Annotated in this window: 57 protein-coding genes, 1 pseudogene and 1 CRISPR repeat array (2 of these 59 only partly in view); of the genes and pseudogenes, 17 read left to right on the plus strand and 41 right to left on the minus strand. The window is 48.6% G+C overall.

What is annotated here, in order from left to right; translation table 11 throughout:
• The 3 genes from LTAR_RS08070 to LTAR_RS08080 all read right to left on the minus strand — a co-directional run.
• Window positions 1-184, minus strand: partial view of a TIGR00266 family protein gene (locus LTAR_RS08070; protein ID WP_062421689.1) — the beginning only. Its footprint begins 491 nt before the window's first position; 184 of the gene's 675 nt are visible here — the first part of the coding sequence; it begins with the start codon at window positions 182-184; its stop codon lies beyond the left edge, outside the window.
• A gap of 79 nt (window positions 185-263) precedes the next feature.
• The gene (locus tag LTAR_RS08075) at window positions 264-1,028 is read right to left on the minus strand and encodes a class I SAM-dependent methyltransferase (RefSeq protein ID WP_062421690.1); all 765 of its coding nucleotides are present in this window, start codon (window positions 1,026-1,028) and stop codon (window positions 264-266) included.
• A 110-nt stretch (window positions 1,029-1,138) separates the two neighbouring features.
• Window positions 1,139-1,978 carry an SAM-dependent methyltransferase gene (locus LTAR_RS08080; protein WP_062421691.1) on the minus strand — a complete coding sequence of 280 codons (840 nt, stop codon included), beginning with the start codon at window positions 1,976-1,978 and terminating at the stop codon, window positions 1,139-1,141.
• Window positions 1,979-2,201: 223 nt separating this feature from the next.
• Between LTAR_RS08080 and LTAR_RS08085 the strand changes: the two genes are divergently transcribed.
• Entirely contained in the window at window positions 2,202-3,053 is an 852-nt protein-coding gene (locus LTAR_RS08085; protein ID WP_081419889.1) for a nitroreductase family protein, read from the plus strand.
• A gap of 85 nt (window positions 3,054-3,138) precedes the next feature.
• On the opposite strand, the gene LTAR_RS08090 is transcribed toward LTAR_RS08085, so the two are convergent.
• The 11 genes from LTAR_RS08090 to LTAR_RS08135 all read right to left on the minus strand — a co-directional run bounded on the left by LTAR_RS08090 (window position 3,139) and on the right by LTAR_RS08135 (window position 11,015).
• Window positions 3,139-3,879: a CPBP family intramembrane glutamic endopeptidase gene (locus LTAR_RS08090; RefSeq protein WP_062421693.1), complete on the minus strand. Its 741-nt coding sequence runs from the start codon at window positions 3,877-3,879 to the stop codon at window positions 3,139-3,141.
• A gap of 119 nt (window positions 3,880-3,998) precedes the next feature.
• Complete coding sequence (locus LTAR_RS17500) at window positions 3,999-4,121, minus strand: hypothetical protein (RefSeq protein WP_269079265.1); 123 nt, start codon at window positions 4,119-4,121, stop codon at window positions 3,999-4,001.
• Window positions 4,122-4,198: 77 nt separating this feature from the next.
• Window positions 4,199-4,369 carry a hypothetical protein gene (locus LTAR_RS17135; protein ID WP_158423411.1) on the minus strand — a complete coding sequence of 57 codons (171 nt, stop codon included), beginning with the start codon at window positions 4,367-4,369 and terminating at the stop codon, window positions 4,199-4,201.
• Window positions 4,370-4,518: 149 nt separating this feature from the next.
• Entirely contained in the window at window positions 4,519-4,743 is a 225-nt protein-coding gene (locus LTAR_RS08095) for a hypothetical protein (protein WP_062421694.1), read from the minus strand.
• Between the two features lie 55 nt (window positions 4,744-4,798).
• Entirely contained in the window at window positions 4,799-5,638 is an 840-nt protein-coding gene (locus tag LTAR_RS08100) for a hypothetical protein (RefSeq protein WP_062421695.1), read from the minus strand.
• 34 nt (window positions 5,639-5,672) lie between these two features.
• Window positions 5,673-6,368: a HEAT repeat domain-containing protein gene (locus tag LTAR_RS08105; protein WP_062421696.1), complete on the minus strand. Its 696-nt coding sequence runs from the start codon at window positions 6,366-6,368 to the stop codon at window positions 5,673-5,675.
• Window positions 6,369-7,058 (minus strand): TMEM175 family protein, encoded by a 690-nt coding sequence (locus LTAR_RS08110; protein ID WP_081419890.1) that lies wholly within the window; start codon window positions 7,056-7,058, stop codon window positions 6,369-6,371.
• 311 nt (window positions 7,059-7,369) lie between these two features.
• Window positions 7,370-7,912: a cupin domain-containing protein gene (locus LTAR_RS08120; RefSeq protein ID WP_062421699.1), complete on the minus strand. Its 543-nt coding sequence runs from the start codon at window positions 7,910-7,912 to the stop codon at window positions 7,370-7,372.
• A 53-nt stretch (window positions 7,913-7,965) separates the two neighbouring features.
• Window positions 7,966-8,838, minus strand: a complete 873-nt coding sequence (locus LTAR_RS08125) for a MurR/RpiR family transcriptional regulator (RefSeq protein WP_062421700.1) — start codon at window positions 8,836-8,838, stop codon at window positions 7,966-7,968.
• Between the two features lie 25 nt (window positions 8,839-8,863).
• Complete coding sequence (locus tag LTAR_RS08130) at window positions 8,864-9,640, minus strand: SDR family NAD(P)-dependent oxidoreductase (RefSeq protein WP_062421701.1); 777 nt, start codon at window positions 9,638-9,640, stop codon at window positions 8,864-8,866.
• A gap of 184 nt (window positions 9,641-9,824) precedes the next feature.
• On the minus strand, window positions 9,825-11,015 hold the full coding sequence (locus LTAR_RS08135) for a hypothetical protein (RefSeq protein ID WP_062421702.1): 1,191 nt from the start codon (window positions 11,013-11,015) through the stop codon (window positions 9,825-9,827).
• Between the two features lie 249 nt (window positions 11,016-11,264).
• Between LTAR_RS08135 and LTAR_RS08140 the strand changes: the two genes are divergently transcribed.
• The 4 genes from LTAR_RS08140 (at window position 11,265) to LTAR_RS08155 (ending at window position 14,567) form a co-directional block, all read left to right on the plus strand.
• Complete coding sequence (locus tag LTAR_RS08140) at window positions 11,265-12,530, plus strand: alpha/beta fold hydrolase (RefSeq protein WP_062421703.1); 1,266 nt, start codon at window positions 11,265-11,267, stop codon at window positions 12,528-12,530.
• Window positions 12,531-12,677: 147 nt separating this feature from the next.
• Window positions 12,678-13,271, plus strand: coding sequence for a TetR/AcrR family transcriptional regulator (locus tag LTAR_RS08145; RefSeq protein ID WP_062421704.1), 594 nt, complete (start codon window positions 12,678-12,680; stop codon window positions 13,269-13,271).
• A 6-nt stretch (window positions 13,272-13,277) separates the two neighbouring features.
• Window positions 13,278-13,883 carry a class I SAM-dependent methyltransferase gene (locus LTAR_RS08150; protein ID WP_062421705.1) on the plus strand — a complete coding sequence of 202 codons (606 nt, stop codon included), beginning with the start codon at window positions 13,278-13,280 and terminating at the stop codon, window positions 13,881-13,883.
• Window positions 13,884-13,895: 12 nt separating this feature from the next.
• On the plus strand, window positions 13,896-14,567 hold the full coding sequence (locus tag LTAR_RS08155) for an L-2-amino-thiazoline-4-carboxylic acid hydrolase (RefSeq protein ID WP_062421706.1): 672 nt from the start codon (window positions 13,896-13,898) through the stop codon (window positions 14,565-14,567).
• Window positions 14,568-15,245: 678 nt separating this feature from the next.
• A CRISPR array of direct repeats spans window positions 15,246-15,800; the repeat unit is 36 nt; unit sequence GTCTCAATGCCCTGACGGGCATTTATTGTTTTTAAC.
• A gap of 128 nt (window positions 15,801-15,928) precedes the next feature.
• On the opposite strand, the gene LTAR_RS08160 is transcribed toward LTAR_RS08155, so the two are convergent.
• The 7 genes from LTAR_RS08160 to LTAR_RS17245 form a co-directional block, all read right to left on the minus strand.
• The gene (locus tag LTAR_RS08160) at window positions 15,929-16,738 is read right to left on the minus strand and encodes a DUF4013 domain-containing protein (protein WP_062421707.1); all 810 of its coding nucleotides are present in this window, start codon (window positions 16,736-16,738) and stop codon (window positions 15,929-15,931) included.
• A gap of 277 nt (window positions 16,739-17,015) precedes the next feature.
• Window positions 17,016-17,525, minus strand: a complete 510-nt coding sequence (locus tag LTAR_RS08165) for a GNAT family N-acetyltransferase (protein ID WP_062421708.1) — start codon at window positions 17,523-17,525, stop codon at window positions 17,016-17,018.
• 102 nt (window positions 17,526-17,627) lie between these two features.
• The gene (locus LTAR_RS08170) at window positions 17,628-19,376 is read right to left on the minus strand and encodes a sensor domain-containing diguanylate cyclase (protein WP_062421709.1); all 1,749 of its coding nucleotides are present in this window, start codon (window positions 19,374-19,376) and stop codon (window positions 17,628-17,630) included.
• Window positions 19,377-19,504: 128 nt separating this feature from the next.
• A complete protein-coding gene (locus LTAR_RS08175; RefSeq protein ID WP_062421710.1) occupies window positions 19,505-21,079 on the minus strand; it encodes a xylulokinase in 1,575 nt (524 codons plus the stop codon).
• 10 nt (window positions 21,080-21,089) lie between these two features.
• On the minus strand, window positions 21,090-22,325 hold the full coding sequence (locus tag LTAR_RS08180; protein WP_062421711.1) for an MFS transporter: 1,236 nt from the start codon (window positions 22,323-22,325) through the stop codon (window positions 21,090-21,092).
• Between the two features lie 76 nt (window positions 22,326-22,401).
• A complete protein-coding gene (locus LTAR_RS08185) occupies window positions 22,402-23,847 on the minus strand; it encodes an aspartate aminotransferase family protein (RefSeq protein WP_062421712.1) in 1,446 nt (481 codons plus the stop codon).
• Between the two features lie 18 nt (window positions 23,848-23,865).
• Window positions 23,866-24,561, minus strand: coding sequence for a class II aldolase/adducin family protein (locus LTAR_RS17245; protein ID WP_201775960.1), 696 nt, complete (start codon window positions 24,559-24,561; stop codon window positions 23,866-23,868).
• Window positions 24,562-24,742: 181 nt separating this feature from the next.
• Here LTAR_RS17245 and LTAR_RS08195 point away from each other — a divergent pair, with 181 nt between their 5' ends.
• Window positions 24,743-25,381: a TetR/AcrR family transcriptional regulator gene (locus LTAR_RS08195; protein ID WP_081419891.1), complete on the plus strand. Its 639-nt coding sequence runs from the start codon at window positions 24,743-24,745 to the stop codon at window positions 25,379-25,381.
• Here LTAR_RS08195 and LTAR_RS08200 read toward each other — a convergent pair.
• Both LTAR_RS08200 and LTAR_RS08205 read right to left on the minus strand, forming a co-directional pair.
• Window positions 25,349-25,738: pseudogene (locus tag LTAR_RS08200) on the minus strand (VOC family protein); the annotation flags it as partial. The gene LTAR_RS08195 and the pseudogene LTAR_RS08200 sit on opposite strands and share 33 nt — an antisense overlap.
• 273 nt (window positions 25,739-26,011) lie before the next feature.
• A complete protein-coding gene (locus LTAR_RS08205) occupies window positions 26,012-27,118 on the minus strand; it encodes a GGDEF domain-containing protein (protein WP_062421715.1) in 1,107 nt (368 codons plus the stop codon).
• A 569-nt stretch (window positions 27,119-27,687) separates the two neighbouring features.
• On the opposite strand from LTAR_RS08205, the gene LTAR_RS08215 reads away from it, so the two are divergent.
• From LTAR_RS08215 to LTAR_RS08225, 3 genes are all read left to right on the plus strand, one after another.
• Window positions 27,688-28,125, plus strand: coding sequence for a Fur family transcriptional regulator (locus LTAR_RS08215; RefSeq protein ID WP_062421717.1), 438 nt, complete (start codon window positions 27,688-27,690; stop codon window positions 28,123-28,125).
• A 21-nt stretch (window positions 28,126-28,146) separates the two neighbouring features.
• Window positions 28,147-28,860: a peroxiredoxin gene (locus tag LTAR_RS08220; RefSeq protein ID WP_062421718.1), complete on the plus strand. Its 714-nt coding sequence runs from the start codon at window positions 28,147-28,149 to the stop codon at window positions 28,858-28,860.
• A gap of 189 nt (window positions 28,861-29,049) precedes the next feature.
• Window positions 29,050-30,219: a pyridoxal-phosphate-dependent aminotransferase family protein gene (locus LTAR_RS08225; RefSeq protein ID WP_062421719.1), complete on the plus strand. Its 1,170-nt coding sequence runs from the start codon at window positions 29,050-29,052 to the stop codon at window positions 30,217-30,219.
• An 8-nt stretch (window positions 30,220-30,227) separates the two neighbouring features.
• Here LTAR_RS08225 and LTAR_RS08230 read toward each other — a convergent pair whose 3' ends face one another.
• From LTAR_RS08230 to LTAR_RS08255, 6 genes are all read right to left on the minus strand, one after another.
• Window positions 30,228-30,665, minus strand: a complete 438-nt coding sequence (locus LTAR_RS08230; protein WP_062421720.1) for a nitroreductase family deazaflavin-dependent oxidoreductase — start codon at window positions 30,663-30,665, stop codon at window positions 30,228-30,230.
• A gap of 266 nt (window positions 30,666-30,931) precedes the next feature.
• A complete protein-coding gene (locus tag LTAR_RS08235; RefSeq protein WP_062421721.1) occupies window positions 30,932-31,696 on the minus strand; it encodes an SDR family NAD(P)-dependent oxidoreductase in 765 nt (254 codons plus the stop codon).
• Window positions 31,697-31,795: 99 nt separating this feature from the next.
• Window positions 31,796-32,740 (minus strand): hypothetical protein, encoded by a 945-nt coding sequence (locus LTAR_RS08240; protein WP_062421722.1) that lies wholly within the window; start codon window positions 32,738-32,740, stop codon window positions 31,796-31,798.
• Between the two features lie 111 nt (window positions 32,741-32,851).
• Window positions 32,852-33,409, minus strand: coding sequence for a hypothetical protein (locus tag LTAR_RS08245; protein ID WP_062421723.1), 558 nt, complete (start codon window positions 33,407-33,409; stop codon window positions 32,852-32,854).
• 66 nt (window positions 33,410-33,475) lie between these two features.
• On the minus strand, window positions 33,476-33,964 hold the full coding sequence (locus LTAR_RS08250; protein WP_062421724.1) for a hypothetical protein: 489 nt from the start codon (window positions 33,962-33,964) through the stop codon (window positions 33,476-33,478).
• A 407-nt stretch (window positions 33,965-34,371) separates the two neighbouring features.
• Window positions 34,372-35,373, minus strand: coding sequence for an aldo/keto reductase (locus LTAR_RS08255; protein WP_062421725.1), 1,002 nt, complete (start codon window positions 35,371-35,373; stop codon window positions 34,372-34,374).
• 149 nt (window positions 35,374-35,522) lie between these two features.
• Here LTAR_RS08255 and pdxR point away from each other — a divergent pair, with 149 nt between their 5' ends.
• The gene (gene pdxR / locus LTAR_RS08260; protein WP_062421726.1) at window positions 35,523-36,971 is read left to right on the plus strand and encodes a MocR-like pyridoxine biosynthesis transcription factor PdxR; all 1,449 of its coding nucleotides are present in this window, start codon (window positions 35,523-35,525) and stop codon (window positions 36,969-36,971) included.
• A 2-nt stretch (window positions 36,972-36,973) separates the two neighbouring features.
• On the opposite strand, the gene LTAR_RS08265 is transcribed toward pdxR, so the two are convergent.
• The 12 genes from LTAR_RS08265 to LTAR_RS08320 form a co-directional block, all read right to left on the minus strand.
• A complete protein-coding gene (locus LTAR_RS08265) occupies window positions 36,974-37,297 on the minus strand; it encodes a hypothetical protein (protein WP_062421727.1) in 324 nt (107 codons plus the stop codon).
• A 193-nt stretch (window positions 37,298-37,490) separates the two neighbouring features.
• Window positions 37,491-37,871, minus strand: a complete 381-nt coding sequence (locus tag LTAR_RS08270) for an iron chaperone (RefSeq protein ID WP_062421728.1) — start codon at window positions 37,869-37,871, stop codon at window positions 37,491-37,493.
• A gap of 12 nt (window positions 37,872-37,883) precedes the next feature.
• The gene (gene carB, locus LTAR_RS08275; protein WP_062421729.1) at window positions 37,884-41,102 is read right to left on the minus strand and encodes a carbamoyl-phosphate synthase large subunit; all 3,219 of its coding nucleotides are present in this window, start codon (window positions 41,100-41,102) and stop codon (window positions 37,884-37,886) included.
• Complete coding sequence (gene carA / locus LTAR_RS08280) at window positions 41,095-42,243, minus strand: glutamine-hydrolyzing carbamoyl-phosphate synthase small subunit (protein ID WP_062421730.1); 1,149 nt, start codon at window positions 42,241-42,243, stop codon at window positions 41,095-41,097. The genes carB and carA overlap by 8 nt, the downstream gene beginning before the upstream one ends.
• A gap of 243 nt (window positions 42,244-42,486) precedes the next feature.
• The gene (locus LTAR_RS08285) at window positions 42,487-43,452 is read right to left on the minus strand and encodes a Gfo/Idh/MocA family protein (protein ID WP_062421731.1); all 966 of its coding nucleotides are present in this window, start codon (window positions 43,450-43,452) and stop codon (window positions 42,487-42,489) included.
• Window positions 43,453-43,651: 199 nt separating this feature from the next.
• Window positions 43,652-44,545 carry a hypothetical protein gene (locus tag LTAR_RS08290; RefSeq protein ID WP_139044462.1) on the minus strand — a complete coding sequence of 298 codons (894 nt, stop codon included), beginning with the start codon at window positions 44,543-44,545 and terminating at the stop codon, window positions 43,652-43,654.
• A 216-nt stretch (window positions 44,546-44,761) separates the two neighbouring features.
• The gene (locus LTAR_RS08295) at window positions 44,762-45,778 is read right to left on the minus strand and encodes an SDR family oxidoreductase (RefSeq protein WP_062421733.1); all 1,017 of its coding nucleotides are present in this window, start codon (window positions 45,776-45,778) and stop codon (window positions 44,762-44,764) included.
• A 120-nt stretch (window positions 45,779-45,898) separates the two neighbouring features.
• Window positions 45,899-46,933, minus strand: a complete 1,035-nt coding sequence (locus LTAR_RS08300; RefSeq protein ID WP_062421734.1) for a glycoside hydrolase family 5 protein — start codon at window positions 46,931-46,933, stop codon at window positions 45,899-45,901.
• Window positions 46,934-47,097: 164 nt separating this feature from the next.
• On the minus strand, window positions 47,098-47,634 hold the full coding sequence (locus LTAR_RS08305) for a hypothetical protein (RefSeq protein WP_062421735.1): 537 nt from the start codon (window positions 47,632-47,634) through the stop codon (window positions 47,098-47,100).
• A 31-nt stretch (window positions 47,635-47,665) separates the two neighbouring features.
• Complete coding sequence (locus LTAR_RS08310; RefSeq protein WP_062421736.1) at window positions 47,666-48,469, minus strand: DUF1295 domain-containing protein; 804 nt, start codon at window positions 48,467-48,469, stop codon at window positions 47,666-47,668.
• Window positions 48,470-48,499: 30 nt separating this feature from the next.
• On the minus strand, window positions 48,500-49,369 hold the full coding sequence (locus LTAR_RS08315) for an SDR family oxidoreductase (protein WP_062421737.1): 870 nt from the start codon (window positions 49,367-49,369) through the stop codon (window positions 48,500-48,502).
• A gap of 113 nt (window positions 49,370-49,482) precedes the next feature.
• A complete protein-coding gene (locus LTAR_RS08320) occupies window positions 49,483-49,926 on the minus strand; it encodes a MarR family winged helix-turn-helix transcriptional regulator (RefSeq protein ID WP_062421738.1) in 444 nt (147 codons plus the stop codon).
• 605 nt (window positions 49,927-50,531) lie between these two features.
• On the opposite strand from LTAR_RS08320, the gene LTAR_RS08325 reads away from it, so the two are divergent.
• The 7 genes from LTAR_RS08325 to LTAR_RS08355 all read left to right on the plus strand — a co-directional run.
• A complete protein-coding gene (locus LTAR_RS08325) occupies window positions 50,532-51,497 on the plus strand; it encodes an ABC transporter substrate-binding protein (protein ID WP_158423413.1) in 966 nt (321 codons plus the stop codon).
• Entirely contained in the window at window positions 51,457-52,218 is a 762-nt protein-coding gene (locus LTAR_RS08330) for an ABC transporter permease (RefSeq protein ID WP_062421740.1), read from the plus strand. Before LTAR_RS08325 ends, LTAR_RS08330 begins: the two co-directional genes overlap by 41 nt.
• Before the next feature lie 3 nt (window positions 52,219-52,221).
• Window positions 52,222-52,941 carry an ATP-binding cassette domain-containing protein gene (locus LTAR_RS08335; protein WP_062421741.1) on the plus strand — a complete coding sequence of 240 codons (720 nt, stop codon included), beginning with the start codon at window positions 52,222-52,224 and terminating at the stop codon, window positions 52,939-52,941.
• A 42-nt stretch (window positions 52,942-52,983) separates the two neighbouring features.
• Window positions 52,984-53,538 (plus strand): NADH-quinone oxidoreductase subunit NuoE family protein, encoded by a 555-nt coding sequence (locus LTAR_RS08340; RefSeq protein ID WP_062421742.1) that lies wholly within the window; start codon window positions 52,984-52,986, stop codon window positions 53,536-53,538.
• Window positions 53,531-55,408: an NADH-quinone oxidoreductase subunit NuoF gene (locus LTAR_RS08345; protein WP_062421743.1), complete on the plus strand. Its 1,878-nt coding sequence runs from the start codon at window positions 53,531-53,533 to the stop codon at window positions 55,406-55,408. Before LTAR_RS08340 ends, LTAR_RS08345 begins: the two co-directional genes overlap by 8 nt.
• 18 nt (window positions 55,409-55,426) lie before the next feature.
• Complete coding sequence (locus LTAR_RS08350; protein WP_062421744.1) at window positions 55,427-57,151, plus strand: NADH-dependent [FeFe] hydrogenase, group A6; 1,725 nt, start codon at window positions 55,427-55,429, stop codon at window positions 57,149-57,151.
• A gap of 169 nt (window positions 57,152-57,320) precedes the next feature.
• Window positions 57,321-57,445: the beginning of a UbiA family prenyltransferase gene (locus tag LTAR_RS08355; protein ID WP_158423414.1), read on the plus strand. It continues 730 nt past the right edge of the window; only the first 125 of its 855 coding nucleotides appear in the window; its start codon is at window positions 57,321-57,323; its stop codon lies beyond the right edge, outside the window.

Genomic DNA, 57,445 nt, shown 5'->3' on the forward strand with positions numbered 1-57,445 from the left:
ATGATTCTCCACCCAGAACAGCCCGGCCAAGTGATTTCAACAACCCGCCTTCCGCCTTTGTCTCTACTTCAACACCGGCAGAATGACTGACCATGGCACCGGAATCGGCGCGAACGCGTTCAGACGGGGCCAGTTTCACAACCGCCAGTGAGTAAGACGGACGAAATTGAATATCAATATCCATGATTTTCTCTCCTCTTTTATCTATTCCATATACGAATAATCCGCCCAAACAGTATCATGAGAAGGATTGATTTATCTCATCAGGCTGCTTTGAATTTCCAGATCATATGCTGGCTTATCATGCTTTCAAAAGGGGTACGATCAAAATTGCCATAAAAGGTGGTTATTTCAAAACCGGCAGAAGCTGCCAGTGCCTCAAATTCTTCTCGTTCTGACAGGCGGAAGTGCAATTCCATGTAACGCTTCCGAAGTAGATTTCCCATTCGGTCATATTCTTCAAAGAATTCGGATGTTTCCACCACCTGCGGGTTACCGGATTGGAATTTTTCCAGCAGCCAGAGAAGGAGTGAGCCTCCGGTTTCCGGCAGACTGTACTTTCGAAATAAACGCAGATTGCCATCTATTTGCTGACGTCTGATCTGGGGATTGCTCAGGGTGCAAATGAACACTCCTCCCGGGATCAGGGAATCGTGTATGCGGATTAACGCCATCTTCTGTTGATCTACAGTGGTGAGGTGGGCGAAAGAATTAAAGGGGATGATCACCGCATCGAATTTTCCTTTGAAGTCTATGGAACAAACATCTTCACTAACCAAATGAGCCTGTAGATTGCGGGATCTCAGTTTTTCATCCAGGATCGCCAACATTTCTGGTGAGCTGTCTTCGCATGTCAGGTCAACCCCGGCTTCAATTAACGGAAGCGATACTCTTCCCGTCCCCGCCATCAATTCCAGAACCGGCCCATTGATTTCTTTCGTTTCCTGCAGAAAGAAGTCAATATCAAATTCCGCCGGAACATAGATATCGTACAGATCTGATATCCCGCTGTAGTCGTTGGTATTCATCCTGGCGTCACTCCCATGCCTGTTAAAAAACCATACCGAATCATTATAGTGATTTCTTACATGAGGGTGACACAACTTCTAATACAGATGCCTCCATCCGGGAAAATTTTCTACTTCTGTACGGCTATCACGGCCATTTCAAACGAATCATCAGAAAAGGGAGTGCCAGCCACATCGTTAAGAACACATTCAATTTCCAGTCCGTTATCTGAAAATTCCTTCTTGATTTCGGGAATGCTGAAATACTGCAGCCAATTATATATGGTGCGGGTACGATCAGCTTCGATGATCGTGTATTTATCCAGTATGACTTTTTCCTGATCATATTTAAAAACATTTAGGAAACCAAAATACTCATTGGGAGACCAAAAACCATAGAGAAGATTGCGTTCAAATCGGGATGATTCTTCCCGGTTGTGATAAGCGTTTAATGTGTATGCATCCAGCAAAACATGCCCCCCGGTTTTCAAATGATGAGAGAACTTCTTGAGCATGATGGATCGTTGCTCCGGACTGAGCGCACAGAAATCGCAATAGATCATCATGATGAGGTTGTAATAATCTGAAGATTGATATTCAAGATAATTCTGCGTAATATACCGGGTGGTAAGACCTTCTTTTTCAGCAGCTTTCCGGGCATAGTCGATGGACCGTTGTGAGAAATCAATCCCGGTCACGTTCATATTCTTCCTGGCAAGCCGTGATGTGTAATGCCCCGGTCCACAGCCAAAATCTGCCACAGAGTCGCCCGGTTGAAGGTCAAAATACCGGATGATCCAATCAACAGATTGGTCTATAAAGCTGAACCGGCGTGAAGATAGGTCGGTTGAATCGTCCAGATGGCAGGCCAGCATTTGTTGAGATGTGTATTCATCCGTCCAGAGGTCTGCTGCCGTGTAAAATTCATATGGTTCCGGACGTGAAACAATGCGGGATAATTCGTTGAACATATTGTTACTCCAATCATGAATCAAAAAACAGGTCTGATGACGGGCAAAAACCCGCACCGATAACGGCACTAGTACATGAATAAGGGATGATTGGAGGGCATTGGATTGATCCTTGAGGTGATATTATAAACCTGGCAGAAAAAGTCCTCCTTTTACGTTCTTGATATGGTTTCCATGATTTTTTCATTTTTCGTCTTAAATCTGGTCATTTCAAGGGGTTATTATGGAATTCTCGCAATCTTTTAGGGATGTAGTCCATAAACGATATTCCTGCCGGATCTATTCGGAGGAACTGATGTCTGAAACGACCCGGGTGGAATTGGAGACTTTCATTGTCAATCTGCCGCAAGGACCATTTAAGAGTCCATGCAGGTATCAACTGACGGCCATGGATGGGAAAACCGAAAATCCATTGCATGGGCTCGGCACATATGGCGTCATAAAACAACCAAGCGGATTCATAATTGGGGCAACGGTTGATGGGGAAAAAAACCTTGAAGATTTTGGTTATCAGATGGAATTGCTCATCCTTAAGGCAGCCGACCTTGGCCTGGGAACTTGCTGGTTGGGAGGCTCTTTTACCCGAAGCACATTCTCAAAAAGGATGGCTGTCAGAAAAGATGAAATTCTTCCGGCTGTGGTCTCCATTGGACGACCCGATTTGGAGAAAACCCGGGAACAGATTGACATGTCTCGCAAGCGGTTCGATCCAGAAAAATTATTCTTTTCTGGCAATTTCACCCATCCATTGACGTATTCAGAGGTTGGAGATTTTGCTTTTCCGCTTGAAATGGTCCGGTTGGCACCGTCTGCCAAGAATTACCAGCCCTGGCGGGTAGTCAAAGCGGGCAACAACTGGCATTTTTACCTTCAGCGTACCCGGAGCTATCGGGAAATGGTGGTGCCGGCAATCACGGGAATTGCCGACCTGCAGCGCCTGGATATGGGTATTGCCATGTCTCACTTTGAACTGGCTGCCCGCGAGGCGGGGTTGACCGGCCGGTGGCAGGTGGAAGACCCGGGTATTGAAAAAACGGGGAAATTGATGGAATACTCGGTCAGTTGGGTTCAGTAAGGTACTGAGCCTGGAACATGGTAGAAAAACGTCCCGAAACCCAATATTAATAGTTTCGGGACGTACCAATTAATCATGGAAAAAATCAATGAGAGGCCAGCAGCGCAAGCAAAGGCAGCATTCCGATGATATTCACACTGCAATGCGTGATTATCCCCAGATAAATATTCTTCTTCCGCGAAACAACATATACCATAGGGATCAGGGCTAAAATCCGGGTGATATTTTGCCAGGGGGAAAAGAAATGGTAAAGGGAAAAAAGTAAAACGTTGATCAATGGCGCCCACGTTGTTGAGACAGGAATGCGCGGGAGCAGGTATCCCCTAAAATAGAGTTCTTCCACAATTGGACCGGCAAACCCGTTCAACACAAAACCTGCGATGACGGTTGTCCACAGAACGGATGAAGGATATTGAGCCAGAATTTCGGCTGATTGCGAAACAATTGACCAGGTTGGGAGCCAGGAAAAGAAATGCTGGATTAAATAAGAGTCAAGGGGACCGAGGGTAACAAAAAACAACCCGCACCAGCAGATCAACAGCGGAACGAAAACAAAATATTGCCAGACCGGGATGGGTTCGCGATTCAACACAATATTGTTCAGAGAAAACTGCCCGTTTTGTTTCTTTCCCTGAATAAATAAATAACCCAATTCAAAGGGGACCAATACAACGAGAATGGCCAGTAGAATGGGCATGAGTACCGGAAAGCCGGCTTTGATCAAAAATGGACCTGATATGAAATACAACAGTGTGATCAGGGCTCCAGGAAGTAGATGCAGCAGGATACTCTTCCATAAAGAATGATGTTGGATTGGTAAATTCATGATCGACAAATTGACTCTTTTCTGGGGATTTACTGGCAGAATTTCCAGTTTATATAAATACGAAAAATTTTTTATTGAGTTGTAGGAACATTTGAGCCTGCAAAACAAATTGTGTCTGTTTACCTGGAATACCAATCACGATCTTTGAGCAACAAAACCAACGCACCAAATTCAACAGCCATCAGGCTGAAATCTGCCCAACCCAAATCATCCATGATGGATGTCAGAAGGATTATTACCAATACCCCATTAATTAAACAAAATGACTCCCGGGCGGGGCTCACCCGGAAGTCTTTTTTTGTAAGGAAGAATAGACGAACTACAATCCCTTTGTAATTGTGGCGATAGCCAGAAGGGCCAGGCCGACGATGGCAAGCCAGATGGCGAATGCTGAGATGGCCGGAACGACGTTGAAAGCGCCTAATAAAGCCAAAATGCCGAGAATAACCGAGATCCACCAGGTTACAACTTTGGGTGCGCTGAATTTCATGAGATTTCTCCTTTTTCTTTCATTTTCTCCCCCGCCCCACGGTCAAATTGACCTGTCGAAGAGAATGGTGAGATAGTTCATACTATAGACAATTCCAATGGTTCGTCAATATTGATGAGCTGTTTTAACAAAATTCTAATGTTTGAGGTTTATCCCATCCGACTGTTTAATTCTGCCAGCAATTTTTCTGCTTTTTCGCGATTGATTCCCATCAGGGCAGCCTGAGGCATGGCCAGAACATTGTTAATCGTCATACCGCGGATCATACCCACCATCGGATCAGAATAGGCACGGGGAGTATATTGTTCAATGATTTCTTTCGCTTTTGGATCATCCAGAATAGTTCCGATCATTGTGTCGAGTGTAAATGCCATGCAGCCTCCAACGGGTTAATTAAGAAATGATTTATCAGGATCAATGTTTTCGGGATTAATTATGAAGCATTTCCCAACCCTGTTTAAGAACTACTACCTGTGACATCAGTACACAGAAGAAGAATACGCTTAAGATGCTAAACGTTATGGTCACAGCTTTTTCAACATTCTGAGAGAAGTCTTCAAGCAGCCATTTCGTTTGTTGCATGGATGCCTGCGATTCGGCCAGCATACCTTTATAGGTTTTCAGGCTATCTGAAATCTTTTCGGCATTATCTTTGATTGCCTGAAAATTATCTTTGATTTCTGTCAGGTTGTCATCCGTCCGGCCGATGTTTATGGATACATCCTCAAACGCAGACGGCATGCTTTTAATATTCGTTGATAGATTGCCCAGAGATTCAGCCAGTGTTTTTTCTGGATTATAGGGAGGCTGTGGTGCCGGAAGAAACGTTTTAAGCAAAGGGACATTCCCAAGCATGGATTGAAACGAATCGAGGGAATGTATGGCGCCTTCCAGCGAGACCGCTGCCGATTGTGCCGCTTTCAGAGAATCATCGGCTGCCTGGAAGGCGGATGGAAGAGTGTCTTTCATCAGACTATTGAGGTTGTCGAGGACGGGTTGGGTATCAGCGACAACCTCAATGGTGTTATCCAGAACGTTTTTCAGGGAATCCACACTTTGAATGGAAGCGTCCAGGGTTTCACCGGCAAGCGTCAGGGTGTTACTACTGACATCCAGATTCGATCGTAATGTATCTGTAACATATAGGACAGATGTGACCACCTTCGGCCTGACTAACCATAACCCGACGATTCCCGCCAGTCCCAACAAAATACCCAGTGATCCAGCGGCCAATACCAGAATTCCCAGAGTTCGGCGAAGCAATCTCATATACTCCTCCGTTTTTCCATATTTCTGTATACGTTCAGATTTGATTAAGGTTGCCGGGTTTGACCTGGAGTTGTGTCAAAATGGCCGACGGATTAACGCCGACCAGACGGCACAATTCAATGAAATGCTTCATGCGGATGGCCAGATCTTTTTCATGGAAATCATAAATGATCGTATTGTCAGGATCGAAATCTGATTTGGCTTTACCATAAAGAAATAGCGACATGGCGGCACAATGGACACGGACATCATCATTGCCGGTCAGAGCCGTTGAAAGAATACACCGGCGGATTGCTTCGGTGGGGTAGGTTTTGGCCAGGCTGAGGGCAAAGGTTAAACCATTTCCAATTTTTGTATCTGGCAGAGTCTGTATTACAACCTCTTCAACCTGATCTTCAATACCCATTTCTTTCAAGAACTTTGCGGCGAACAACCGGCATTCCAGATTATGACTTTGAAGACAGTCTCGAAGAGCCTGAACGGCAAAGGGAGTGTTCAGGGCAGCCAGGGCTTCCACATCACGCCAGTCACTGTCTTTCCGTGAGATCAACAGATCTTCCACCTGTTTCAGCTCGCTTCGATTCATTTCATTAAATGCATCCAGATCATATCCAATACCGTCATGCCATTTGTAGAAATCAATCTTCATGCTTTCGAGGAAACGTTGAAAGGCCGGACCTTGACTGTCTGGCGGTTCATCTGATGCGCGCCTGAATTTTGTTTCAGCCATTCAGGCTTGTTCCTGTTTTCCGGTCTTTGCTCTGAGCCTGTGAACCGTTCGGATGCTGAATGTGTACGAAAGTATTGGCATGAGCAGCCAGATGGCATAGACCGGATAAACGCTTAGAAAACTGATTGGTATGGAGATGCCGATTATGATGGGAGTAGATAACCACAGGTTGCCGATCATCCTGACAACCTCTGGTTCCATATTTTCAACAATCAGATGCCCGTTCCCCGATGCATAACGCCATTCGTACCATGAGATCAAACTGAACATGGCCAGATTTCCCCCAAAGATTGCCAGCGCCAGTGGATCGAGTGGATATTTGCCGAGAATATCGGCCGATGTGGGCAGCAGCACAATGAACATCAGCGAGAGAAGGTTGAGCCAGATGAATGTGCCGTCTGCGTTGGTGATATACCGTATGGTACGCTGGTGGACATCCCATTGCTGGGCAACCACCAGAAAGGTGAATACAAAGATCACCACTTTTGGCAGAAGAGCATACAGACTTTGCCCCAGATTGCCCTGGCCAATTTCGGGTATTTTCAGGTCGAAGGCCAGCAGGGTGAGTGAGAAGGCAAAAATGGCATCACCAAGGGTCTCGAGCCTGGAAAGGCTCATAAAAAACCGGGGGATGCCTGCCATCTTGCTTTTATTGGGTTTTGCGATAGCATTATTTTCCGTTTTTTTCATAACAGATGCAGTCTATCAGAAATCCGATCAAACAGAAAATGGAATTCTGACAGGAGTTGTTTGGGATTTTTTCACAATTCTTTGGACGGGATTTTTTGGAGGTTTTTTTATGACCGCCATGGCTGTTTCTGCCCTGATTTTCCATAGAGCGGGTGATGCCGCGATAGCGGGGACCATTGTTGGTATTCTCTCTATTCTGATTTTCACCGTATATGAGTGTACTCGGGGGTGGCGAGCCTGGGAAACTTCGCAGAAAATTAAAAAAACCTCCTGATATAGAAAATCAGGAGGCCTGAAAATATGCAGAAACATCAAACCGTTCGCAAAGGTGCACCGGGGCGGGTCAATGAGCGGATAAGATCGGCTTCCTGCGGATACCGGCGGATCATGTCCTGTTGTTCGCCGCCTTCGTAATCGCTGTCAGCGTAACCGGGTGACATGGTTGTGCCGGCCAGGGCGAATTGACCACCCGGCAGCAGATGTGAACTCTGCCAGACACCGTGCGGGACGGTAAATTGCACTTTCTGTCCGTTTAAGACATCATGCCCAAGGATAATACGTTGACTTTTTCCGTCGGGATAAAGCAGCAACATTTCCACTGGATCGCCCATATAGAAATGGTAGGTCTCATCGATGGGCAGACGGTGAATGGCGGAGAAACAATCAGGATCATCGGTGTAAAAATATAAAATGCCTGTCCCCATGGGATGCGGACCGACACTTCCTGCCGGTAACACATTTTCGGGTAATAGATCAGGACTCTTATAGGTTTGCTTATACCACCCGCCCTCAACCGGCAGAGGTTCAAATTTAAAATAATCCATCAATTTTTGAATATAAGCTTTGTCGGTCATGTTTTCTCCATTTTTCAAACAGTAGGTAATTGTATTCGAACTTCTTATTAAATTCATCCAATGTCATTATCTCCTGCCGGCATATGCATTTTAGAAAGAGCATTCCAGATTTTCATCTGATTTCGGCTGGTATTTGCGCGGTCATGAATTTCAAGGCCGGTATAAATCACATCGATGATGGTCATCAGAGCAACCGGGGATTCATATAAATCAGGATGCAAATCACGCGTTGCGCAGGTCAGGGTGACGTCTGCCGCCTCAGCCAACGGTGAAGCTGGATTGCCGGTGATGGCGACCACCCTGGCGCCGCTCATTTTTGCCTGCCTGACGGCTTCTACCAATGTCAGGGGGGTGCCGGTTCGGGAAATGCCAATGACGCAATCTGTATTCTTCAAAATAGATGCCTGCATTACTTGTTCATAGGCATCGGTCACCGCGTTGACTCTATACCCCAGCCGGAACAGCCGATTGAAAAATATGCCAGCCAGAGGGGCAGACGACCCTACGGCGTAAACCGATAAGCTGGCGGAAGAATTGATGATATCCAGCGCTTTCAAAACCGATTCGGTTTTTAGTGTTTGCAGTGTGTCTTGAAGCAGGCGAATATTGGAAAAGAATATTTGTTGGATAATCCCCTTCGAATCGGAATCATCCGTAATCTGGTTAAAAATTTCTTCTGCCGGGTGGGCTGTATCGGCTGCCAGTGTGATCTTCATCTCGTTCAGGTTTTCAAATCCGATGGCACGGATAAACCGTACCACCGTGGCATCACTGACATCCGATGCAATGGCAATTTCCAGCAGAGACATGCGCAATACTTCGAGCGGATGCGCGAGGACATACTCTGCCACTTTGCGCTCTGAATGTGACAGGGTTTGCCTGTTTGCCAGAATGCTGTTTCTTACACTGCGATCCAATCCGGCCATGCTGTTTTACCTGATCTGACCAGGTTCAAAAGAGCGGGCAGGCCTGAACGCCGCCATCAACGATCAGGTTGGTACCGGTGATCCAGCGGGCTGATTCACCTGTCAGAAAAATACAGGCATCGGCAATGTCTTCAGGTTCGCCCAGGCGGCCCAGGGGCGTGCGGCGCATGAAACGGTTGTATCCATCAGGCCAGGCAGTTTCCAACCCCGGGCGATTGATCAAGCCGGGAGAAACAGAATTTACGCGAATGCCATGCGGTCCCAGTTCCTGGGCAGCGGCTTTTGTAAAAGCAATGACACCCGCTTTCGCGGCGGAATAATGACTATGGTCAGCCAGCGGATTGGTGGCATCAATAGAACCAATGTTAACAATCGCCCCACCTTTGCCTGCCTTTATCATTAAGCGGGCGGCTGCCTGGGTGCACAGAAAAACAGACTTAAGATCAATATTGATGGTTTGATCCCATTCCTCTGGTGTCATTTTCAACACGCTGGCGTTAGGATAAATACCGGCATTATTTACGAGTGCATCGGGTACACCAAATTCACGGGTGATTTTTTCGAAGGATTCGGTTACCTGTTTTGGATTTGATACATCACATGTTACGGGGAATGCCCTTCGACCTGTATTGACGATGTACTCACAGGTAGCTTCAACCTGGTGTAGATCGCATACCACCACATCGGCACCGGCGGCTGAGAACCGCCGGGCAATACCGGCCCCTATGCCTGACCCGGCTCCGGTCACCATGACGATTTTCCCTGAAAGATAGGAGCTCTGAACGGGGACTTGTGTTGTCATACCTTTCACCTTCCTCTTGGTGTGAAAATAAATATTTTCTATTTATTGAACTGGCGGATTACACTATTGTAGCAATGCTACAACACAAATGCAATATTGTTGCAATACAACAGACCGGGAGACAGTAGACGATAGTAAAATCCTGATCCAACAAAAAGATCCGGTAAGTGCCGGATCTTTTTGTTCATCTGGTAATACTTACCTTCAACGTGTATGTGGCATTCCCACGCGTTGGGCCGACCAGAATGGCATACGTCCCCTCTTTCTTAATTGATCCAGACCAGTTGTTTGTGTCTTTGCCTTCTTCTGTTCCGGGGAGCGGGTTGTTATCTGGCCCGATGATTGTGAAGACGGCATTGCCTTCTGACGAGGTCACCAGAACTTCGAAGTTTTCTCCGGTAACCATTTGCAGACTGTACCGGTCTCGTTCGCCCCTGATGACCGATCCTTTGATTTCCTGATTGATGAGACCGGCATCAGACCGGATTACCTGATCTTTTGCGATTTTTGCTCCCAGGGCTGTTGATGGGGTTGAGGCGGCGGCTGACTTTGTCGCCAGGCCTGATCCGAGCGGCGGAATAGTCACGCTCAACTGATATGGAACGGGTTGATCAAACACCGAGACGAGTTCTACATAGTAATCCTGGGAAGCCGGTAGCCGGATGGATATGTCTTTTGTGGGAGACTGAGATGTGTAGGTTGTGCCATCCATACTCCAGATATTCAGGTAGGCTTTGGCATCTGCCGGATCCGTGGTCAGACGGATGGTCATCTCCTGCCCGGCCATGGCTCCGAGGACAAACCGTTGGACCTGTTTGGGAGTCAATTCACCGGGGGTATGCCAGCCGGTGGTATTGGGCTGGAACTGTATGCGCGTGGCTTCGGGAAGGGAGAGCGGCTGCATTTTGATAGTCATCTCATAGCCCATAGATTCCTGGGCGCTATTGTGAAGATCAAGATAATAATCCTGTGTGGATGGGATAACACCTTCCCATTCCGTCAGCCCGGCAAGCTGTGGGATCAGATTGGTGCCGTCTGCGCCCCAGAAAGCCAGTGAACCCAGAGTGCTGTATTCAATTTTTGCTTTGATGTTGATCTTTCGACCCGAGTCACCTTTAAATACCATCTGGATAGATTCGTCGGGTTTAATCTCACCGGAACCTGAAATCATGGTTCGGGAAGAGAAATCGAGCCGTGAGGCATCCGGCCGGGCTGAAGGATGCTGGGGAGCCGAAGTCGCTGCCGGAAGTGGTGTGGGGATGGGATATGTGGGGATCACAGTCGCCGTCGGAACCTGTGCGGCCGGTTGGCAGGCGCCCAGTGCCAGAGAGGTCAGAACCATAATCACAGCGATGTTCTTGCAGGGTAATTCCATTTTTTCCTCCGTGAGATATACCGGGTAAGAATGTTCGAGGAATTCCAACCTGAATTACCATTTTCCCCTTATTCCATTATAGCTGAGAGACCCTCCCTTTAAAATTCTGCGCTTGTAACCCGACCCTGTTTTCGGTAGAATCGTTGAAACCACAGCCTGAATTGGGGTAGTTCCGAGTGTGTCAGGTTCTATATCCACTGGAGGCGTAATCTCCAGTAAACACCTGGAAGTTTAAGTGGGAGAAAATATATGCAAAGCATCCTTCGTGTTCTGGCGAAAATCGGAATCGCCCTGCTGTGTATTCTTGCCTTTCTCTTTTCGATAATTTTCTTCTTCCCGCTTACCTTGCTTCCCAAAGCCACGGCTGTTCCCATGCCGGTGTGGGTTCTTCTTATGGCCGCTGGATTGTTTGCCCTATCTTTGCAGTTCTGGATAAAACCGGTTGGAAAAGGGATTGGATTAAGCCTGGCCGGTGCATTGGCTGTCACCGCACTGGGTGTGGCCGCCTCCCAGATGTATGCAACCACGCCGCCTATTACAGATGCACAGGGCAATCCTGTTCCCGGCAGCATTGCTACACTGGAAAAAATGACCCTCAACGGCAGCCAGCAGTGGGTATCCATACGCGGAAAGGATGCCACCAATCCTGTTCTGCTCTTCCTGGCCGGAGGGCCGGGCGGCAGCCAGATGAGCACCGAACGCCTGAACCTGCCCGGGCTCGAAGACCACTTTGTGGTGGTCAACTGGGACCAGCCCGGGGCGGGAAAGTCATTTGATTCGGTTGACCGTTCAAAGATAACCGTGGAACGGTATATCGAAGACGGGCACGAACTGGTGCTGCAGCTCCGTGAACGCTTCAAGCAGGACAAGATTTACCTGGTGGGAGAATCCTGGGGGAGTGTACTGGGTGTACTGCTGGTTCAACGCTACCCAGAATTGTTCCAGGCTATGGTGGGCACCGGTCAGATGGTGGCTTTCATTGAAAATGACCGGATTTGCTATGAATTTGCCCTGAATTGGGCCCGCGAACGCGGTGACACGGCCAAAGTGGAAAAATTATTGAAACAGGGACCGCCGCCTTATTATGACAAAAACCTCATCTGGGAAGAGGCGGCTTTTCTGCTGGATACCTATGATTATATGAACCAGAATCCTCAAATAAATGATAACGGGTCCAACACCTGGCGTGATCTCGCCGCGCCGGAATATGGACTGTATGACAAGGTGAGCTGGTTCCGCGGCGGTATTGAAACTCTTGGTATTGTTTACCCGCAGCTCTGGCATGTGGATTTCCGCAAACAGGCGACAAAACTCGATGTACCTGTGTATTTCCTGATCGGCCGGCATGACATTAATGCGCCGGTGAAACTTGCCCAGGAATATTACGATCTGTTGGATGCTCCGCACAAAGAAATTGTCTGGTTTGAACACTCCGGCCATAATCCCTGGGTGAACGAAGCCCCTGAGTTTGAACGGGTTATGGTTGAGAAGGTGCTGGCCGAGACGAGGGACTAGGATCAAGATCGGATAACGAGAAAAATCATAATTACCATGAACCCCGCAAAACCCAGAGACTATACATCCCCGGGTTTTGGAAATTAAAAATGATGATATAATCATATATGAATAAATAATAAATATATTCATATATAAAGGGTAATAATGCCGCGCGGATTTACCCCCACCCAGACTCAAAACATCACCCGCAGGCTGATGGATGCTGCCCGAGAGATGGCCCAACAAACCGGCGTGCGCAAAACGTCGGTTGAATCGTTGACCCGGGCAGCGAACATTTCCACCGGGGCGTTCTATCATTTCTTTCCGTCCAAAGAAGCCCTGTTTTTCAGAGTGTTTGAAGAGCTGGAAACTTCTCTGAAAGACGAATTTCTTGATTTGATAGAACCCCTGCCGCATGGTGACAGGTCTGCGCTGAAACAGGCAGTAATGACCATGTTGTCATCTGAAAAAATGAACCGGCTGGTATCCTTTATCCGGCGGGAAGAGATGGATTACCTTTTACTCAATCTCGAACCGGCAAGTCTGCTGGAGCATCAGCAATCTGACCGCGAATATATGCAGCAGGTTCTCGATATTCTATCCCTGCGGGGTTTTCGCTCCACGGGGGATGCCAGCCGGGTGAATAACTACATTCAGGCGTTGTTCCTGCTGATGTTTGACCGCAGTCAGTTCCAGCCTGATGCAGACCGCATCCTTTCCAGTTTCGTCGGTGCCATGCTGACCGATTTATTTGGATAAACTACCATGACCGATTGGAAAAACACCTGTTTTTATCCGATGATGAATCGGGCGATGAGCACTCCTATCTATGCAAACCTGCGAAAGGAAGTCCTTTCAACAGCTTCAGGAAATATCCTGGAAATAGGTTTCGGATCGGGACTGAACCTTCCATATTATCCTGCTGATGTACATGCCATTACAGCGGTGGATGTCAGCCGGACGGAACCGGCTGCCCGCCGGTCTGATCTGGCAGTCGATTTCCACCAGACTCCGGCTGAATCCCTGCCCTTTCCAGACGGAACCTTTGATACGGTCGTCAGCACCTTCACCCTGTGCAGCGTTTCTGATGTACAGCGCTCACTGGCCGAAATTCGGCGGGTGTTGAAACCTGGTGGACGATTCCTTTTTGCAGAACACGGCCGGAGCTGGAACAAAGGGATGGTCTGGGTACAGCACCTGACCAATCCTTTATACCGCCTGTTTGCGGCCGGCTGTAATGTCAACCGCAACTTTCCTGTGGAATTCACCCGCAGCGGCCTGATTGTGACTGCCATGCGGCAGGTCTACAATCCCGAAGAATCGATCTCGGGTTACTACTACATCGGATCGGCTCTAAAGGTGACAGAATAGGAGCAGCACAGAATGTTCAAAATCAAGACGTGGATTATTTTCACTTTCATGACGGTCATGGCGCGGGCGGATATCATCCGGCTGTACGGCCGGGAGTTTTACTCCCGGTTTGTGCAGGAATCCCGGAAGGAACTGCGTTCCATCCTTAACGAGACACCCGATATCGGAGACAGTGTTTTCAGCCTGAATTATCACTATGGACCGTGTTATTTCTCGTGGTACAGGGCTTTTCGCTCGCTGGGTATCGAAAAGGAAGCCGCGTTGCAGCATATCTGGCTGATCAACGAAGCCATGGTCAGGCCGCTGCCAAAGTTCGTGCTGCACTGGTTTGCCAGAGCCATGTACCTGGGTGAATTCCGGCGCAAGGCGGCCGAAGCTGAAAAGCGCGGCAAGGCCGGTCAGCTTCACCCGTTTGACTGGCGTATCGAGTATATGGATATAGACAGGCACACCTTTGGTATCAATATTTACGAATGTGCCATGTTGAAGCTGGCGGATAAATTCGGGTACCGTGAGCTTTTCCCTACCATTTGCCGCATGGATTACCTGTTTTCACACTATTTTGACAACGGCTTCACTCGAACCGGCACACTGGCTGACGGGAACGCCTGCTGCGACTGTGTGTATGAATATCCGGGCAGGTGTGAGTGGTCGCCCGAAAAGGGATTCGAGACCCGAAAGTAGATACTATCGGGCGGGATCGCTTTTGTTCCCACCATAGTAATTTCTATCCGATGACCATATGGTTGAGCGAGATGCCTGTTTGACAGGTCACCCGGTATGTGGCTTGAAATCTCATAGGGTGGGATCGCTTTTGATCCCACCACATTAATTTTATCCGATGACCATATGGTTGAGCGAGACGCCTGGTTTGACAGGTCACCCGGTATACGGGTTGAAGTCTCATAGGGTGGGATCGCTTTTGTTCCCACCATAGTAATTTCTATCCGATGACCATATGGTTGAGCGAGATGCCCGTTTGACAGGTCACCCGGTATGTGGCTTGAAATCTCATAGGGTGGGATCGCTTTTGATCCCACCACATTAATTTTATCCGATGACCACATGGTTGAGCGAGACGCCTGGTTGAAAGGTCACCCGGTATACGGGTTGAAGTCTCATAGGGTGGGATCGCTTTTGATCCCACCCTATTAATTTCTTTCCGGTGGTCTTTTGGATGAAAAAAGCCCGTTTGACAGGTCACCCGGTATTTTGACATGGATCGAATGGACAGAATCAGGTGGGTTGAAGGCTCTCCATGTTTGGCAAAGCTCTTTCAAATGGACAGGGTTTTCAAATGTGCCTTCAACCCACCCTATAAGAATTGTGCTGTGTTATCAACGGTACGGCACTCAAGGCAATGTCTCAATGCCCTGACGGGCATTTATTGTTTTTAACTGATGACTTAGAATCACTGTACAAAATTGGTCGTCGTCTCAATGCCCTGACGGGCATTTATTGTTTTTAACGAGCGGTTGCCGGAATTTGCTCTTAGTAAGCCCCGCTGTCCGTCTCAATGCCCTGACGGGCATTTATTGTTTTTAACACGACCGTAGACATACCGGGTCTACGGCCAGAGCAAAGAGGGTCTCAATGCCCTGACGGGCATTTATTGTTTTTAACGCAACCCGGGGCAGTTGTCTAATGATTTAGAAGAATTAGGTCTCAATGCCCTGACGGGCATTTATTGTTTTTAACAAAGATGGATTACTTGGAGCCTTGTGGCTCATAGCGGTAAGTCTCAATGCCCTGACGGGCATTTATTGTTTTTAACCAATTGTGAATAACCGGATTGATGTGATTCGTTTCGTCTCAATGCCCTGACGGGCATTTATTGTTTTTAACCAGCGAGAACTTACGCTTAATCAACTTTTTGGTATCGTCTCAATGCCCTGACGGGCATTTATTGTTTTTAACCGTGATGCGCTCTTTTCTTTTAATATATTCCTCTGGACGCGCACCCCACATGGAAATTATACCGGATATTCCATTTTTGGGAGGGGGGGTGCGCGAAAAGATTACGGGATATCTGGCATCGAATGTCATCACGAGGGTTTCTCCTCCTGTACCGCAACTATACTGGCTTCCGCCAGCTTAAGCTCGGCCAGCTCCAGGTTTTCCACCCCCTCGCGGTACGCCCCGGCCACCAGCGCGGCGCCAATCAGCATAACGTAGAAACCGACGGCCAGCGGCAGGAGGACGATCAGGCAGATCAGCACGATGGTCATGGAAAAAATCTGGCTGACAATGTAAACCAACCCCATCAGGCCGGTGATCACCAGCAGGGCAATGAGAAATCCTCCGGTGTTAGCGCGGAAGATTTTCCACCAGCCGGTGAAATCAAACCCAGCGGAAAACGAATCACGGGCTACGGTGTGTCCCAGTGCGGCCGGCAGCACCAGGAAGGTGAGTGTACCCGTAAGAATGCTCAACCCGATGCTCAGAAAGAGGATGCCGATGGCCACAAACAGGAGTATGGAAGCCGGTGAATCGGGGTGGTTTCCTGCGGCAGTCATCGCTCCGATGAAGGTAACAATGTAGATACCCATCCCGGCAAATGACACAACCAGGGTGGGAAGGCTGTACAGAAAGGCAACGCAAAACAGCCGCCAGCCGTCTTTTAGGAATTTTCCCCAATTGTCCCATTCCGGCAGGTACAGGCTGCCGCGGTCAACAATAACCCGGTGCATGATCTGGTACACATAGCCCATCAGGATCAGGCCGGGGATGATCGGGATGATCATGCCGGCCAAGGTCAGGCCGATGCCGATCAGCATTTTGGACTGCCAGCGGTCTTCATGGAAGGGGAAAGCCAGCAGGGTTTGCAGAGGGCGTGTGGAAACTTCAGTGGTCATGGATGCTCCATTGAATGAATCTGATAGATTTTACTTCGACAGGCTCCCTTTGACAGGCTCAGGGATCGGGGCCGGGACAGGGGTTGGGGCGGAAACAGGAAGAGTCGGTGGTAAACGGTTCATCCCCCCTTTGACAGGCTCCCTTTGACAGGCTCCCTTCGACAGGCTCCCTTTGACAGGCTCCCTTCGACAGGCTCCCCTTCGACAGGCTCAGGGGCCGGGATCGGGATCGGGACATCCCTATTATAGGGTAAACCATGTGTCAGCGGGGGGAATATTACACTGACGCCGGATCGAGGTCGTAGATAAAGTGAATGGCGGCAATACGGCCGCCGGATTTATCAAAACGTTCTTCGATGAAATGGGGTTTGAACCCCAGTTTCTGGTAGAGCAGCAGGCCGTCAACATTCTGGTTGAAGCAGGAGAGCTGTACATTTTTGACCCGGTATTTTTCCCTGGCAAGGCCAATCATCGTACGGACCAGGTACGAACCCACTCCCCGGCCGCGCGCCTCCGGTGAGACAATCACGTTGCCGATGGAACAGGTGTCCCCCGGCTGGCAGATATAAAAATTGGCGAATCCAGCCGTCTTGCCGTCCAGAAGCACCACGGTGGAATCCTTTCGATTGTTGATGGAATCCCGGAGCTGTTCAATCGTCAGCGGGTATTCCGCTTTGGGGAACATGAAAAACAATTCCTGTTCGCTGCGGGGAAAACGACAGATGACCGGCAGGTCGGCATCCGTCACCGGGCGGTGGGATAGGCAGGTAGTGTTGTTGGTTTCCATGCAGGATACTATAGACCAATCTCCTGCAGAGATCAAGGAAATTACGTGCCGGTTGCGTTCAATCCGCCAATCATCCGGTAAGGTGCGGCGGTTCCACGGGTCTTATCGGGCACGCACCTGGTTTCGACCGGCACTTTTGGCATCATACAAAGCCTGGTCGGCACGTTCAATAATTGACTTCTCGCTGTCGCTTTCACAACAACTGGTCACCCCGAAGCTGCAGGAGATGTGTCCAATCTCGGGTATATCGAGTGCTGAAATTTTCTCGCGGATTTTCTCCGCCACCTGTGTTGCCCGGGTCAGATCCGTCTGCGGAAGGATGATCAAAAATTCGTCTCCGCCCCACCGGCCGACAAAATCAGATTCTCGGACTGTTTTCCTCACTGTTTCGGCAATTTGTTGCAGCATCGTATCACCGGCATTATGCCCAAATGTGTCGTTGATATGCTTGAAGAGATCAATATCAAATAGAATCACAGAGAACATGGATGAATACCGGGCGGCGCGTGCCAGCTCTTTATTAATCGAGATGTCCAGTGATCCACGATTGTTGATCTGCGTCAGGCTGTCTGTGCAGGATAATAATTGCAGTTCTTCATTGGCCTGTTCTAATTCATCTGTCACCGCACCCAGAAAATGGACAAGCCGTAAGGTTGTATTTTGCGGGTGGTTGATTGACAGATCATTCTGATCTTCTTCCATACCGAGGCGGAATGTATTTTCAGGCGGTCCTTCACGAAAACCCACGGCAACCAGCGTTGAGTTCAGCACTTTTACATTTTCGCCCGTGCCATGCAGCTCTCCGTAGGTATAAAAGCCAAATGTCGGGGCAATGGATTCAAAAGGCGATGTTTCTTTTTCTACATCATTTTGCATAAGGAACCGACGGCAGCAGCAGGAAAAAAGGAAGAGCACATCGGGATCAAAACTGGCCAGGTCCTTCTTAATTTCGGCGGCATCTCGAATGATCATTTCAGGATTGCCGTACCCCATTCGGAACGTTTCGCCTTTCTTGATGTCGGCGACGAATTTTATGGTTCCATCTTTTCTGGCGCCAAAGGGAACCCGTGCCATGACCACATTTTTTCGGTTGAACATGAAGGGGAATGCCAGGGCGTTAAGGAAAAATTTTTCGTCATTGAGAACACCCAGATAATGGGCATAAATATCAAAGGCTGGTTTCCCATCCACCGATTTGACCAGCAAGCCGTCCGTATCGGTGATGGTCATTTCTTTGCCGATCATCCGCCAGCCAAGATACGTACTGGTTTTAATGTGCAGGTCTGACCCTGAAAACACAACAGCCACCACCCCGCTGTCGAAACAGGCGTTCCCGTCAAAAACCAGAGATCTTGACATCTCTGCATAGTCACCTGCACCGCCGCCAAAAACCGGAAAGTCGCTCTTCTGTGATTGGAATCCCTGCATCAGCGAGGCGACATCGATCAGAAGAGGAGTGGTGAGCAACAGGATGCCGCTGATGGGAAGGTTCAGGGCGTCAATGGTACTTCGCAGCTGCCTGCCCGCATCTTCTTCCTTGCCGCTGTCACAATCCAGATGAACAGATTGGATATGGGATGACTGAAAGAACGTGAATCCAACAATGGTCTGCCCGGTGATGGTATGACCGTTAATGATTTCACCAAATGTGCTCGCCCCGACAATTACCGCTGAAGGGAATCTACATGAAATCTTTTCCTGTAGTTCCCTGTACCAATCTTTCTGGTTCAGGGCGCTGTAGATTTGAACAAGTATGGCCGAAGAATGCTGAGCTTCACTGGCAAGATCAGGCGAAGCCAACATACCGGCAATGGCAGTAGAATCGTTTACCGTAAATGAAAAATGCTTCATATTCTTTTTAGGAGGGCAACAAATTCTACTACTATTATGCTATTTTTGACATAAAAACACCAGAAATTTTATGGATGATTAATGGGATTTATGCCTGGTTTATCCGATTTATTCGGATAAACCAGGCGTTATCTATTCAACTGGTGATATATCCCTTTCATCTGTTGATAGATTTTCTTAAAAATATCAAAACAAGAATCATAGGTGTTTCGATTCTGAGGATTGGGAACATAGGTGTTTTTGAATTTCACCAGCTCCGGTATGTCATTGAAGGTGATCTCACCCATCCCAACCGCGCCGATCCAGGCAGCACCGCGCGCATTGGCATACACCGGGTCTGCCACCTGATGGATTTCCACATTCATCACATCTGCGAATATCTGGCACCAGATATCCGATTGTGCCCCGCCGCCCACGATATTGACATGATAAATTTTCCGTCCCATGAATCGCTGCATCGGGTCAAGCAGCCAGCGGGTGTTATACGCAATACCCTCAAGGAATGCTCGGATGATATCTTCGCGCGTATTGCGAAGTGACAGATTATACAATCCGGCACGCACGGCCCGGTCATCAATGGGCGCACGTTCCCCCCAGATCCAGGGTGTATAAATCACCCCGTTGCTGCCCGCCGGAACGCGGGCGGCAATGATATCCAACACCTTGAAGATATCTGGAACATTCTCTTCCTGCAGGAGCTCATCTTTGTGATACAGAATATTATCGCGCAGATAGGTCAGATTGCCTCCGGCGGTGGCCTGCAGGGCAGTCAGCAGGTAATGGCCCGGCAGTGCGCAGGGCACTGAGGCCATAGAGGTGGCGATATCCGTCTTTTTGAAAGGCACATGGGCGGCCATCCAGGAAGACGTGCCGATATACAGATGAGCGGCAAAATCAGCCACGGTTCCGGCGCCGATGGCAGCCGCCGTATTATCAATGGCCCCTGCCACCACCTTTACATTGCGAGACAAACCGAGCAAGTCGGCGATTTCAGGTTTCAGATTTCCCAGAACTGCCGTACAGGGGACGATTTCGGGGTATTTTTCAGCCGCAATACCGCTGGACTGCACCAGCCCGGCATGGTAATGGACGGCATCTGGGGAGCGGTTATCGGTCACCCAGGAGGTGAGGATCGAGTCATACGTGGCGGCAAAACGGCCGGTTAACCGCATGTTGAGGTAATCCAGCACATTCAAGAACTTGTATGTGCGTTCGTATATCTCCGGGAATCGGTCACGCACCAGGAGCATATGCGAAGAGGGGTCTTTGCCGGTCAGAGAGGGCATTCCGCCGGTGAGAGTGACCCAGCGGAGAGTGTTATACACGCTGACTCCGCCCATATTGACCAGCCCGTGGAATTGTTTTTTCAGGTGTGGTTCGCCGCGCATATCCATCCACAGGATGCAATTCATCAGGGCATGCCCGTCTTTATCAACCGGGATGGTACCTTCTCCTTGTGTGGAAGCACAAATGGCGGCCACATCTTTCTTTGCATCCGGGAACCGTTCGAGCAATTTTTGTGTGGTTGACAGTAAAACACTCCACCATTCATCGGGAGATTGTTCGGCCCCGCCATCCGGAGTCAAATACAGCCGGACAGGCTGGCTTTCCCATCCCACTACCTGTCCGTCCACGCGGATTAAGGCGACTTTCATGCAGGATGTACCGTGGTCAATGGCAAGGATGAGCGGCGATTCTGTCATAAGAAATATCCTAGTCTACAGATAAAGATGGTTCACTGGTCGGAGTTTCAAATTCGGGGTCTTTAAGCCGGGTGATGAGAAAAGTGCCCAGAACGAGCAGTCCGAGTGCAAGCAGCAAAGCCGGAGTGAAGGAACCCTCCGGTGTTTTCACGGCTTCCATGATATAGACAAACACAACGGATGCCTGCCCGAAGAGCTGGATCAGCCCGTTGGATGTGCCTTCGGGAGTGGGGCGGGTGATTTCGGCGGCATATTGCATACCGATGGGCATGGCGCTGGTGAGAAAGAATCCCAGACCAAACGCCGAAATTAATAACACCCACAGCGATGTTCCATACGTCAACCCGATAAGAAACGGAATGGTCAACACAAAACCCATCAGAATGAAACGTTTGCGTTTGTGCTGACGGTCTGAGAAGGGCGGAATGACTACAGCTCCAATGACGCCGCCTGCCAGCATTAAGGCTCCCAGCGTACCGGCATCTGTGGGGGTAAAACCGCGCGGACGGATGATGCTCTCCACCCAGGTGGTGATCCCATTGAAAACTCCCAGGCCGATAAACGAAACCGCCAGGTAAATCCAGAAATACCGGTTTTTCGCGGCATTTTTGAGTCCATCGAGCATGAGGGCGCGCACTTCCTGCCCGGCCGGGCAGGGAGGAGTGGGTGGTGTTTCCCGGGCCAGAACCACAAACAACACGGCAGAAAGGGCGGCCACACCGCCAAAGATCAATTGAACATTGGGGATGCTCATAGATTCAATCAAAACAGGAGTGAGTACCATGCCCAGTGCCGTTCCGACCAGATTGGAGAGTGTGACCATACCTACGGCGGTGGCACGTTCTTCGATCGAGAACCAGTTGGCTGGAACCTTCGTCCAGGCGTTTAACAGGAAAGGTTGTGCGGCGGCTATTCCGATGGTTGCCAGCAGAACCGTGTTGTAACTGGTACCGGCCAGTCCGCGCAGCAGTCCAAAAACGCCCATGAGGATGGCGCCAATACTTACAGCAAGGCGGAACCCATAGGTGTCAATCACCCAGGAGACTGGAATGGAAAGCGGAATAAACGCGATCATGAACGACATGGCCAGCCAGCCGATCTGCAAATCTGACACACCGTAAAACATGGCGGCCGGGCCGGTTATGGGTGCGTAACTGATCCAGAGGATCTGGATGGTCAGGTTGATGAACATAAAGACCGCCAGTACGACCCATCGGTAAGGATACAGTCTGTATTGATTGTTCATGATCTGTGCTCCGGTTGTGGAATTATTTTAAGAAAAAATCATCCCCGCAGAAAGATTGCGGGGATGCCTGAATATCTTAAACGCACTCGCTCAAAACAAGCTCGAACCGGCGCAGGGCTTCGTCAATCACCTCGTCGGTGTCGGCCATGGAGGTATACATACGTGAACCGGCCAGAGTGATCAGTCCGTTGGCCATATAAGCGGCACCCATTTGTTCAATCATATGCTTGCGGGGTTTCAATTCTTTGGCCAGTTTAATGGGATTTCGCAGGTCCAGCAGCATGACGCCCGAGGTTTCAAGATGCACAATGGAACCCTGGTTGAAGGCTACAAACGGCAATCCATATTTATCAATGATAGCATTGAGCCCCTTGGTCAGCCTGTCACCGGCTTTTCCGGCAATGACCGGAGCGTTGGTTCGTTCCATCTCTTTCAGGGCATAATATCCGGCCACACAGGAAAGCGGGTTGGCTGATAGTGTGCCTCCCACATAGGCTTTCTCTCCCACACCGCCAATACCGGCAGCAAACGTCATGATGACATCACGGCGGCCGCCAACACCCCCGGCCATCGGGTAACCGCCGGTAATGCACTTGCCGAACACCGTCAGGTCAGGTTTGACGTTGAAATATCCCTGAGCTCCTCCCAGCCCGAGGCGGAAACCGGTGACCACTTCATCAAATATGAGCAGGGCGCCAAATTCATCGCACAACTCGCGGACTTTCTGGTTGAAATCATAGGGAACCGGCCGCGTACCGCTCTCCGGTCCCACCGGTTCAACAATCACCGCAGCCGTTCCGCCCAGCAGGCGGTTGAAAACAAGCCGCCGTTTCAGTTTTGCCAGACTGTTGGGGAAGAATTCTTCTGTGGTTGCGTTGGCGCCACGGGGAATGCCTGTGGCTTCCAGCCGGCCGGTGCCGGGAACATGAAGACCAAAGACCATCTGGTCGCTCCAGCCGTGATAGGCTCCGCCTACTTTAATGACATATTTTTTCTTTGTGAAAGTGCGGGCAGCCCGGATGGCTGCCATCACACCCTCGGTACCGGAACCCAGCATGCGGAGCATTTCAATGGAAGGCATGTACTGGTTGATCAGTTTGGCCAGTTTCAACTCATACTCATGGAACAGACCGGTTACCGGACCGCAGGATCGCAGCATATCAAAAACTTTTTCCCGCACGGGTTCATAGTTGCTGCCGAGGACAGTCGGTCCACCTGCCTGAAGGAAGTCAATGTACTGATTCTGGTCGGCGTCCCACAGGTAGGCTCCGTCTGCCTTTTCAATGGCGATCGGAAAAGGATAGTTAAAGGCCAGGTTGTGTTGCACCCCGCCGGGAATATATTTTTTCGCTTCGTCAGTCAATTCTTTGGAGCGTTTGCATTTGGTCTCAAAGAAATTGAGATACTCCTTCATTTTTTCTTCCCGTACCGGCCGCAGAGGCTGCTTTACAAGGTTGTTCAACCGCGCGTAGACGGCATCCACATCGGGGTATTCGCTAATGGCATAGTTTTGTTCGGTCATCCTGGTCTCCCTGAAGATTTACTTGTCTTCACTTTTTTCAGAATTCTTTAATAACTCGGTTACCCGTTTTTCAATTTTCTTCTGATCGCTGCGGAGTTTGGAAAAAGCAATCTCTCGCACGGCCAGGGGAATCTTGGTCACATCACGTTCGCTGCAAAGAGACAGCAGGTAAGCCAGCGCGCATTTTTCTAGAACTTCTACATTATCAAGAGCGCGGTCCATATCGCTGCCAAAAACCAGAGCACCATGATTTTGCATCATATAGGCATTGTGGTGATTTTTTACGCTTTTGGCCACCTGATTTTTCAAGAAACCGGTCCCTGATGGTGCATAGGGGATAATATCCACGCTGCGGCCCAGGAAGCGTACCTGTTCGTCAAACAGTGCCGGAATGGGTGCTTTGATCAGAGTGAGAGCGCTGGTATACACCTGATGGGTGTGGATGATGGCGTTAACATCCCCGCGGGTTTCGTAGATGGCGCAGTGCATGGCCGCTTCGACAGACGGTTTAAGCATCCCCTCGAGAATCTGTAAATTGAAATCCAGAACACAGACATCGTCTGGCGTCATTTTCAGGTAGTCAAAATTGGATGGGGTTACGGCAAAAGCCTGACGGCCGGGAATGCGCATGGAAACATTCCCTCCTGTGGCCATAAGGTAGCCTTTTTCCACCAGAGTACGGCAGGTGGAAACGATGGTTTCTTTCACAGGCATAAAATCTTCCATATACACCTCTTTATTTTCCGCTTTTTGTGTACCTGTATGGGGGATAACCCTGTCAACGGGGTGGGGGATAAATCCAGTTTTCCTAACGGATTATTGAAATAAACTTGACACTGTAAAGATTGTAGGACGATATCTTGACAATGTCAAGATTTTCTCATACCATGTATTCATGGTTACTCAAAAGTACCACCACGGGGATTTGAAAAATGCCCTGATCAAAGCCGGGATTGAGATTTTATCTTCAGATGGGGTGGGCGGATTGAGCCTGCGGAAAGTGGCGCAGCGTGCCGGGGTGAGTCATTCGGCGCCTTATGCGCATTTTGCCGACAAACAGGCCTTGATTGCTGCCATATCCACCGAAGGATACCGGCGTCTGTATGAGAGACTGCTATCGGTAAACCGTAATTACTCCGGCGATCCTTTACGCCAGCTCGTGGAAGCCGCCTGGGTCTATACTCGTTTTGCTCTGGATGACCCGGCTCATTTTAAAATCACCCTTTCAGGGATCATTGAAAAAGAAAAAGACTACCCGGCATTTGTGGAAATGTCTCAGCGCAGCTTTTCTGTAGTGGCAGAAATTGTACGTGCCTGCCAGCAGGAAGGCATCCTCGAACCGGGTGACACCGATGCTGTGGCCGTCAGCGTGTGGAGTCTGGTGCACGGGTTTGTCTCATTGCTCCTCGAAGGACAGATTTCACATACCGTAACAGAACGGATGTCTACCCGCGAATTATTGATTTTTACCCTGAACAGGATGGTGGAAAAACCCATCCCGTCAGAATGGGTAGCGGAAGAGGGAAACATTTAATTCCCTCTTTCCGATATCAACCCCATCAAATGCCGCTTTCAGTTTTGCGATATCCAGTTTTTTCCTCTTCAGCATAGCCTGAGTGACCCGCCCGGCCTTAACCGGATCTTTATCTGTCATTAATTTCTCAAAAATAGTGGGGATAACTTGCCATGACAGGCCAAATCGGTCTTTCAACCAACTGCATTGTTCCGCTTCAGGGTGGGCGAAATGATGGTTCCAGATGATATCCAGTTCTTCCTGTGAATCCACATCTACGATCAATGAAACGGCTTTGGTGAATGAAAAAGCAGGTCCTCCGTTCAGAGCCAGAAGCCTTTGACCAGCCAGCAGGAATTCAACCGTCATCACAGTACCCTCCGGACCGGGACCCTACTTGCCGAATCGCGCAACCGATTGGATTTACAAATTCCTGAAAATGGAAATGTACAGGTAAACCGCCTCTTCGACGTTGCTGTCAAACCCGAAGCAGGGATAGATTTTCTGCCTTAGAACCTTGCATAATCAGCCTATCATTCCATACTCTCACGATAGCCAAAACAAAGGAAGATTCCGCAATCTGTCCATGCTTTTCGCTCGGTGAAATCCCCCTTTGGATGACAGGCAACGGGTGATGAAAACTCAGACTGCCTATGGTTGAGACTTCACCTGATCACGCCCCGCATTCTTAGCCTTGTATAAGTAAGAATCCGCCCTATCAATCAAACTGGAAGCCGTATCTCCGGGGATATGTCCGGCAATTCCTGCACTTACTGTCACAGAGACATCGTTTTCAAACTTCAAATTCCGAGCGAGGCCCAGTAAACGGTTAGCGATGACACTGGCAATCTGAGATGTGGTATCAGGCAAGATGATCAGGAATTCCTCGCCGCCATAACGGGCTACGGTATCTATGGAGCGGCAATTATTTTGAAACGTTTGCGATAATTGTTTTAATACATTATCGCCAAATGGGTGCCCGTAGGTATCATTGATCTTTTTGAAATGATCAATATCCATCATGATGACGGATAAGGCTGAATTTCGACGGACAGCTCTGTCAACTTCTTCTTTCAGGCAAGACAGGGCAAAAGCGTGATTGTATAGACAGGTCATTGAATCCCGGATGACCAATTCTTCCAACCGGCAGGTGGCTTCTTCTGCTTTTTCAAGTTGACGGTAATAAAGTTTAACAAATGACATGATAATCAGGTAATTCCCGAGTAATGAGAATACCGCTGCCACTATAATGTCGATCTTCTGGGTGGTTTTATCTGTGTACTGGTAAAAAATCTCCGGGTGAGAGAATTCAAGCAGGATAAGAACGATGACAACCAGGGAAAAGGTAGCAAGCACCGCATAGCTGATGAGACGGTTAGTCTTTGAACTTTTCGGAGTGATGGTCAATATTGAAAGAAAGGAGACAAAAAGCGGAATAAAGTAAGGAATTCCACTCTGACTGCCGCCATTAAGTATCCAGAGAAGGGGTGTATAAATAAAAATCAGGGTAAAGATGCTGAATATCCTGAAAACAAAAAATTGATGCCGGAATCGTGAAAAATAATATGATAAAGCCAGAATAAGGGTGAAAAAGAAATTAGCAGTGACCAGATAAGGGCTGAGACCGGCGATAAAGCATTCAAATCCAGAAAGGATGCAAAATAAACCACCAATAATGCAGGCAATGTTGAAAATTTTATTTATCCCGGATAAATTTTCGTCCCCACCCACCAGCGTGATGAAGCGTTGTAAATTCATGTAAAGTCTTTTCCTAAATTCGTAAGTGCGTTACACATCCACCGATATTTTTGATTTAAAACCTGATTTCTGATAGCTATTTCAATTTCTTGATTCAATATTTAAAACTGAACAAGGGATCATTTTGATACCAATAAACACAGAATCTGGAATGCGCCGTTTCTTCAGAAATCCCTGTTGATTTAACTCGATTTCTGAATCCAGAGTACCAATAAAAAAAATAAATTTGTAAGGGAAGCAGTTTCGCTTCTGGAGAGTACGGGTGAAATAATTATGAGGCTTGTAATGCACATTAATGAAAAGAGGAGTGGTTTTCCTCATAATGACATCTTTCAATCTTATTTTACGGCGTAACCTGTAAAAGTTTTGTATATATTGGATAAAAGATATGTTAAGAGTATTTACAGGTTAGGGTTTCTGGTTGGTTTTATCCTTGGATTTATGTCCTGGTCAAACCTCATGCAATATGACCTATCTATCAATATAAGGTTTTGTATAATGGATATTGACAATCCAAATTAACTAATTATAATGATTATAAAGTAATAAATATTCTAAATGGTTGGTTTATGATTTCAGCTGAAATTCTCACAGATGCATTAAAAAAGGCCGGGATGCGCATTACTCCACAAAGGATAGCGATATGCAGGCTTCTCAGCCAGACGGATTCTCATCCAACAGCCGCCATGTTATATGACGAGATTCGGCGAGAGTATCCTACGATTTCACTGGCGACCGTTTACAACACATTGGATGCATTGGTGGGGTTAGGCATGGTGAATGTTCTCGGTTCCGCTGGTGATGGCAAGGTCCATTTTGACGCCGATATATCTCCCCATGTCAATCTGGCCTGTACCCATTGTCACAAAATTATCGATCTTCCCTCTGTCAGGATGAGCCGTATTGAATCAGAAGTAAGTCAAATATCCAATTATGCCTTACAGGGCGCACGAATTTTATATTACGGCCTGTGCCCCCAATGCCAGACAATCAATAATCAGAAGTAGATATACCAAAAGGAGAGAAAAATGGAAACAACTGAATCCCAAATTATTCCCATGCCGCGTATTGGCGATAAAGCCCCCGAATTCAAAGCTGTAACCACACAGGGGCCGATCAATTTCCCTGCCGATTTCTCAGGAAGCTGGGTGATTCTTTTCAGTCATCCGGCAGATTTCACGCCCGTATGTACATCAGAATTTATGACATTTGCCTCACAGGAAGAAAAATTCGCCAAAGCAAACTGCAAATTGGTCGGGCTCTCTGTTGATGGCCTGTACAGTCATATTGCCTGGCTGCGAACGATCAGGGAAAAAATTGAATATAAGGGAATGAAAGATGTCGAGGTCAAATTCCCATTAATCGAAGACATCACCATGGAAGTGGCTAAAAAATATGGCATGATCCAGCCGGGAGAAAGCAATACCAAGGCCGTACGAGCCGTGTTCTTCATCGATCCAAAGGGAATTATCCGGGCGATCATCTATTATCCGCTCAGCCTGGGTCGTAACTTTGACGAACTATACCGGGCACTGGTAGCCATGCAAACCGCCGATGCTTTCTCAGTGGCTACTCCGGCCGACTGGCAGCCTGGTGATGATGTGATCGTTCCCACGGCGGGTTCGTGCGGTGTTGCCAAAGAACGCATGGAGAACAAGACAGATATGAAATGCTATGACTGGTTCTTCTGCACCCGTCCTATATCGAAAGAAAAAGTATTTGATGCTGTGTTGAAAAAGTAGTATTGCCGGAACACAATAGAGCGGGAGGGTTGATAAAACTCTCCCGCTCTTTTTTTGCTGGATGGCCCACAAGAAGGACTTGCCGTAAGCAATATAATGATAATAATTCGTCGTGGTTTTGGATCATTGCTATCTTTTCTCCCTTTTGAGAAAAACCTGTTACCAGTCAAGGAAAAAGGATAAAGGAAAATGAAAAACCGCTCTTTACTGATGATTCCCGGTCCCATTGAATTTGACCCGGCTGTACTGGCTGCCATGGGCGCCCCGACAACCGGCCACCTGGCACCCAGTTTCATAGAAGCCTTTGGACAGGCGTTGGAACGAACGAGGACGCTTTTTCAATGCAAAGATGGTCAGCCTTTTGTTTTGGCCGGAACAGGAACCCTGGGCATGGACACCGCCTGCGCCAATCTGGTCGAACCGGGAGATACCGCACTGGTGGTCAATACCGGGTATTTCGGCGACCGCATCGGTTCCATACTTGAACGCTACGGTGCACAGGTGACACACGTCCGTCCAGCAGCTGGTGCGCACCCTTCATTGGAAGAGGTGGAAAAAGCCCTCAAAGCCGGTACATACAGGGTAATGACCATCACCCATGTGGATACGTCCACCGGTGTACTGGCGGATATCAAGAACCTGGCAGCTCTGGGGCGGCGATATGGGGCTCTGGTGATCGTTGATGGCGTCTGTTCGGTGGCAGGGGAAAACCTGAACATGGATGCCTGGGGTGTGGATGTGGCATTCACGGCATCCCAGAAAGCCGTCGGCGTTCCACCAGGCCTGGCGTTGTTGGTGGCTTCTCCAAAAGCACTGGCTGCTTTTAAAGCCCGCAAGACCCCGGTGGGCAGTTATTATGCAGACTGGACCAACTGGCTGCCGGTAATGCAGGCTTATGAAGCCCGTAAATCGGCTTACTTTGGCACACCGGCCGTCAATCTGGTGTTTGCCCTGAACGTCAGCCTGGGTCAGATATTGCAGGAAGGTCTGGAAGCCCGGTTTTCCCGGCACATCAGGATCAGCCGGGCGATAAAAGCAGGTATTTCAGCTCTGGGAATGGGGCAGGTACCCCTTACCGATGATATTGCCGCGCATACCATGACAGCTCCCCGGTATCCGGCAGGAATCAGCGGCGCAGACTTACTCCCGGCGGTGACCAAAGCCGGGGTGACACTGGCAGGTGGTCTGCACCCGGATATCAAGAATGAGTATTTCCGCATTGGTCACATGGGTGCAGTCACTCAAGGCGATGTGCTTGCCACTCTGGGAGCCATTGAAAGTGGTCTGGCGGCCTGCGGTTACTCCTTTGCTGCCGGAACAGCACTGTCAGCTGCCATGAAGGTGTTTGCAGAAAATTAGAGGCAGGATTAGTTCAGGCTTTTAAGCGCAAATACCGGATGGAGAGAGGCTTCGTTCACAAAGTCTTCCACCGGAGATTCGGGTCTTGCGGTAAAGAAAGACCAGGTGATCGGTTCAAGGGCTACGTATTTCTTCAGAACAGGGGCACTTTCTGATGCGGCCAGCTCCTGAATGGAATACTTCTCTGTTTTTCCCCCGCGAAAAAATTCCACTGTGCCTGCCGCCCGTACGTTTTTCACCCATGGAACTTCTCCGTAAGGTGCCACCAGCCATTTTTGACCATTATCCTGAACCAGGGTGACCGGTGTTGAATAGTCGCGACCACTCTTGCGCCCCTTGAATTTGAGAATATGCCGCCCGGATGGACCCAGGTCATACCGGATCATTACACGCATAATAAGATTGATAATTTTTCGTGTCGGGGTGAGTTTGTATGTGCTGTTCATGCTACCTCCGTTTTTTTATACGGATTTCACCCTGCATGTGTTGTACTCCTTTGTGGAAATCGAAGACCAGATTTATTTCTGGTTTGTGATTGGCTCCTCTTTCTCGAATTTATTAGAAGAAATAGTTTTAGTTTTCCGGTGATGATAAATTTCATCCGAATATGACCGTGAATTGACCGAGTTTCACTCAGATCGTAAATACATAAAAAAGACTGCTGTGATGAATTACTGGACCAGCAGTCAGATAAACAGTCTGGTTATGCTCTTTAAAAAGCCTGTTCTGTTGGGCGGACGAGCACTTCGTTTATGGCAGACCGCCATGGACGGGTAACGATGAAAGCAATGATGTCGGCAATGTCTTCTGGTTCAAGCGGGGTGATACCGGCAAAGGGTTTCATGGTTTGTTCGCGGACTTCTGGTTTCATGTGGTCTGTTAATTCCGTGGCTACCACGCCCGGTTCTACGACGGACACGCGCACATGCCGGCCGGTGACTTCCTGGCGCAGGGATTCGGTGAAGGCCACCACGCCAAATTTGGTGGCATTGTATACACCGGCGCCCATGCGAGCCCGCCGGCCGGCCACCGAGCTGATGTTGATTACATCTGAAACCTGGCGGGGAGAATCTTCCGCTGCTTTCAATAGATACGGAAGGGCAGCATGAGAGGCATACAGCAAACCCTTCAGGTTGATATCGATCATGCGTTCCCATTCATCGGTGTCTGCACCTTGAATATTACCCAGTAGCATAACACCGGCATTATTAACCAGTGTATCAAGACGGCCCATTTCTTTAATGGTCTGTTCCACAACCGCAATGGCTTCATCCTGCCGGCTGACATCAGCGGCCAGAACAAGGGCCGTGCCGCCGCTGGCTGTAATTTTGGCGGCCAATTTTTCCAGCCGTTCCTTTCGGCGGGCTACAAGAGCAACGGCGGCACCCTGCGCGGCCAACTGCCGGGCGGTGGCTTCGCCGATTCCGCTGCTGGCACCGGTGACCAAAGCTACTGTTCCATCCAATCGTTCTGTCATATTCGTACTCCTGATGTGCTTTTCTGTAAAACGGCTTCACATAGTGTTCTGCATACCGGTGACGTAATCTACATTCTTCGATGGCCGGTTGTGGCTGCACTATTGAACAGGTTGAAAGATTTCCACATTATCAAAAATGACTTTATACCCATTTTCACCGGCACCGGGATAGGCATAAACATAGAAGGCTCCGTTTGCTGTCTTTTCGAGCGGTTTCTTGACGTCCACCTGATCAACCAGTTTGTCATTGATAAACAAAGTGATATTGTCGAGATAACAACTGATGGCAATACGGTTAACGGATGTCGAGGGAGTTTTGAAAGCATTTGTCTTTTGCCAGTACTGGCCGCTGGCATTTTGCTTCGTCAGTGGAATTTGAACGTCGTCTTTGACTTCTGTAATCACATATTCGCTGGTTTCCAGGTCGAATTCGACATAATAGAAATTATTCTCGTTTAAATTCTGACAATACACACCAAACGTACCATCCTGCTTACCAGAAGTACCTTTGACATCAAATTTAATCTCATATGGGATGAAATCGACCGGGAAGTCCACCCAATCCAATTTATCGGGTTCCTTTACCTGCATAGACAGGGCTTCATTCTCAATCACGATAATATAGGTTCCATCATCATATTGCGACCAATTGAGGGCATTGGATGAAAAATCGTCAAAAATGGAATGATCGGTAATTTCCTGTTTACCGGTCAGGCCAGATTTTGAACCATCTGATACCGAACCAGCTTTTTTCTCAGGAGAAGGTTTGACCGTCGGTGAGACAGCATTCGCCGGTTTCTTTGCGGTGGGTTTGGAGACGGCTGTTTTTGCGGGCAGCGCAGTGGGTTCTTCCCCGGCCGATTGAGTCTCAGGTCTGACCGGTTGGTTTTTTTCTGTCTTGACCGGTTCAACCTGGGCGACCTGGTTCTTGGTCATGTAATATGCGGTTACACCACCTGCCACCGCCAGACAACAAAATAAAACACCCAGTCCGGCGGCTGCAATGAGTACAGGTTTCCAGGGGAAGCTTGATTTTTTTCCCATGTCATCTCTCCGCACCTTTGTTTTGGATTGTATCGAAAAACCCCACTTATTATTTTATCTATTCAAATAAATAAAGAAAGCGCAGTCCCTCCTCAAAACTGGTTCGAACGATTATCGTTTTTTGTTTGAGGGAAATGCATAGTCTACCTGAAGACAACGCTGCATAACTGGAAGTAGATTATTCCGGGATTCAAACAATGGAGTTGCAGCCGGTTGTTTATATGGGTGCCTCGTATGGTAATAAATTTTGTTGAGAGCCAAATCCACCAGCATATACTGCCCGGCTTCACCGCCCTTCATGGGGGTTTCATACACCGATTGGACAAAATCAATCGTATCCTGGTCATAACTGGTGGTGGAGACGGCCACCAGTATCATGGAAGGAATGGTCAACCGGAATACATTGGGGACTTTGAATTTTTGATTGACTGTTTTGGAAAATGATCTGTACGTCTCGATCATGTCAGGTTTCCATCTGGCCAGTCCAATTTCCCAGTCAACAAACAGAAAATGATCGCTGACTCTGGTGATCACCGTCTGGTATGGTTTGGCCGAACAGGCATACAACAATCCGGGGGTATCTCCCATTGATATCCGGTTCTCAATCAAATATCCTTTGAACTGTAACTCAGTCGAAATTCGATTGACATACGTTTGAATGATGTCCATAAAATCCCTGAATGCAAGAATGGTTCAAGAGAATGACGATGAGAGTTGACACTTTTTATCTGAATTTCAGCTAATCCGGTACCTGCGCCGTTCACACACAACAGGATGGTGGGCAAAGTCATATTCATCATCATAACCGATCAGTTTAAAAGCCGGTTTTGGATCGAGGCCGGCTTCTTCTGCCGTGACGTACAGGTCTGCCATGGCCAGAATATAGTCGCGCCAGTCCGGGTAGCCGTCTTCAAGGATGGAAGCGCCCAGACCGATGTGCAGCCAGCGGATGTCTCTGGTCTCGCGCAGCCTATCTGCGGCTTTGCTCATGTAGCCGAGAAAGCAGCCTGCCAGTCCTTTTTTGTCCTTGATGGCTTCCTTGATAAATGTGCTGTCGTATGTGGAATTGTTAAACAGGGCTCTTTCACAGAGTTCTGTAAACAGTTTGTCCGCGTCTTCGGTGGATGGGACAGGGATCAGCAGGCTGCTGTAGGGATATTGCTCTTCCAGAGAAAGCAATTTTTCTATGAGAGATTGCAATTCAGGGGTTGGCGTAAAAGCCATGAGAAAAAGATCCTTTTGCAGATAATTATCGCATTTTTTGGTAGAAAAATTCCATGCCTATGCATCCCCCGTAGGGGCGAACGGCCGTTCGCCCCTACAATGGCCAAGACTCACTATATCTGAAAAAACACTTGCCTGTTTTTTATAAAACAAAGAGAGCGGATTGCATGACTTGCCTAATGAATGGGTTTTTTTCGTAGGGGTGGACGGCCGTCCACCCCTACAACGGCGAAGACTCACCATATCTGAAAATAAATACGCTTGCGTTTTTTCGAAACGTATAGGTGCAAATTGCATAACTTGCCCAATTAATAAGCATCCCCCGTAGGGAGCGAACGGCCGTTCGCCCCTACAATTGCGCAGGCATCTGCCTAAACTGAGAGAACTCTACTTTCCGTACAATACCGTCATCTTCCCAGAATCTGATCGATTTCTTTCATCTGATCACTGCTTAAAGGACCGAATTGCATGGCTTTGCAATTCTCTTCAACCTGAGCCGTGTTTTTAAATCCGGGGATCGGGACGGTCTTCTCACTCTTGGCCCATATCCAGGCCAACGCCCCCTGACTTAACGTCCGTCCGCCGCTGGTGAGCACTTCACGAATCGATGCCAGCTTGTTCAACCAATCTTGCGTGGGTTTCCCATCCTGAAAACCGGGATGCCAGTTGGCATACCGCCGCACATCATCACTGGCAAAGGTCGTATCGGGGGCGAATTTTCCGGTTAATAACCCCATTCCGAGGGGACCGCGGTTCACACTGGCCAGATTCTGTTCTTCGCACAATGCCAGCAATTCCATATTGCCATCGAGCACACTCAATTGCTGCTGCACCGCACTGCAATTGGACGATGTAGCGAATGCCTTAATGGCATCTGGCCGATCGGTGCTCCAGCCGTAGGTACGGATCTTCCCCTGCCTGACCAGGTCTTCCAGAACTTCGCGGGCTTCAAGAGCCAGGTCAATATCCAGACCCCAGACATGCAGGAAATACACATCAATGTAATCCGTATCCAATCGTATCAGGCTGGCTTCCACATCCTGTTTTAAATGTTCTGCTACATGGCTGTGTTCTTCGGCTTCATCATAGTGCCTCACCTCTTTGTTCCTTTCATCTACGATGTACCCGAATTTTGTGGAAATCACCACCTGATCTCGCCTGTCCTTAAAGACATTCCCCAGCAGCCGCTCACTGTGACCGGCGCCGTAATTGGCCGCCGTATCAAAATACGTCACCCCCAGGTCGAATGCCCGACGGATGGCACGCTCCGATTCAGCATCATCCACCTGACTCCAACCGGCGGGAACCCCGTTGAACTTCCACGGTCCGCCAATAGCCCAGCAGCCCATTCCCATCGGGCTGACTTCGATGCCGGAACGCCCCAGTGTGCGCGTAAAATCTGTGATCATTTTTAATATTCCTTTCAAGTTTGACTGTCACCGCTGGAAATATTTTATGAATCAAGTGGATATATTACCAGTACCACATCCTGTTATTTTTCTTAATTCCACTCACTGAATATTGTTTTGTGGATACAGAAAATGGATAAAATATCTTCATGCGCATTCCTCTGGACATATCGAATGAGATTCCACTTTACCGGCAGATTGAGAACTGGTTCCGGACGAACATCCAATCCGGCAGTCTGCCTGCAGAGACAAAATTACCATCCACCCGGGAACTGGCCAACGAGCTGGGCGTCAGCCGGATCACCGTCAAAAACGCGTATACCAACCTCGAAAGCGACGGTGTGGTGTATACCCGCGAAGGCTCCGGGACGTATGTATCGCCGCCAATACCCGATCTTGGGGTCAGACCGCCGATTCAACCGGCAACATGGCCGTTATGGCAAATGGAAGTGGAGGATGATTACGCCATCGAACCCGCTCCGCCGTATTTGTCACCTTCTGACACCATTGCTTTCATCGGAGTAGGTGATCCCAGAGAATTTCCTCTAAAAGAGTTTGCACGCACGGTGCGAGAAGTTTTTGACCATGATGGTATCGAAGCCCTGGAATATGGCGGATTGCATGCCGGGTACCCGCCGCTGCGAGAGACGATTGCCCACATTCTTGCCAGTCAGGGGATTGCTGCCCGGCCAGGTGAAGTGCTGGTGACCGGCGGGTCACAGCAGGCACTGGCGCTGGTGTGCCAGGCATTGCTCAAACCGGGAGATACAGTTCTGGTCGAAAAACCCACCTATAATTTTGCCCTTGAACTGTTCCGCTCTTTGAAACTGAAAATTACCGGCATCCCGGTCGATTCTCAGGGAATGCAGGTGGAGTACCTTGAACCGGTTTTACAGAAGCAGCATCCACGTCTGATCTATACCATTCCAGTTTTTCAAAATCCCAGCGGCATGTGCATGAGCATTTCCCGACGGCGGCAGCTACTTGAGTTGGCCGCCCGGTACAATGTGCCTATTCTGGAAGATGATTTTGTCAGTGATTTGCGTTACGAAGGACGGTCTCTTCCCGCTATCAAATCATTGGACCCCGGCGGTCAGGTGATCTACACGGGTACATTTTCCAAAATGCTGATGCCCGGTCTGCGTATTGGCTACCTGCTGGCGGATGGTCCCATCTTCGACCGGTTGCTGCGCCTGAAATGGGTGCAAGATCTGGCGACATCCAACCTGATGCAACATGTACTGGATACATACGTCACTGTCGGCCGATACCAGTCCCATGTGAGGCGGTCAACAAGGCTGTACCGCAAGAGGCGTGATGCCATGCAGATGGCTATTCGCAGGTATCTTCCTGCCGGTGTGACCTATGCCGTTCCACATGGAGGATTGTTCCTGTGGCTGCGTCTGCCGGAAGGCATGACCTGTACCGAGTTGCTGCCCAAGGCCATGCATCAGGGTGTGGAGTTTTCACCCGGTACCCGCTACTTCCCCGACCCGGATGAGGGTTTACCTTTTATCCGCCTGAATTTTGCCACCCATACACCGGAGGAAATTGATGAGGGTATCCGGCGTCTGGGCAAGGCGATGCGTGACGCCTGACGTTACCCCCAGTATCGCTTCAATTTGTTGGATGAAAGGATATCAAATATCCTGTCGTCACTGCGATAGGACAGATATTCTTCCACATCCTTTGCAGCAGCCCAGGCTTTATATTCACCGGCAGAGATTATTCCTTCCGCCAGGCAGGCAAATTCATGGAATCCACCATATCGTGAAAGGTTCTTTGGTTCGAGGTCAGATGGGTTGAATGCCCGGACATCCAATACCGTTTCAGCACCGGGTGAAAAGAGGAATATCTTGGCCATATGTGGAAATGCGGTGATAAAACCGACTCCTTCCATTCCGGAAGTTCGGAGCCGGTTCATAAAGTCCTCTTGTGTCTGATGGCATTTCCCCCACTCATACAGCTCAGGATTCTGTCTACCTGTGATTGACAGGAAGTAAACCTTGAAAATCGACTTCCCGTCAGGCAATCGAAGAATATCATCTCCAACAAGCCTGGCGTGATACGGATTACATTCCCTGATTTCCAATGGTCAAAATCCCTGCCAGTGAGTCTTATTTTTTCTTCCCGGCGGCTTTTTTCTGATTTTCCACCATTCGGTAAATCACAATTCGTCGAATCAAATCGAATGGTATGGGCTGATCAAAAGGAAATTGTACCCCGCCTTTTGAATGGGGGTATTTTGATATCTCATCCTTGAACGCTTCAAGCCCGGAAGGTGCCGGAAAGAAGCCGATATGGTTCTTGAATGCGGCAAAATGCACCAGGTTGCCGTTCAGATAGAACGTGGGCATCTGGTAGCTGATCTTTTCGGTTGCCTCGGGGGCTGCTTCCTTAATCACCGCACGGATTTCCTGCAGCTTCTTCTGGATCTCATCCGGAAAACCGGAGATATAGTCATCTATTGTCGCATATCCGGTTTTCGGTTGATCCATAAAGCCTCCTGATCAGGAATGGTGATCCTTGCGGCGGTAATGGTCTTGCAGACTGCGGTAGTGGAGTTCCTTCTGACGCATCGCCTTGATAGCCGCCACGGCCGCTGCGGCTGCGGAGAGTGTGGTCAGCAGGGGCACATTCATGGTGACAGCCGCCGAGCGGATTTCTGCGCCATCTGAATGGGATTGCGGTCCCAGCGGAGTGTTGATGATTAACTGTACCTGACCGGCGCGGATAAAGTCAACCGTATGTGGAGACCCGTCCGCCATCTTGTTGACCTTTTGCACCGGAAGGCCGACTTTTTCAAGGAAGGCGGCTGTACCGGGTGTGGCCATCAACTGAAAGCCCATGCGGTACAGATCGCGCGCCAGTTTAAGCCCGGCGCTCTTGTCATAGTCATTCACACTGATCAGCACCGTCCCGCTTTCGGGCAGGCCGGTTCCAGCGGCTATTTGTGACTTGGCAAAGGCGTGACCAAAATGCGCCGCATGCCCCATCACTTCTCCGGTTGACCGCATTTCTGGACCCAACAGCGTGCTGGAGCCGGGGAGTTTCTTGAAGGGCAGCACGGCTTCTTTAAGGAAGAAACCGTCCACCTTGGGTTCTTCGGTAATGCCGATCTCTTCCAACGAACGGCCGGCCATGACCTGTGCGGCGGCATACGCCAGGTTTAATCCGGTTGCTTTGCTGGCAAAGGGAACAGTGCGGGAAGCGCGCGGATTTACCTCCAGCACATAGACCATTTCGTCTTTCAGGGCGAATTGAACATTCATCAACCCTTTGACCTTCAATGCCAGGCCGAGTTGTTCTGTGTACTCGCGCATGATGCCCTGATGATAGGTGCTGACTTTATACGGCGGCAGTACACAGGCTGCATCACCCGAATGTACCCCGGCCTCTTCAATATGCTGCATCACGGCGCCTATGACCACCCGCTCTCCATCTGCCAGAGCATCAACATCGATCTCAAAGGCATCTTCCATGAACTTGTCGATCAGGATCGGCTGTCCGGGGGCGGCTTCAATGGCCTTGCTCATGAAACCAGCCAGTGCTGATTCATTCTCCACAATGGCCATAGCCCGTCCACCCAACACAAAAGACGGTCTGACCAGCACCGGGTAGCCGATATTGGCCGCCACTATGCGTGCTTCTGCCAGTGAACGGGTGATGCCATTTTCTGGCTGGGGAATTTCCAATTCCTGTAGAAGATGGGCAAATTCCTCGCGGTCTTCTGACAGTCGGATGGATTGCGGCGATGTACCCAGTATCTTCACCCCGGCAGCTTCCAATCCGGCCGCAAGGTTGAGGGGTGTTTGTCCGCCAAATTGCACAATCACACCCACCGGCTGCTCACGGTCAACAACATTCAACACATGTTCCAGCGTAAGGGGTTCAAAATACAGGCGGTCGGCTGTGTCATAATCGGTGGAAACTGTTTCCGGGTTGCAGTTATACATGATGGTTTCAAAACCCAGCTTTGACAGGGCAAAAGCCGCCTGACAGCAACAGTAATCAAATTCAATTCCCTGACCGATGCGGTTCGGACCGCTGCCCAGGATGAGAATTTTCTGCCTGTCATCCGGTCTTGACTCATCTTCCATCTGATAGGAGCTGTACAGGTACGGTGTCTGAGCTTCAAATTCGGCGGCGCAGGTATCCACACGTTGAAAGGTCGGAATGACGCCGGTTTTCTTCCTCAATTCGCGGAGTTCTCCGGCGTTCATGTTCCACAGGCGGGCGATATGACTGTCGGCAAACCCCATGCGTTTGGCGGAAAGCAACAGGTTGACCAGTTCTTTCCCCTTCAGGTTGCTGTCTGCAATCTTTTTTTCCATCGAGGCAATCGTTTGTAATTCCGTGAGGAACCACAGATCATATCCGCTTGCCTGACTGATATCTGCCAAAGAAGCCCCCTGTTTAATGGCGCGGTATACCTTGAACAATCGGTCTGCAGTGGGGCTGGCCAGTGCGGCTAGAGTGATCTTTTCTTCGGTTTCTTTTCCATTAAGACTGTCAACACCGATTTCCAGTGATTGAACTGCTTTGTTCAGGGCTTCCGGGAACGTCCTGCCGAGAGACATCACCTCGCCGACGGATTTCATTTGCGGGCCAAGAACGGGATCTACACCGGGGAATTTTTCAAATGCCCATCGCGGAATTTTGACCACTACATAGTCCAGAGACGGTTCAAATGCGGCTTTGGTCTGCCTGGTAATATCGTTGGTGATTTCATCGAGTGTACAACCGACAGCCACGAGGGCGGCCAGTTTGGCAATGGGAAAACCGGTTGCTTTGGACGCCAGAGCAGAAGACCGGCTGACGCGCGGATTCATCTCAATGACCACCACCCGGCCATTCTGCGGGTTGACGGCAAATTGTACGTTTGATCCGCCTGTCTCCACACCGACGGCCGTCAAAACACGATGGGCCAGATCACGCAAGATCTGGTATTCGCGATCGGTGAGGGTTTGCGCCGGGGCGACGGTAATGGAGTCACCGGTATGAACGCCCATCGGATCAATGTTTTCGATGGTGCAGATAACTACGAAATTATCTGCCTTATCGCGCATCACTTCCAGCTCATATTCCTTCCAACCGGTCAGGTTCTCTTCGATCCAGGCCTGTCCGATGGGTGATTCACTGGTGGCTTTGCGGATGGCTTCCGGAAGTTCCTCCGGGGTATTGACCCATGATGCTCCTGATCCACCCAGAGCAAAGGATGCCCGTACCAGCAGTGGATAACCGATCTCATTCACCAGGGTTTCCGCTTCTGCCAGCGAATGAGCGGCACCCCCGCGCGGGATGGGTATGCCCGCTTTCTGCATGGTTTCGCGAAAGAGCAGGCGGTCTTCGGCAGCTTTAATGGCCGGCAGATTGGCTCCAATGAGTTTGACGTTGTACTTATCCAGAACACCATTTTCACTGAGCGCCAGTGCCAGGTTCAGTCCGGTCTGCCCGCCAATAACGGGCAGCAGAACATCCGGTTTCTCCTGTGCAATAATGGCTTCAAGAGCGTCAGGGGTGAGGGGTTCAATATAGGTGGCATCGGCGATTTCCGGGTCGGTCATAATGGTGGCAGGGTTTGAGTTGACCAACACAACGCGGTATCCTTCTTTGCGTAATGCTTTCACGGCCTGGGTACCGGAATAATCAAACTCGGCCGCCTGACCGATGACAATGGCACCCGAACCGGGGATCAGAATGGTGTGGATATCGGTGCGTTTAGGCATGGTTTCCCCCGTTTTTTATCATTGTAAAAAAATCAGCAAAAATATTATGAGCATCGTGCGGGCCGGGGGCTGCTTCAGGGTGGAATTGCACACTGAATACCGGTTTGTCTTTCAAACGAATGCCTTCCAATGAGTCATCATTCAAACTGCGGTAGGTGATCTCCACCTCAGCGGGATCCAGGTCTTCAGGTACCACACAGTAATTATGATTCTGGGCGGTGATCAAAACTCTGCCGGTCGGCAGGTGTTGAACAGGGTGATTGCCGCCGTGATGACCAAACTTGAGACGGCAGGTACCGGCTCCCAACGCCCGGCCAATCAATTGATGGCCCAGGCAGATGCCGAACAGGGGCGTACCGGCGGCAAGTATTTCCTGGACGGTTTGTACCAGATAGGGCAGGCCGGCCGGGTCGCCGGGTCCGTTGGAAAGAAAGATTCCATCAGGGTTTTCCGCCAGTACATCACGGGCTGGTGTGTCTGCCGGATAAATGACAACCTTTGCCCCGAAGGAAGCCAGATGCCGCAGGATGTTCTTTTTAATACCAAAGTCGAATGCGGCAATAGTCAGAGTTTCTCTGTCACTGGAATGTTCATCAAGGGTGATCGGTGGAACCCATTTGCTGCCGGTATCTTCTGTCCAGGTGTAAGGCTGATGACAGGTGACTTCTTTGACCATATCGCACCCATCCAGCCCCGGCCAATCACGGGCCATTTGAAGCAATGTTTCCGCCGGAGTGCCCCGGGTGGAAAGAGCTGCTTTTTGTGTGCCGCCATCACGAAGTTTGCGGGTTAGCCAACGGGTATCCACGTTACTGATTCCCGGAATCCCTGCCTGTTCCAGCCAGTCAGATAAAGGCAGTACCGAACGCCAGTTGGAGACAGCCGGGCTGAGCTGGCAGATCACAACAGCAGAGATCTGCGGCCGGGCGGATTCGTCATCTTCAAGGTTGATGCCTGTGTTTCCGATATGCGATACCGTGAACAGAACACCCTGCCCGTGGTAAGACGGATCGCTCATGATTTCCTGATAACCGGTCATGCTGGTGTTGAATACCAGTTCGAAAACGGCGTCGGTTGCGGCGCCAAATGCCTGGCCTTCTATAATAGTTCCATCTTCCAAAACGAGAGTTGCATTTTTCACAGATCTGCTGCTCCTTCACTTGACTGGTTCGCCGGGGTAAAAAAACAGCCCTTCGGGAAGAAGGGCTGTCTGGTTTGACGTTATCATACAACACCGCGGCAATCAGGCCGCCATCCGAAACCCAAACATCCGCTCTTCTTTATGGAAAGCGGTTCGATTGCCTCGAGCTCGGATCATCATAGTCTGGTCTGCCATATTGCGCGCTATTCTATCACACCCATTCTGAAAACTCAAAGTAAGAGGTCAGACCAATCCCCATTGTTTTCGCAAAGTATCAAACACCCCGGCACATGTGATCGTGTCTTTCCAGGGGATCAAATCGCTTTCTATCTTCCCTTTCTCGAATAATTCGGCGCAATGGCGGGCTTCGTAGATAAATCCATTGGGAACACGTTCTTCGAATCGGGCTGTCTGTTTGTCTTTAATATCAAACAATCTGGTTTCCATAGGCCCGCAGCAGTTTTCCACTGTGATTTTCCCAGACGTGCCATAAATAATGGCGTCATCATACGCGTGGGCATTAAATCCACAGGAAAAACTGGCAAGCCTGCCGCCCGGGAATAACATGGCGGCGGCGGCTGATTCGTCTACATGTGTGGGGGCAAGGCTGGCAACTCCGGTAACCTGGATGGGATCAGCGGCGAAAATCCCCGTCGAGAACTCTATGGGATAAACCCCCAGGTCAAACAGACTTCCTCCAGCCAATTTGGGGTTATACCATCGGCTCTCGGGATCATATTTACCCAGAAAATGAAAATTGGCCGATATTAGAGTCACATTGCCAATTTCCCCTTCACGCACCCATTCCTGCGCTTTTCGGTAAGCCGGCAGACAACGCGTCCACATGGCTTCCATTAATAATGTGTTATTCCTCTGAGCCAGACCGGTTAATTCTTCGGCTTCTTTTCGGGTAAGAACCAGGGGTTTTTCGCAAAGCACTGCCTTGTGGTTGTTGAGGCATTCTTTAACAATTTCATAATGGAAGTTATGGGTTACGGCAATGTAAATAATATCAACATCAGCATCTGCGATAATATCGGCATAATGGCCGTAGGCTTTTTTTGCCCCGTATTTTCTGGCAAAAGCATCTGCTCTTATCTGCTCCCGGGCGGCAACAGAGACCAATTCAATGTTTTTCTCCCTGTTGACGGCATCGGCAAATTTATTGGCAATTTCTCCCAGTCCGATAATGCCATATCTGATTTTCATTCGTAATCACCTCCACCTGACTATGGAAACCGTTGTATGGATTTTTCTGTAAAAATTCACATGTCCATCGTTGAATCATTCGTTAACATAAGAATCGTTTTATTGGTTGGAAATGTATATCACTCTGTTAATAGCAGGATAATCGCAAAGACAAATTTTTTCAAGAAAGAATACAGGTTCCCTGAATTTTCTGAGCATGTCAACCCAACGGGAACATTCTTGCCAAATCTCGAGGTAAATTCTCGGCCTGACTATATAGATCAGGGTACATTAATGCTTCCATCCACGGCTGGGGATTCTCTCTGGGGGTAGTAAAAAGATTCGTAGATAAGGCACTTCCAGTAATGGCTCCGGCAACCAGGAAGTCGAAAATGTAATTATGCCTTTTACTGGACTTCCAATTTTCACGAAAACACCACCACTGACATTTCTCACAATTGAACAGATAAGAATACCGATGATTTTCCATCAACTTTCGGGTATGCAAATCCATTCGAACGCTTTGCGAAGGTTGAAGTACAGATACTTTCAAATTGCCGCCACATTTTGGACATCTCGAAGGTTGACCGGGTTTCTTGGAAAAGGAGGTTCGTATGTTATAGACCGTAAATTCAGAATAAACCGGAATGGTTGGACGGATACTTCCTCCCCGATTGTTTACTGTTTTGTCGTCGTCTAACAACCGCGTATCTGAATTGTCTACGCCAGACCTGAAGTTGTCAAAATTCAGATTCCCGGTAAAAAGGGGAATAGATGATGAGGAAGTGTTCGATTTTTTCTGAAATGAAGGGGCTGTTGGTAAAAACGTGGATCCATTGGATGGGGAGTTTACTTTCACTGTTGTTTTATCCTGTACTGACTGACTTTCCTCCGGCATGGTCTCCAAAAAGAACACTCCGGCTGCGATCACCATAATTAAGGTAATCCATGTTATCCATGCCGTTGCAAATCCGCCCAACAGTGAACCAGTGATTAAAACAATGGACAGAACCCGTACCGTCGAATTGGAAAACCCCTGTTTTTTTGAGATTCTAAATTCACCTTTAATTAAGGCTGCTACCCCAATAATGACAAGAATCATAGAAAAAACCATTTCTTCACCCCGCATCAGGTTATGAATTTTCCAAACCTGTAATTTTATTTAAGTATACCGGTTATGGAAAAATGCTAAAAAATAAATATAAAAATCTGCCTTGTTGGCCTGAATAATTAATTAACCGAATTCGTATGCTTTCTTCTTATACTAAAGGGAATTAATATACAGTCTGCTGCCTGGCACCTTTCCCTACCTGGAAAGTCAGGTTGGGTTTTATTTCTTTTTCGGGAACGATTCTTCAAAAGCGGTTATGATCTGATCCCATTCCTGGTTAGCTGCCTCATCAATTGTTTGACGACCTGGATCGGCTTCAAACCAGTCAATCGCGCGTTTGACGCCTTCCGCCCAAGAGACAGTGCATTTGAAATCTGGCACAAATCGCTTGATTTTGCTGTTATCAAAAACCACACTGTTCGATTTATCGCCGATCAGCGAACCGGTGTACTCACCATCCCAGGCGGCCAGCCAGTTGGAGGGAATATAAACCGGGTTCAGTTTTACACCATAAGCCTCTGCTGTCTGCTCATAGAGTTGATTCCAGGTCAACACTTCATCAGACGTGATATGGAAGGCTTCCCCAATGGCGGCCGGCAGGCCGAATAATCCCACCAGTCCGATAGCAAAATCAGCATTCCAGGTGCACACCCAGAGCGATGTGCCGTCACCGGGGATGATGACTTTCTTTCCATGTTTGATGCGATCCAGCATGGTATAGGGATGCTGCCAGCTGCCTGTGCACAGGGGAACCTGTGTAAGCCCATAGGTAAGCGATGGGCGAATGATGGTGACAGGGAATCCGTTACGGTGATATTCATCCAACAGACGAGTTTCGCAGGCAATTTTGTCGCGCGAATACTGCCAGTAAGGATTCTCCAATGGTGTCTCTTCAGTAATTCGGTAGTTCTTGACCGGTTTCTGATAGGCACTGGCCGAACTGATGAAGATAAACTGCTTAACCTTTCCCTGGAAGAGACGGATATCACGCTCAACATCCTCCGGGGTGAAGGCAATCCAGTCGACCACAACATCAAACGAATGCGGTGCCAGAGTAGCGGCGAGTTGGTCGAAATCACCATGCACGTCAGCCGTCAGGAGCTGAGCGCCATCTGGAATGGGGATTTTCTTCGTCTGAGCACGGTTTAGGATAGTCAGGTCATGTCCGCGTTTGATAGTGAGGTCAGAGCAGGCTGTGCTGATCAGTCCGGTTCCGCCGATAAAAAGGATTTTCATAGTGGCGACTCCTGAAAGAGGATGGACATTGTCAATTGACCAGGAATAATTGATTTAATAATAACAAAAAAGCCAGTTTGGCATGGACTGGCTTTTTTGTTCAATTTGGCAAAGGTTTTTTTACCGCCGGGTAGCGATTTTGACCAGATTCTCGTTGACTACTTTACCATCCTTATCCACAAGTCCAAAATCAAGGGCTTTGTATGTCCAGATGGCATGACCAATTTGAAATTCATTCAGTAAGTCTACTATATCGCTCGTCCAATTCAGGCGGGTGGACATGGGGGCGACTTCATATACACCAAATTCACCACAAAACACCGGCTGGTTGATCTTTCTGGCAAACTCCACTGCTGGAAGTAATTTTTTCTTCAAATAATTCCGGTTGAATACTGTGTCAACCTCGTCTTGAAGATTGAAACCGGAATAATTACGAATGATTTTTTCCAATCCGTCCGCCTTCTGGCCGGGATATTCGATTGTATGGTTGTACTCCGCCAGAACAGGCAGCCAGGGAGCTTTCTGGTGGGTAATGGTCAGAGGCAGATAATAATGGAAGGTGTAAAGAATCTCCTGATCTTTCAATACTTCAAGATTCTGCAGTTCATCGGCTGAATTGAAATAATTGCCGCCTATCACGATCAGACGGGCAGGGTCAATTTGCCGGATTTCTTCGACAATTTTCTTATACAGGGAAATCCAGGGTGAGCTGTCTGGCAGGGTGATCTCATTCAGCAATTCAAACGCCAGAGTGTCTTCCATTTGACCGGCGAAATGTTGGTTGATCAACCGCCAGAGGTTGATCAACCGTTCTTGCAGGGCCGGGGTGTCAAACAGGCTTGTTTCTACCTTAATGTCAAAGGCAAATCCTGGCGCTTTATGCAGGTCGAGAATGACACGCAGGTTATTTTTCTGGCACCATTCCAGGGCAGAATGAATATAATCCAGGCCGCTTGGTATTAATTTGCCCGGATGGTTGTCATCTTCGATCACCGGGTAATCCACCGGCAGACGAACATGGTCAAACCCCCAGTCGGCAATCCGACGGATATCCGGTTCGGAGATAAATGTTTTGAAATGTTGGTGGTCAAAAGACGGATATTGTGAAATCCAACCGCCCAGGTTAATTCCAGTCTTTAATGAAGTTTTTTTCATTTGCCAATCCTTATATTGAAAAATGATATATTCCCCAAATTGCCTTTATCCATTATTCGGAACAGACAACCTTTTCCGGCAGATCACTACATTATTACAAGGTTTATTAAAAACGAACAGGTGGATTCAATGTCGAATCCACCTGATATTTGATTTGACTCTCGTCATTTTTCCGGAAAATCAGACCGGAAGAAATCCGCCCAGGGTGGTCGAAATGTAAATATAACCATTTCCGTAAACCCAATAATCCACAAAACCCATAGGGTGATTTCTCCGCGAGTTGAGTAGTTGATCATTTCAAGACCCGGCTCGAATGAGGACAGGATGACACCAATGATCAGTAATATGATATTGGCATAAATAATCTCCAGCGGGATGGTGGGCATGGGTTTTCCATAGAACGCGGGGGCGATGTAATAAACTATGAACATGACCCAGGGTAAAACCATGGACGTGATCACACGGGAATAAAGGAATGACACCGGATTGGAAATCTGGGTGCTCCACAGGAAGTATTCGGCAACAGATGCCAGCGAATATGCCAGAAAGCCGATCTTGGCATGCTGCATAAATGATTCATTGGTGCCGCTGAAAACGGCAACAATAGGCCTTTTTACCCAGTCATATGAAAAATGCAGGATAAGGAATAACACCCAGAAAATCACAATTTTGATGATGATGTGAAGCACGGCAGGTGACATTTTTTAAATCTTTCAGAGAAAATGATGAAGGTTATTTCTTTTGCAGGGTATACAAAGGAAGCCAGGGGATGAGAACCGGAACAGATTTGGAGTATTGCTGGAATTCCGGCAGGTTTCCATAGCGGGAAATTTGTGTTTTTTCCAATCGTTTTGTCGAACCGAACATGATGTAGACAATACACGCCATTCCAATAATGCTGATGATCCATTCCCATACAGTCTTATAAAATCCGATCCCCATCACCCAGGTACCAACCCAAAAGATAATCTCCCCCAGATAATTCGGGCTGCGAACCACACTGTACAATCCGGTATGACAGAAAGTATTCGGATTTTTTAGTTTGAAAGCTGATTTTTGCCTGTCTGCAATCCCTTCGAGGATCAGTCCGCCAATCATCAGAACCAATCCCAGGAATTGGAATATCCGTCCGGCAGGTGCTGGTTGGTATTCTGTTTCGAGGCTGAAAAGAAGGGGAGATACCATCATTAAGTACAGCACACTCACAGATATCCAGATGGCGAATTTAATGGGAAGAGTGATGCCGGTATATTCTTTATCAATACGATCTCGTTCTTTTTGATACCCTTTGCTCATTTCCCGTCTGGTCACAAAGATACCAAGGCGCAAGCCCCAGAAGATGATGGCGGCCGATTGGAGCAGGATCAAGACTGTGGCATTTTTCCACATGAGTATGACGGATAATATGATCACCGCCACAATCGAAAATGCATACCCTATATTAAGGAAATACACCATCCGGCGAAAGCCGACTGCGGTGACAGCCAGGGTGATAATCGCCAGGATGGGAAGTATTGTGAGTAATGAGTTTGACATGTGTTCTCCGAATAATTCAGACAGGGTGAATTACGAATGTATTGTGTTTTGATTAGCCAACTGTTCGCGTAAGTAATCGCGCACGGTGCGGGATCCTATGGTTGGGCAGGTCAAGTCTGTTGTGCTTGCCCAGAGGAGGAACCGGAAAACACTCCACAGAGCTGGATTGAATGGTTTCATAACCGATAAAAGCACCTTAAAAGCCGGTATAGATAACATTGTCAGTTTTGGCGGCTTTTTTAGTAAGTCAAAACACAGGTTGGCAATTTCGGTATAGGTAAATTGCTCAGGCCCGCCCACATTGGCGATCCGATCATCGGGAGAGAGATTCGCAGCAATGAATTCTGCCACATCGCGCGGGTGAACCGGACTGAACCGAAATTCTTCGTCAGTTTTGATCAGTGTAATTGCACCTTTTTGAGCCGAGGTCATGAATGTTCGCCAAACGTCCGTAAAATAACTGGACGGACGGATAATCAGGTAGTGAAGCCCGCTTCTGGTAAGCTCTGCCTCAAAATCATACTTGGCTCGTAAAAGCGGAACGGAAAGATCAGTATCCACACCGGCAACAGAAATATAGATAAATTTTTGAATGCCCATTTCCTTTGCGGCATTCAACAGGTTCAAGTTGCTGCCATAATCAACATCCCTGAAATCTGTCAATTTCTTTGGACGGCCGATACCCACTGTAGTCACTACCAGATCGGCTGATTTAAGGATGTTTTCCAGTCCATCCGGTAGACGGAGGTCAATTGAATGCAAACCGGCCAATTTTGGCCGCAGCGGTTCAAGACGTTGGGTGTTCATATCCATGGCCACAACATCATGACCCTGTTGCATCAATACAGTAGTCACTTCATATCCGAGATTTCCGGCTGCGCCGGCTACGACAATTCTCATTTTTCCTCTCCGGTGTTTTCTTAATGGAAAACATTTTTCCTTTCCTGAAATTTTCGCGTTAAATTACATCCCCAAAAATCCTGGGATGTACAAATATGCCTGAATTTCTCCTGTTATTTACTGGATGAATCGGAGGAAAAAATCCGATTGAACAGGCATAATGCCTGATAAACCTCTTTCTGGGTTTCTTCCGGCTGCCTGGCACAGACAGATTCAAACCATTCCTGCCGTGCTTTTAGGCCGCCTTCTACAAGAGATCTCCCGCGATCAGTGAGATGTAGTTCGCGGGAACGCCTGTCACCCGGAACTTCATTGCGTTCCAGTAAATTTTGATTAACCATTCGGTCAACAAGTTGGCTGACAGCGCTCTTGTTTGTTTCCATCAAGCCGGACATGCGGGTGATTTCACAGGATCCCAGGTAATACAGATGTGTCATCATATTCATCTGAGTGGGAGTGATGTTGTTATCCTGTAAATAATCCTGAAAGCTGTCCATAGCCTGCTTCAAGGTCACAGAAAAAAGTGTCTTCAATTCGTTTGAAATTTCATCAAGCATCCGCCAACCCTATTTAGTTAATTGGTATGAATTGTACATATATATAAACTATATGTCAATGGATTTACTTTAATACATGGCGGTTGAAATCGATTGAACAGTCAAGAGCGATATGTTATAACTAAAACCGTACATCATGGCAGTTTTGGCCATCATTCCTGCTTAACAATCCATCACTCATTCCAGGTTTTCATCCCGAATTCCTGCCAAAACTAAACAACTATCTTCACTATCGACAACAGCGCACGCCGGGTGTGTATTGCTTTGCTTTAATGTCAGTTCAATACATTCACATTCCGATGCGAATAATGCAATTTACCGGCTGATGGATCCCCATTTTTGGAGGTCAATCTGGATTAAAAGTCGACAACCATATCACTTATCTATCATAGACAATTGTGACCATACACGATCATCCCTTTTGTTGATTTTTCCTATCATGGAGAGAAATTGTCTACATTCGCACTATAATCCCGATCGTGATGAAATTCACAAGAATCGAATTGTTAACCACCAGCCAACCAATGGTTGGAGAATTCTGAAAGTAGATCATGATTCGCTATCAATCCCTATATAAAAAATTCCTGATAATCTCCCTTTTAATAATGTTGGTTACTCTCGTTGGCTGCTCTAGTCAGGCGGAGCAGACAGTTGAATCAGCGAAGACTGCCGAAACCCAGACAACTGCATCGGAAACCAAATCTTCCGCATCAGAAAAGGCCGCTCTGGTTATTGCTGGCCCAGCTACCCCATCATCCATTCCATTGATCATTGCCGCGGAAAAAATGGGAAATGCCGATGTTCAGATCATTGAAAATAACTCGCAGGCAAACACGGCATTCCTGAGAGGTGATATTTCCATTCTGGTTTCCGGTCTTTCAGTTGGTGTTGACCTGTATCGCAATCAGGCTCCGGTTCAGATTGTTAATTCCTATGTAACCGGTATGTCCTCTCTGGTGACATACGGTGAAAAGGTGGAAAACTTTTCTGAGTTAAAAGGGCAAGAAATTTATATTCCTTTTGAAGGATCTCCCATTGAAGAAGCCACATCCTATCTGGCCAAACAGGAAGGATTGAGCTGGGGCAAGGACCTTAAACCCATCTATTCTCCGTTTGATGCCTCTGTGGCATTGCTCAAGCAGGGAAAAGCAAAGGCAGTCGTCTTACCTGAACCATTTGTCTCGGTAATTGAAGGTCAGAAAAACCTGAATATCTCCATTGATTATTTTGACCGTTGGAATAAGGCGACTGGTTCCACTGCAGGGTATCCGCAGGTGGCGGCATTTGTCACCCGCGATTGGGCGCAGAAACACCCGGCAGAATTGGCAGCCTTCAATTCAGCCCTGGAAGATGCCGTCAAGTTTATTCAGGAGAATCCCGAACAGGCTGTCAGCCAGGTGAAAGACCATTTCAAACTGCCGGAAAAAGTACTTTTGAAATCCATCAGCCGGACACATTTTTCAGTAGCGACCGGCGATGAAATGAAGAACAGTGTCACCGATTATTACAGGTTAATTGGAAAGCCGCTGGATGACGGGTACAAAGATTTTTATTACCTCCCTGAGAAATGAGGGTTTCGCCTTTCTGCTGTTTCTCGGCGTGTGGAGCATCATCTCGATCTTCTATCCGGTATATGTGATCCCCTCGCCGCTGGCAGTAATTTCGGCGTTCCCTGGTTTCCTGCCCGATGAATTTCTTCATCATCTGACAGTTACAGCCTGTCGCATCGGGGTAGGATTTGGAGTCTCGTTTTTTGTAGGCAGTTTCATCGGAATTCTGGCCTTCGCCCGCAAATGGGAAGCGCCCGTCAATGCTTTAATGGCGGCCTTGAATATTTTGCCGGGAATGATCCTGGGGGTAATCTTCCTGCTGATTTTTGGTATTGGCCATCTGACTCCCATTGCGCTGGTTCTTTTCCTCACACTTCCCACCCTGACCATCAATACCATTAACAATCTATCCAAACGTGATGTGACTCTCGAGCAGTATCTTGTCTCCCTTGGGGCTAAACAGAAGCACATACTGCGTTATCTGTATCTTCCGGCTCTGGTTCCAACTCTATTGAGTAATCTGAGCATCGGGATGGGATTGGCTATAAAAGTAGTGTTGATGGGTGAATTCATTGGTTCGCAAGACGGCATCGGTTATTTATTGAATGCAGCCCGAATTTATTTCAATATGAAAGAGGTTTTCTTCTATCTCATTCTTCTTCTGGTATTCACTCTGATTTATCAGGGTATTCTGACGCTGCTGGCGAACACCGTATTGCGAAAATACTTTTATGCAGGCTGAAATATGAATTCAGACTTGGTTACGGTCTCTCATTTGATGAAGAGTTTCGAATCACAATTGGTGATTGATGACCTTTCGTTTTCCATTTCGGAAAAAGACCGTGCCGCCATCTTTGCCCCTTCAGGTGCCGGCAAGACAACCCTTATTCAAATTTTAGCCGGTCTGCAAAAACCGGACAGCGGCTCATTTTTGGTAAGGTCTGAACGCCCTGTGATTCTCTTTCAGGAACCGCGCCTGTTCCCTTATATGACCGTAGAAGAAAATATCTTTCTGCCGTTTAAAGTACAGGATAGACCGGTTGACGGAGATGTGCTGGAGGATTACAGAAACTGGTTGTCCGTTTGCGAACTTGAAAGTTGCTGCCGGCACTTTCCATATCAGCTTTCGGGCGGCATGAAGCAAAAAGTATCCATAATCCGCGGGTTTCTTCAGAAACCTGCTCTTGTGATGATGGATGAACCGTTTCAATCCATCGGAAGGCAGTCAAAACAGCAGATTATCCGGCATATTCTTCAGACCAATCCAGATCAGACTTTACTGCTGGTAACCCATGATCCTGAAGAAGTCAATTTGCTGGCTCATTATATGTTGTATTTTCCTACGTCGGTTTTAGGGCATTTCGCCCTTATGAAAACAAATGACCATTCATTCCAATCGTTCCACCAGTCAGGGATGGGTTTGCTGCAGAGCGAACCGGAAACGGCAGCCTCCATCCATGCCTGAACGAACCTTTGGAACGGAAAATTACTGTCTGGAGGAGAATCTATGAGTGACTCTGTAAAAAACTCTCCCTGTTGCGATCTGACAGGGCATCCGTCCTTTCAACAGTTGGATTCTTATATCGATGCACTGAAAATCGATAAAGAGAGTCCGCGTCGAAAAGACACATTGATACAAACGCTGCATTATGCACAAAATCTGTTCGGTTATCTGCCCGATGTTGTTCAGATGCATATTGCCAAACGGTATGGAATTCCACACGCAGATGTTTCCGGTGTTGTCAGTTTCTATAACTATTTCACCACCACTCCAAAAGGAAAAATTCAGATCAGTGTATGCCTTGGAACTGCCTGCTATGTAAACGGTGCTGATAAGGTTTTGCAGGAATTTGAACAGGTTCTGGGTATTAAATCCGGTCAGGTCAGTGAAGACGGCAAATTTTCCATTGAAAGCCTTCGCTGTGTGGGTGCCTGCGGTTTGGCTCCAGTAGTGACAATCAATCAAAAGGTATATGGAAAGATGAAACCCGGCAAGGTTCGCGAGATCCTTGAAGACTTCCTGGTAGAACACAGCGAGAAAGAGGAGGCCGTCAATGCCTAAGATCACTTCTTACGAAAAACTGCTGGAATGTTACAAGGAATACCAGCCCCTACTGCATACCCGTAAAGACGGGGCAGCGCATGTAGATACTAAAACCGTACTTATCTGCGGTGGAACCGGCTGCCAGTCTTCAGACAGTCTTCATATTCTGGCAGAGTTTAACCGCCTGATTGCTGAAAAACACCTTGAAGGGAAAGTGGAAGCCTCCATTACCGGTTGTTTCGGTTTCTGCGAAAAAGGTCCCATCGTTAAAGTTTTTCCTGATAATACCTTCTATGTGCAGGTGACCCCGGCAGACGTCCTTGAGATTGTGGAACAGGACCTTATCAAAGGTCAGCGGGTTACCCGGCTGCTCTATGAAGAACCCAATAAAAAAGAGAAAGTTGCCGCCTCAGAAGATATTCCCTTCTATAAATTACAGAAGCGCGTTGCACTGCGCAACTGCGGTTTTATCAATCCGGAAAAGATTGAAGAGTACATTGCCAATGCCGGTTATCAGGCTCTTGGCCGAGCTCTCACCCAGATGACACCTGCCCAGGTGATTGACGAAGTCAAGCGCTCTGGCCTGCGCGGCCGCGGTGGTGCCGGGTTCTCCACTGGCAAGAAGTGGGAATTCGCCAGCATGTACGAATCGGAAGAAAAATTCGTCATCTGCAATGCAGATGAAGGCGATCCCGGTGCCTTCATGGACCGCTCGATTATGGAAGGCGATGCCCACAGTGTAATCGAAGGGATGGCTCTGGCAGGGTATGCCATCGGGGCGCACCAGGGGTATGTTTATATTCGTGCCGAATATCCACTGGCTGTTAACCGGTTGAAAATTGCCCTGATACAGGCCCGTGAACACGGTTTGCTCGGTGAACACATTCTGGGTACCAATTTCAATTTTGATATTGATATCCGTCTCGGTGCCGGTGCTTTCGTCTGCGGTGAAGAAACTGCCCTCATCCATTCTGTGGAAGGCGGCCGTGGTGAACCTCGCAATAAACCACCGTTCCCGGCTCAGAGCGGCCTCTGGGAAAAACCGACCATCGTTAATAATGTGGAAACCCTGGCAAATATTCCCATCCTTTTTCAGGAAGGTGCAGCCAAATTTGCAGAATTGGGCTCTCAGACATCCAAAGGCACCAAAGTTTTCGCCCTGGCTGGCAAAGTCAACAACGTCGGTCTGGTGGAAGTTCCCATGGGAACACCGCTCCGCAAGATTATTTACGATATCGGCGGCGGCATCCGCGGCGGAGCCAATTTCAAAGCTGCCCAGACGGGCGGCCCTTCCGGTGGCTGCATCCCTGCCCAGTTCCTGGATACACCCATTGACTATGAATCGCTGATGTCCATTGGATCCATGATGGGCTCCGGCGGTATGATCGTGCTCAATGACCATGACTGCATGGTCAACATTGCCCGCTTTTACCTTGAATTCACCGTGGAAGAATCCTGCGGACGCTGCGCTCCCTGTCGTATTGGTAACAAACGCATGCTTGAGATTTTGACAGATATCACCGAAGGACGCGGTACTGAAGCCGACCTGCGGGAATTGAAAGAACTGTCTCAAACCATCACCGATACATCACTTTGCGGTTTAGGACAGACAGCCCCGAATCCGGTGATCAGCACTATGAAATATTTCTGGGATGAATATGAAGCCCATGTCAAAGAAAAACGCTGCCCGGCGGGAGTGTGCCAGAAACTCTTGAAGTACGAAATTGATCCGGCCAAATGTATTGGCTGCACAGCCTGCGCCCGCGGCTGCCCGGTGAGTTGCATTTCCGGCAGTGCCAAACAACCGCATGTTATTGACCAGACCCGCTGTATCAAATGCGGAGCCTGTATGACGAAATGCCGCTTCGGCGCCATCTCACGGAATTAAGGTAAGGAGTGAAGAGCAATGGTAAATATAACGATTGATAATCAACAGGTCAGTGTTCCGGAAGGAACCACTGTTCTTGATGCAGCGAAGCAGGCGAATATCAAAATCCCCACTCTTTGCTACCTGCACCTTGAAAAATCCAACTTCCTGAATAATGTCGCTTCCTGTCGAATCTGTGTGGTTGAGGTAGAAGGCCGCCGCAATCTGCCGCCTGCCTGCGCCACACCAGTTACCGAAGGAATGAAAATCACCACTAATTCCAAGCGTGTGCTTTCTTCTCGCCGCAAGAATCTTGAACTGATCCTGTCAAACCATCCGTTCAACTGCCTGATCTGCGCCAAATCTACGGATTGTGAGTTGCAGACACTGGCCTGGGAATTTGGCATTAACACGCAGCGGTACCGTGGTGAACGTGCTACCCATGAAATCGACAAGTCGAGCGGCGCTTTGAAACGCGATCCGGAAAAATGTATTATGTGCCGCCGCTGCGAAGTGATGTGCAATGAAGTGCAGACTGTAGGCGCCCTCACGGCTTTCGGACGCGGTTTCAATACGGTTGTAGCCCCGGCAGAAAAGAAACCCCTGATTGAATCTCCCTGCGTATACTGCGGGCAGTGCGTCAGCGTTTGTCCTACTGCCGCCCTGACCGGTGTCGGGTATATTTCAGAAGTGTGGGATGCTCTGTTCAATCCGAAGAAAAAGGTTGTCGTTCAGGTTGCTCCGGCCGTACGTGTGGCCATTGGTGAAGAATTCGGAATGCAGCCCGGTCAAATTGTGACGGGTAAACTGGCAGCCGCCCTGCGTCGTATCGGTTTTGATGGTGTTTTTGATACCACTTTTGGTGCTGATCTGACGGTTATTGAAGAAGGCCGTGAGATTATGGACCGGCTGAAATCGGGCAAGAATCTGCCGATCCTGACATCTTGCTGCCCGGGGTGGATTAATTTCATCAACTATCATTTCCCCACTTTGAAATATATGCCGTCAACTTGCAAGTCTCCGCAGCAGATGACCGGTGCCATTGCCAAAAATTACTATGCCAAAAAGATGGGTATTGACCCGAAAGATATGGTCGTGGTTTCTGTGATGCCCTGCATTGCCAAGAAATACGAAGCTGCCCTGCCTTACGAGAGCACCCACGGTATTCCCGATGTGGATTATTCCATCACAACACGTGAATTGGCTAAAATGCTCAAAGAGGGTTCGGTAGACCTGAAGAATATGCCGGAAGAAACCTTCGATGATCCGCTGGGTGAATCCACCGGGGCTGGCGTGATATTTGGCGCAACTGGCGGTGTGCTGGAAGCTGCCCTGCGTACTGTGTATGAAAAATACACTGGAAAGACTCTGGAAGATGTGAACTTCATGGCTGTTCGCGGAACCCAGGGTATCCGCGAAGCTTCCATCCAGATCAATGGACGCACTGTCAATGTGGCGGCGCTGTCTGGTCTGGGGAATGCCCGCAAAGTACTGGAAAAGATCGTCAAGGGCGAAGCCCACTATGACATCATCGAAATCATGGCCTGCCCGAGCGGCTGTGTCAATGGCGGCGGTCAACCGTACTGCCATGATCGTGATGAGGTGATTGAACAGCGCATCCGAGGCCTGTATCACATTGACCGTAACCAGGCGATCCGCAAGTCACACGAAAATCCATCCATTCAGAAGCTCTACCAGGAATACCTGGGTGAGGCCGGCAGCCATCTGGCGCATGAACTGCTCCACGTGGAAAGCCACAATTAATCTTCATTTTGATCTGAAGCAGCCTGCAGAACTTTCTGCAGGCTGCTTTTTTTGCCCTTCTGCCTGAATTTCATTTGATCAGTTTCGGCGGATCAGGATTTTCCGGATGACTGAAAAAGATTTCGGCAGGAGAGACGGGCCGTCAGTAAAGATTCGGTACAATAAATGCATGGAAAAAAAGAAACTGAACGGCCTGATCCGTTTGTTTAGACCGGATCTCTCGCTGGCAGCTGGCCTGTGCACCGTGGGTGGACAGATCATTGCTGCCGGGCGGCTGGCACCTTTGCCTGTTAC

Source organism: Leptolinea tardivitalis (assembly GCF_001050275.1).
Classification (GTDB): Bacteria; Chloroflexota; Anaerolineae; order Anaerolineales; family Anaerolineaceae; genus Leptolinea; species Leptolinea tardivitalis.

What these genes read in the sequence shown, in the direction of transcription:
- LTAR_RS08075 (WP_062421690.1), bottom strand. Translation starts at nt 1,028, where the DNA reads ATGAATACCAACGACTACAGCGGGATATCAGATCTGTACGATATCTAT.
- LTAR_RS08080 (WP_062421691.1), bottom strand. Translation starts at nt 1,978, where the DNA reads ATGTTCAACGAATTATCCCGCATTGTTTCACGTCCGGAACCATATGAA.
- LTAR_RS08085 (WP_081419889.1), top strand. Translation starts at nt 2,202, where the DNA reads ATGGAATTCTCGCAATCTTTTAGGGATGTAGTCCATAAACGATATTCC.
- LTAR_RS08090 (WP_062421693.1), bottom strand. Translation starts at nt 3,879, where the DNA reads ATGAATTTACCAATCCAACATCATTCTTTATGGAAGAGTATCCTGCTG.
- LTAR_RS17135 (WP_158423411.1), bottom strand. Translation starts at nt 4,369, where the DNA reads ATGAAATTCAGCGCACCCAAAGTTGTAACCTGGTGGATCTCGGTTATT.
- LTAR_RS08095 (WP_062421694.1), bottom strand. Translation starts at nt 4,743, where the DNA reads ATGGCATTTACACTCGACACAATGATCGGAACTATTCTGGATGATCCA.
- LTAR_RS08100 (WP_062421695.1), bottom strand. Translation starts at nt 5,638, where the DNA reads ATGAGATTGCTTCGCCGAACTCTGGGAATTCTGGTATTGGCCGCTGGA.
- LTAR_RS08105 (WP_062421696.1), bottom strand. Translation starts at nt 6,368, where the DNA reads ATGGCTGAAACAAAATTCAGGCGCGCATCAGATGAACCGCCAGACAGT.
- LTAR_RS08110 (WP_081419890.1), bottom strand. Translation starts at nt 7,058, where the DNA reads ATGAAAAAAACGGAAAATAATGCTATCGCAAAACCCAATAAAAGCAAG.
- LTAR_RS08120 (WP_062421699.1), bottom strand. Translation starts at nt 7,912, where the DNA reads ATGACCGACAAAGCTTATATTCAAAAATTGATGGATTATTTTAAATTT.
- LTAR_RS08125 (WP_062421700.1), bottom strand. Translation starts at nt 8,838, where the DNA reads ATGGCCGGATTGGATCGCAGTGTAAGAAACAGCATTCTGGCAAACAGG.
- LTAR_RS08130 (WP_062421701.1), bottom strand. Translation starts at nt 9,640, where the DNA reads ATGACAACACAAGTCCCCGTTCAGAGCTCCTATCTTTCAGGGAAAATC.
- LTAR_RS08135 (WP_062421702.1), bottom strand. Translation starts at nt 11,015, where the DNA reads ATGGAATTACCCTGCAAGAACATCGCTGTGATTATGGTTCTGACCTCT.
- LTAR_RS08140 (WP_062421703.1), top strand. Translation starts at nt 11,265, where the DNA reads ATGCAAAGCATCCTTCGTGTTCTGGCGAAAATCGGAATCGCCCTGCTG.
- LTAR_RS08145 (WP_062421704.1), top strand. Translation starts at nt 12,678, where the DNA reads ATGCCGCGCGGATTTACCCCCACCCAGACTCAAAACATCACCCGCAGG.
- LTAR_RS08150 (WP_062421705.1), top strand. Translation starts at nt 13,278, where the DNA reads ATGACCGATTGGAAAAACACCTGTTTTTATCCGATGATGAATCGGGCG.
- LTAR_RS08155 (WP_062421706.1), top strand. Translation starts at nt 13,896, where the DNA reads ATGTTCAAAATCAAGACGTGGATTATTTTCACTTTCATGACGGTCATG.
- LTAR_RS08160 (WP_062421707.1), bottom strand. Translation starts at nt 16,738, where the DNA reads ATGACCACTGAAGTTTCCACACGCCCTCTGCAAACCCTGCTGGCTTTC.
- LTAR_RS08165 (WP_062421708.1), bottom strand. Translation starts at nt 17,525, where the DNA reads ATGGAAACCAACAACACTACCTGCCTATCCCACCGCCCGGTGACGGAT.
- LTAR_RS08170 (WP_062421709.1), bottom strand. Translation starts at nt 19,376, where the DNA reads ATGAAGCATTTTTCATTTACGGTAAACGATTCTACTGCCATTGCCGGT.
- LTAR_RS08175 (WP_062421710.1), bottom strand. Translation starts at nt 21,079, where the DNA reads ATGACAGAATCGCCGCTCATCCTTGCCATTGACCACGGTACATCCTGC.
- LTAR_RS08180 (WP_062421711.1), bottom strand. Translation starts at nt 22,325, where the DNA reads ATGAACAATCAATACAGACTGTATCCTTACCGATGGGTCGTACTGGCG.
- LTAR_RS08185 (WP_062421712.1), bottom strand. Translation starts at nt 23,847, where the DNA reads ATGACCGAACAAAACTATGCCATTAGCGAATACCCCGATGTGGATGCC.
- LTAR_RS17245 (WP_201775960.1), bottom strand. Translation starts at nt 24,561, where the DNA reads ATGCCTGTGAAAGAAACCATCGTTTCCACCTGCCGTACTCTGGTGGAA.
- LTAR_RS08195 (WP_081419891.1), top strand. Translation starts at nt 24,743, where the DNA reads ATGGTTACTCAAAAGTACCACCACGGGGATTTGAAAAATGCCCTGATC.
- LTAR_RS08205 (WP_062421715.1), bottom strand. Translation starts at nt 27,118, where the DNA reads ATGAATTTACAACGCTTCATCACGCTGGTGGGTGGGGACGAAAATTTA.
- LTAR_RS08215 (WP_062421717.1), top strand. Translation starts at nt 27,688, where the DNA reads ATGATTTCAGCTGAAATTCTCACAGATGCATTAAAAAAGGCCGGGATG.
- LTAR_RS08220 (WP_062421718.1), top strand. Translation starts at nt 28,147, where the DNA reads ATGGAAACAACTGAATCCCAAATTATTCCCATGCCGCGTATTGGCGAT.
- LTAR_RS08225 (WP_062421719.1), top strand. Translation starts at nt 29,050, where the DNA reads ATGAAAAACCGCTCTTTACTGATGATTCCCGGTCCCATTGAATTTGAC.
- LTAR_RS08230 (WP_062421720.1), bottom strand. Translation starts at nt 30,665, where the DNA reads ATGAACAGCACATACAAACTCACCCCGACACGAAAAATTATCAATCTT.
- LTAR_RS08235 (WP_062421721.1), bottom strand. Translation starts at nt 31,696, where the DNA reads ATGACAGAACGATTGGATGGAACAGTAGCTTTGGTCACCGGTGCCAGC.
- LTAR_RS08240 (WP_062421722.1), bottom strand. Translation starts at nt 32,740, where the DNA reads ATGGGAAAAAAATCAAGCTTCCCCTGGAAACCTGTACTCATTGCAGCC.
- LTAR_RS08245 (WP_062421723.1), bottom strand. Translation starts at nt 33,409, where the DNA reads ATGGACATCATTCAAACGTATGTCAATCGAATTTCGACTGAGTTACAG.
- LTAR_RS08250 (WP_062421724.1), bottom strand. Translation starts at nt 33,964, where the DNA reads ATGGCTTTTACGCCAACCCCTGAATTGCAATCTCTCATAGAAAAATTG.
- LTAR_RS08255 (WP_062421725.1), bottom strand. Translation starts at nt 35,373, where the DNA reads ATGATCACAGATTTTACGCGCACACTGGGGCGTTCCGGCATCGAAGTC.
- pdxR (WP_062421726.1), top strand. Translation starts at nt 35,523, where the DNA reads ATGCGCATTCCTCTGGACATATCGAATGAGATTCCACTTTACCGGCAG.
- LTAR_RS08265 (WP_062421727.1), bottom strand. Translation starts at nt 37,297, where the DNA reads ATGAACCGGCTCCGAACTTCCGGAATGGAAGGAGTCGGTTTTATCACC.
- LTAR_RS08270 (WP_062421728.1), bottom strand. Translation starts at nt 37,871, where the DNA reads ATGGATCAACCGAAAACCGGATATGCGACAATAGATGACTATATCTCC.
- carB (WP_062421729.1), bottom strand. Translation starts at nt 41,102, where the DNA reads ATGCCTAAACGCACCGATATCCACACCATTCTGATCCCCGGTTCGGGT.
- LTAR_RS08285 (WP_062421731.1), bottom strand. Translation starts at nt 43,452, where the DNA reads ATGAAAATCAGATATGGCATTATCGGACTGGGAGAAATTGCCAATAAA.
- LTAR_RS08290 (WP_139044462.1), bottom strand. Translation starts at nt 44,545, where the DNA reads ATGGTTTTTTCTATGATTCTTGTCATTATTGGGGTAGCAGCCTTAATT.
- LTAR_RS08295 (WP_062421733.1), bottom strand. Translation starts at nt 45,778, where the DNA reads ATGAAAATCCTTTTTATCGGCGGAACCGGACTGATCAGCACAGCCTGC.
- LTAR_RS08300 (WP_062421734.1), bottom strand. Translation starts at nt 46,933, where the DNA reads ATGAAAAAAACTTCATTAAAGACTGGAATTAACCTGGGCGGTTGGATT.
- LTAR_RS08305 (WP_062421735.1), bottom strand. Translation starts at nt 47,634, where the DNA reads ATGTCACCTGCCGTGCTTCACATCATCATCAAAATTGTGATTTTCTGG.
- LTAR_RS08310 (WP_062421736.1), bottom strand. Translation starts at nt 48,469, where the DNA reads ATGTCAAACTCATTACTCACAATACTTCCCATCCTGGCGATTATCACC.
- LTAR_RS08315 (WP_062421737.1), bottom strand. Translation starts at nt 49,369, where the DNA reads ATGAGAATTGTCGTAGCCGGCGCAGCCGGAAATCTCGGATATGAAGTG.
- LTAR_RS08320 (WP_062421738.1), bottom strand. Translation starts at nt 49,926, where the DNA reads ATGCTTGATGAAATTTCAAACGAATTGAAGACACTTTTTTCTGTGACC.
- LTAR_RS08325 (WP_158423413.1), top strand. Translation starts at nt 50,532, where the DNA reads ATGTTGGTTACTCTCGTTGGCTGCTCTAGTCAGGCGGAGCAGACAGTT.
- LTAR_RS08330 (WP_062421740.1), top strand. Translation starts at nt 51,457, where the DNA reads ATGACGGGTACAAAGATTTTTATTACCTCCCTGAGAAATGAGGGTTTC.
- LTAR_RS08335 (WP_062421741.1), top strand. Translation starts at nt 52,222, where the DNA reads ATGAATTCAGACTTGGTTACGGTCTCTCATTTGATGAAGAGTTTCGAA.
- LTAR_RS08340 (WP_062421742.1), top strand. Translation starts at nt 52,984, where the DNA reads ATGAGTGACTCTGTAAAAAACTCTCCCTGTTGCGATCTGACAGGGCAT.
- LTAR_RS08345 (WP_062421743.1), top strand. Translation starts at nt 53,531, where the DNA reads ATGCCTAAGATCACTTCTTACGAAAAACTGCTGGAATGTTACAAGGAA.
- LTAR_RS08350 (WP_062421744.1), top strand. Translation starts at nt 55,427, where the DNA reads ATGGTAAATATAACGATTGATAATCAACAGGTCAGTGTTCCGGAAGGA.